General features: G+C 72.0%; 34 protein-coding genes. 18 read left to right on the top strand and 16 right to left on the bottom strand.

Annotation, left to right across the window (positions count from 1 at the left end; genetic code table 11):
• Window positions 1–63 precede the first annotated feature (63 nt).
• From ACWD4B_RS24155 to ACWD4B_RS24145, 3 genes are all read left to right on the top strand, one after another.
• The gene (locus ACWD4B_RS24155) at window positions 64–816 is read left to right on the top strand and encodes an SGNH/GDSL hydrolase family protein (protein ID WP_451422700.1); all 753 of its coding nucleotides are present in this window, start codon (window positions 64–66) and stop codon (window positions 814–816) included.
• A gap of 188 nt (window positions 817–1004) precedes the next feature.
• Window positions 1005–2828: a gamma-glutamyltransferase gene (gene ggt / locus ACWD4B_RS24150; protein WP_451422697.1), complete on the top strand. Its 1824-nt coding sequence runs from the start codon at window positions 1005–1007 to the stop codon at window positions 2826–2828.
• 127 nt (window positions 2829–2955) lie between these two features.
• Window positions 2956–3978: a hypothetical protein gene (locus ACWD4B_RS24145; protein WP_451422696.1), complete on the top strand. Its 1023-nt coding sequence runs from the start codon at window positions 2956–2958 to the stop codon at window positions 3976–3978.
• Between the two features lie 9 nt (window positions 3979–3987).
• On the opposite strand, the gene ACWD4B_RS24140 is transcribed toward ACWD4B_RS24145, so the two are convergent.
• The gene (locus tag ACWD4B_RS24140; protein WP_451422695.1) at window positions 3988–4539 is read right to left on the bottom strand and encodes an isochorismatase family protein; all 552 of its coding nucleotides are present in this window, start codon (window positions 4537–4539) and stop codon (window positions 3988–3990) included.
• A gap of 187 nt (window positions 4540–4726) precedes the next feature.
• Between ACWD4B_RS24140 and ACWD4B_RS24135 the strand changes: the two genes are divergently transcribed.
• The 4 genes from ACWD4B_RS24135 to ACWD4B_RS24120 are packed head-to-tail and all read left to right on the top strand — an operon-like array spanning window position 4727 to window position 9286.
• Window positions 4727–5569, top strand: a complete 843-nt coding sequence (locus ACWD4B_RS24135; protein ID WP_451422694.1) for a nitrilase-related carbon-nitrogen hydrolase — start codon at window positions 4727–4729, stop codon at window positions 5567–5569.
• Between the two features lie 29 nt (window positions 5570–5598).
• Window positions 5599–6873 carry an aspartate aminotransferase family protein gene (locus tag ACWD4B_RS24130; RefSeq protein WP_451422699.1) on the top strand — a complete coding sequence of 425 codons (1275 nt, stop codon included), beginning with the start codon at window positions 5599–5601 and terminating at the stop codon, window positions 6871–6873.
• Window positions 6870–8273, top strand: coding sequence for a dihydropyrimidinase (gene hydA, locus ACWD4B_RS24125; protein WP_451422693.1), 1404 nt, complete (start codon window positions 6870–6872; stop codon window positions 8271–8273). The genes ACWD4B_RS24130 and hydA overlap by 4 nt, the downstream gene beginning before the upstream one ends.
• A gap of 14 nt (window positions 8274–8287) precedes the next feature.
• Complete coding sequence (locus tag ACWD4B_RS24120; RefSeq protein ID WP_451422692.1) at window positions 8288–9286, top strand: TIGR03842 family LLM class F420-dependent oxidoreductase; 999 nt, start codon at window positions 8288–8290, stop codon at window positions 9284–9286.
• A gap of 89 nt (window positions 9287–9375) precedes the next feature.
• Here ACWD4B_RS24120 and ACWD4B_RS24115 read toward each other — a convergent pair whose 3' ends face one another.
• The gene (locus ACWD4B_RS24115) at window positions 9376–9678 is read right to left on the bottom strand and encodes a hypothetical protein (RefSeq protein WP_451422691.1); all 303 of its coding nucleotides are present in this window, start codon (window positions 9676–9678) and stop codon (window positions 9376–9378) included.
• A 357-nt stretch (window positions 9679–10035) separates the two neighbouring features.
• The gene (locus ACWD4B_RS24110; RefSeq protein ID WP_451422690.1) at window positions 10036–11091 is read right to left on the bottom strand and encodes a lipoate--protein ligase family protein; all 1056 of its coding nucleotides are present in this window, start codon (window positions 11089–11091) and stop codon (window positions 10036–10038) included.
• A 98-nt stretch (window positions 11092–11189) separates the two neighbouring features.
• On the opposite strand from ACWD4B_RS24110, the gene ACWD4B_RS24105 reads away from it, so the two are divergent.
• The 3 genes from ACWD4B_RS24105 (at window position 11190) to ACWD4B_RS24095 (ending at window position 15348) form a co-directional block, all read left to right on the top strand.
• Window positions 11190–12989 carry a gamma-glutamyltransferase family protein gene (locus ACWD4B_RS24105; RefSeq protein WP_451422689.1) on the top strand — a complete coding sequence of 600 codons (1800 nt, stop codon included), beginning with the start codon at window positions 11190–11192 and terminating at the stop codon, window positions 12987–12989.
• A gap of 77 nt (window positions 12990–13066) precedes the next feature.
• Window positions 13067–13894 carry an inositol monophosphatase family protein gene (locus ACWD4B_RS24100; RefSeq protein ID WP_451422688.1) on the top strand — a complete coding sequence of 276 codons (828 nt, stop codon included), beginning with the start codon at window positions 13067–13069 and terminating at the stop codon, window positions 13892–13894.
• Window positions 13895–13935: 41 nt separating this feature from the next.
• Window positions 13936–15348, top strand: a complete 1413-nt coding sequence (locus tag ACWD4B_RS24095; RefSeq protein ID WP_451422698.1) for a phytoene desaturase family protein — start codon at window positions 13936–13938, stop codon at window positions 15346–15348.
• Window positions 15349–15494: 146 nt separating this feature from the next.
• Here the strand turns inward: ACWD4B_RS24095 and ACWD4B_RS24090 are convergent, their stop codons facing one another.
• Window positions 15495–16040 carry a Clp protease N-terminal domain-containing protein gene (locus ACWD4B_RS24090; RefSeq protein ID WP_451422687.1) on the bottom strand — a complete coding sequence of 182 codons (546 nt, stop codon included), beginning with the start codon at window positions 16038–16040 and terminating at the stop codon, window positions 15495–15497.
• 2 nt (window positions 16041–16042) lie between these two features.
• The gene (locus tag ACWD4B_RS24085; protein WP_336413936.1) at window positions 16043–16267 is read right to left on the bottom strand and encodes a hypothetical protein; all 225 of its coding nucleotides are present in this window, start codon (window positions 16265–16267) and stop codon (window positions 16043–16045) included.
• Between the two features lie 2064 nt (window positions 16268–18331).
• On the opposite strand from ACWD4B_RS24085, the gene ACWD4B_RS24080 reads away from it, so the two are divergent.
• Window positions 18332–18601, top strand: a complete 270-nt coding sequence (locus tag ACWD4B_RS24080) for a hypothetical protein (RefSeq protein ID WP_451422686.1) — start codon at window positions 18332–18334, stop codon at window positions 18599–18601.
• 62 nt (window positions 18602–18663) lie between these two features.
• Here the strand turns inward: ACWD4B_RS24080 and ACWD4B_RS24075 are convergent, their stop codons facing one another.
• Entirely contained in the window at window positions 18664–19428 is a 765-nt protein-coding gene (locus tag ACWD4B_RS24075) for an SIR2 family NAD-dependent protein deacylase (RefSeq protein WP_451422685.1), read from the bottom strand.
• Between the two features lie 326 nt (window positions 19429–19754).
• Between ACWD4B_RS24075 and ACWD4B_RS24070 the strand changes: the two genes are divergently transcribed.
• The 3 genes from ACWD4B_RS24070 to ACWD4B_RS24060 all read left to right on the top strand — a co-directional run bounded on the left by ACWD4B_RS24070 (window position 19755) and on the right by ACWD4B_RS24060 (window position 22417).
• The gene (locus ACWD4B_RS24070; RefSeq protein ID WP_451422684.1) at window positions 19755–20387 is read left to right on the top strand and encodes a hypothetical protein; all 633 of its coding nucleotides are present in this window, start codon (window positions 19755–19757) and stop codon (window positions 20385–20387) included.
• A gap of 176 nt (window positions 20388–20563) precedes the next feature.
• Complete coding sequence (locus tag ACWD4B_RS24065; protein WP_451422683.1) at window positions 20564–21709, top strand: serine hydrolase domain-containing protein; 1146 nt, start codon at window positions 20564–20566, stop codon at window positions 21707–21709.
• Window positions 21710–21841: 132 nt separating this feature from the next.
• On the top strand, window positions 21842–22417 hold the full coding sequence (locus tag ACWD4B_RS24060) for a hypothetical protein (RefSeq protein WP_451422682.1): 576 nt from the start codon (window positions 21842–21844) through the stop codon (window positions 22415–22417).
• Between the two features lie 30 nt (window positions 22418–22447).
• Here the strand turns inward: ACWD4B_RS24060 and ACWD4B_RS24055 are convergent, their stop codons facing one another.
• The gene (locus ACWD4B_RS24055; protein WP_451422681.1) at window positions 22448–24127 is read right to left on the bottom strand and encodes a BCCT family transporter; all 1680 of its coding nucleotides are present in this window, start codon (window positions 24125–24127) and stop codon (window positions 22448–22450) included.
• A 169-nt stretch (window positions 24128–24296) separates the two neighbouring features.
• Here ACWD4B_RS24055 and ACWD4B_RS24050 point away from each other — a divergent pair, with 169 nt between their 5' ends.
• A complete protein-coding gene (locus tag ACWD4B_RS24050) occupies window positions 24297–25400 on the top strand; it encodes a glycerate kinase (RefSeq protein WP_451422680.1) in 1104 nt (367 codons plus the stop codon).
• A gap of 161 nt (window positions 25401–25561) precedes the next feature.
• Here ACWD4B_RS24050 and pssA read toward each other — a convergent pair whose 3' ends face one another.
• The 9 genes from pssA to ACWD4B_RS24005 form a co-directional block, all read right to left on the bottom strand.
• Window positions 25562–26422: a CDP-diacylglycerol--serine O-phosphatidyltransferase gene (pssA, locus tag ACWD4B_RS24045; protein WP_336413944.1), complete on the bottom strand. Its 861-nt coding sequence runs from the start codon at window positions 26420–26422 to the stop codon at window positions 25562–25564.
• Entirely contained in the window at window positions 26409–27065 is a 657-nt protein-coding gene (locus tag ACWD4B_RS24040; protein WP_336413945.1) for a phosphatidylserine decarboxylase, read from the bottom strand. Before ACWD4B_RS24040 ends, pssA begins: the two co-directional genes overlap by 14 nt.
• A gap of 169 nt (window positions 27066–27234) precedes the next feature.
• Entirely contained in the window at window positions 27235–28440 is a 1206-nt protein-coding gene (locus ACWD4B_RS24035) for an acyl-CoA dehydrogenase family protein (protein ID WP_451422679.1), read from the bottom strand.
• Between the two features lies 1 nt (window position 28441).
• Window positions 28442–28954 carry a MaoC family dehydratase gene (locus ACWD4B_RS24030; protein ID WP_451422678.1) on the bottom strand — a complete coding sequence of 171 codons (513 nt, stop codon included), beginning with the start codon at window positions 28952–28954 and terminating at the stop codon, window positions 28442–28444.
• 5 nt (window positions 28955–28959) lie between these two features.
• Window positions 28960–29940: an HpcH/HpaI aldolase/citrate lyase family protein gene (locus ACWD4B_RS24025; protein WP_451422677.1), complete on the bottom strand. Its 981-nt coding sequence runs from the start codon at window positions 29938–29940 to the stop codon at window positions 28960–28962.
• A complete protein-coding gene (locus tag ACWD4B_RS24020) occupies window positions 29937–31949 on the bottom strand; it encodes a protein meaA (RefSeq protein WP_451422676.1) in 2013 nt (670 codons plus the stop codon). The genes ACWD4B_RS24025 and ACWD4B_RS24020 overlap by 4 nt, the downstream gene beginning before the upstream one ends.
• A 10-nt stretch (window positions 31950–31959) precedes the next feature.
• Window positions 31960–33297: a crotonyl-CoA carboxylase/reductase gene (ccrA, locus tag ACWD4B_RS24015; protein ID WP_451422675.1), complete on the bottom strand. Its 1338-nt coding sequence runs from the start codon at window positions 33295–33297 to the stop codon at window positions 31960–31962.
• Window positions 33298–33698: 401 nt separating this feature from the next.
• The gene (locus tag ACWD4B_RS24010; RefSeq protein ID WP_451422674.1) at window positions 33699–34550 is read right to left on the bottom strand and encodes a TetR family transcriptional regulator; all 852 of its coding nucleotides are present in this window, start codon (window positions 34548–34550) and stop codon (window positions 33699–33701) included.
• 85 nt (window positions 34551–34635) lie between these two features.
• On the bottom strand, window positions 34636–36447 hold the full coding sequence (locus tag ACWD4B_RS24005; RefSeq protein WP_451422673.1) for a 3-hydroxyacyl-CoA dehydrogenase family protein: 1812 nt from the start codon (window positions 36445–36447) through the stop codon (window positions 34636–34638).
• Between the two features lie 355 nt (window positions 36448–36802).
• On the opposite strand from ACWD4B_RS24005, the gene ACWD4B_RS24000 reads away from it, so the two are divergent.
• The 3 genes from ACWD4B_RS24000 (at window position 36803) to ACWD4B_RS23990 (ending at window position 40848) form a co-directional block, all read left to right on the top strand.
• Window positions 36803–37411, top strand: coding sequence for a HEAT repeat domain-containing protein (locus ACWD4B_RS24000; RefSeq protein WP_390778093.1), 609 nt, complete (start codon window positions 36803–36805; stop codon window positions 37409–37411).
• A gap of 328 nt (window positions 37412–37739) precedes the next feature.
• Entirely contained in the window at window positions 37740–38198 is a 459-nt protein-coding gene (locus tag ACWD4B_RS23995) for an SRPBCC family protein (protein WP_336413954.1), read from the top strand.
• A 235-nt stretch (window positions 38199–38433) separates the two neighbouring features.
• The gene (locus ACWD4B_RS23990) at window positions 38434–40848 is read left to right on the top strand and encodes an MFS transporter (RefSeq protein ID WP_451422672.1); all 2415 of its coding nucleotides are present in this window, start codon (window positions 38434–38436) and stop codon (window positions 40846–40848) included.
• Window positions 40849–41018: the final 170 nt, after the last annotated feature.

Genomic DNA, 41018 nt, shown 5'->3' with positions numbered 1-41018 from the left:
CGTCAGTCAGTTGACCGCGGCTCAGCCGTGCTTGGCGCGCGAGGCGGAGCGGCCGCGCTCCTTCTGGTCCAGGACGACCTTGCGGATGCGTCCGGCCCCGGCATCCCGCAGCAGTCCGGCGGCGACTGCGCCCGCTCCAGCGTCAACTACCCGTCGCTGACGGCCAAGAAGCTGCACACGTCGTCCTTCAAGGACGCCAGCTGCAGCGGCGCCACCACGGACGACATGTGGCGCGCGCAGGGCGCCAACCCGCCGCAGCTGAACGCCCTGAGCAAGCGCACCACTCTCGTCACCGTCGGCATCGGCGGCAACGACATCGGCTTCGGCAACATCATCGGCACCTGCGCCCAGCTCTCGCCCACCGACCCGGCCGGCGCGCCCTGCCGCAAGCAGTTCACCGCGGGCGGCACCGACCAACTCGTCAACCGCATCAACGATGCCGCGCTCAAGGTGGCCAAGGTGCTCAAGGCCGTTCACCAGCGCGCCCCGCACGCGCGCGTGGCCCTCGTCGGCTACCCCGCGATCATGCCGGACAACGGCGTCGGCTGCTTCCCGGCCGTGCCGATCGCCGCGGGCGACGTTCCCTACCTGCGTGACACCGAGAAGCGGCTCAACGCGATGCTGCAGCAGCAGGCCCGCAAGGCGCACGTCCGCTACGTCGACACCTACCGGCCGACCGTCGGCCACGACGTCTGCAAGCCCGCCGCCGACCGCTGGATCGAGGGCGCCCACCCCGAGAACCCGGCCGCACCTTTCCATCCCAACGCCAAGGGCGAGCAGGCGATGGCGGGTTCGGTGCTCGGGGTGCTGCGCTAGCGCCCCGCAAGGGGCGCGGGGAACTGCGCGACCAGCCCCCACCGGCCCGCAGTCGATGCACCACGCTGGGGGTCCGGGGCGAAGCCCCGGGACGTCGGCTGCGGGTGCGTCGTGGTTGATCGCGCAGTTCCCCGCGCCCCTGACGGGGCGCTAGGCTCCAGGGCCCGTCCGTCCGATTGGAGGCAGTGATGCTCCTCCCCAGACCGACCACCCACCGGCGCCTGCCCGTTCTCGTCGCGGTTGCCGCCCTCGCCGCGGGAGCGGCAACGGCCCCGGCCCACGCGTCCGTTGCCGCCGCTCCGCCCCCGAAGTCCCCCGTCGCCGCCGGTTACGGCGGCGCGGTCGCCAGTGTCGACGCCGACGCCACGGCCGCGGGCATCGAGGTGCTGCGCAAGGGCGGCAACGCGGTCGACGCGGCCGTGGCCACCGCCGCCGCCCTCGGCGTCACCGAGCCCTACTCCGCCGGCATCGGCGGAGGCGGCTACTTCGTCTACTACAACGCCCGTACGCACAAGGTCGCCACGCTCGACGGCCGCGAACGTGCCCCGCTCGGCGCGACCAAGGATCTCTTCCTGGAGAAGGGCAAGCCGCTCGCCTTCGCCGACGCCGTCACCAGCGGCCTGAGCGTCGGCACGCCCGGCACCCCCGCCACCTGGGACACCGCCCTGCGCAACTGGGGCAGCCGGCCGCTGGCCCAAGTGCTGCGCCCCGCCGAGCGGCTGGCGCGCAACGGCTTCACCGTCGATGCCACCTTCCGTCAGCAGACCACCGACAACCAGGCGCGCTTCAAGGACTTCCCCGCCACCGCCAAGATCTTCCTGCCCGGCGGGAAGCCGCCCGCCGTCGGCAGCACCCTCAAGAACCCCGATCTGGCCCGCACTTACGCCCTGCTGGCCGAGCAGGGCGTGGACGCCGTCTACCACGGAGCCGTGGGGCGCGACCTCGTACGGACCGTCCGCAAGCCCCCCGTCGACCCGGCCTCGCACCGCCTGGCGCGCTCCGGCGGCCTGACCGCGAAGGACCTGGCGGCGTACGGGGTGAAGCAGCAGGCGCCGACCCGGGTGACGTACCGCGGGCTCGACGTCTACAGCATGGCCCCGTCCTCCTCCGGCGGCACGACGATCGGGGAGGCCCTCAACATCCTGGAGCACGGCAACCTCCGGAAGGCCGACCAGGCGACCTACCTGCACCGCTACCTCGAGGCCAGCCGGATCGCCTTCGCCGACCGCAACCGGTGGGTCGGCGACCCGGCGCAGGAGAACGTCCCCGAAAAGGGGCTGCTGTCCAAGAAGTTCGCGGACTCGCGCGCCTGCCTCGTCAAGGACGACAAGGTGCTGACCAGCCCGCTGGCCCCCGGCGACCCGCGCGACCCCGCGCCGTGCGGGACGCAGGCCGGCACGCCCGCCCCGACGCCGTACGAGGGGCAGCAGACCACGCACCTGACGGCGGCCGACAAGTGGGGCAACGTCGTCGCCTACACCCTCACCCTGGAGCAGACGGGCGGCAGCGGCATCACCGTGCCCGGGCGCGGTTTCCTGCTCAACAACGAGCTGACGGACTTCTCGTTCACCCCGGTCACCCCGGGCGTGCACGACCCCAACCTGCCCGGCCCCGGCAAGCGCCCGCGCTCCTCGATGGCGCCGACGATCGTCCTGGACCACGGCAGGCCCGCCTTCGCGCTCGGCTCGCCCGGCGGCGCGACGATCATCACGACCGTGCTGCAGACCTTCCTCAACCATGTGGAGCGCGGCATGCCGCTCGTCGACGCGATCGCCGCGCCGCGGGCCAGCCAGCGCAACGCGGCGAAGACCGAGCTCGAACCGGGCCTGTGGAACAGCCCGTTGCGCGCCCGGCTGGAGGCGCGGGGGCATGCGTTCACCCTGAACCCGGAGATCGGCGCGGCGACCGGGGTGCAGCGCCTGCCGGACGGGCGGTGGCTCGCGGCGGCGGAGAAGGTGCGGCGCGGCGGCGGCTCGGCGATGGTGGTGCGGCCGAGCGGTCCGTCGCACTGAGCGCCGGTCCATCCCCCGTACGGGTGCATCGGCCCGTCGATCCGGTTGATCCGCGCGGGCGCTGCGCAGCATAAGTCCCGTGGGGGAGTGTGCAGTTCATGCAGCCCGGCGAGTCCTGCTCGCCGGTATGGCCGTGTCGGTCCTGTTGGCCGCCGTGCTGGCGGCGTTGGGGCTGTGGTCCGCCGTCCCCGCGGCGGCGGCCACGGCCCCGGCCCCGGCTGTCGCGTCGGGCGTTCCGACGTGCCGACTCGGGGCCTATCTCAACGACTTGTACAACCTGGACCCCATCAAGCACTCCTTCGACGCCCGGTTCACCCTGTGGTCCGTGTGCCCGCAGAAGGACCTGGACCCGCTGCCCGCGGTGTCCTTCAGCAACGGCAACAACCCGCAGAAGGACGACCCCAGGCTGTCGGAGTCCCGCGGCCTGTTCCGCGATCTGGTGCGGGTGCAGGGGACGTTCCGGCAGGACTGGGACCTGCGCGCCTTCCCCTTCGACCGCCACCGGTTGCAGATCGTGCTCACGGCCAACTCCGACATCGGGCACTTCCGGTTCACCCCGGACAACACGAACTCGGCGCACAACGCGGCGATCGCGCCGGACGGCTGGAAGCTGACGGGCTTCCGCCTGGCTCCCGCCGAGCGGAACTTCCCGACCAATTTCGGCGACCCCGCGCTGCCCCGCGGTGCGGGCAGCACCCGCAGTGCCGTCATCATCGAGGCCGACCTGGTGCGCGAGGACCCCACCGTCTTCTGGAAGCTCACCGGCCCGCTGTACCTCACGCTGCTGCTCGTCACGGCGACGTTCCTGCTGCCCGCGCACCACAGGGAGCTGGGCCTGGCCGAGCGCCTGGACTCCCTGCAGAGCCGGCTGGCCCTGCTGGGCGGCGGGCTGTTCGTCGTGATGCTGAACATGCAGCAGGTCAGCACGGTGGTCACCAGCACGCGCGGGCTGACGCTCGTCGACTGGCTGCACCTGCTGACCCTGGCCTACGTCCTCCTCGCCGTGCTGGCCACGGTGCTGTGCTGGCGCTGGACGGTCGAGGGGGACGACCCGGCGAAGGTGGAACGGCTGAACCGCCGCGCGGCGGTGCTGGGTCTGGTGGGGTACTGCGTGGTCGCGGGCGTGCTGGTGGGGCTGTCGGTGGACTGACCGGAGGGGTCAGCCCAGCAGCGCGATGACCGCGTCCGTCGTGTCCGTCTCCGCCAGCCGGGGAAAGATCTTCTCCAGGCTGTTGCGGTGCGCCTGCGCATCCATGTCCGTGACCGCGTCCGTCGCGATCGTCACGTGGTACCCGTGCTCGTGCGCGGAGCGCGCCGTCGACTCGACGCCGATGCTCGTCGCGATGCCCGCCAGCACGATCTGAGTGATGCCACGCCGCCGCAGCTGCAGATCCAGGTCGGTGCCGTGGAACGCGCCCCACTGGCGCTTCGTCACCACGATGTCGTCGTCCGTGCACCCCAGTTCGGGCCGCAGCTCCGTGAACTCGGCGGGGAACTCGCCCGCGTGCCCGGCGACGTCCGCCCGTCCCGGCGGTGTGGCGACGACACGGACGAGGACCACCGGCAGGCCGTGCTTGCGGAACGCCTCGGCGAGGCGGGTGCCGCGTTCGACGATCTCGTCGGCGGGGTGGACGGTCGGCAGGGCGGTGATGCCCTTCTGGAGGTCGATGAGGACGAGTGCGGTCCTGGGGTCGAGCGTGGTAGCAGCCATGCCGGCAGCCTACGAGAAAGAAAGGGAAACTTGCAAGCCTTCCTTTTCTTTGTCCGTCTTCGACAGGCCGCGGGAGCGATGGTCTTGCCACGGCGAGTGACGGGTCCTACGGTCGCATCCATCCCCACGCGGAGCGGATCTTCGCGTGCCAGCCAGGCGCAAGCCGGTTCCGGCAGAGGAGCAGCTCATGGCCAACGTTGTCCGCGCCGCCCTGGTCCAGGCCACCTGGACCGGCGACACCGAGTCGATGATCGCCAAGCATGAGGAACACGCCCGCGCCGCCGCCGCACAGGGTGCCAAGGTGATCGGGTTCCAGGAGGTCTTCAACGCGCCCTACTTCTGCCAGGTGCAGGACAGCGAGCACTACCGCTGGGCCGAGCCCGTCCCCGACGGGCCCACCGTGCAGCGCATGTGCCGGCTCGCCCGCGAGACCGGCATGGTGATCGTGGTGCCGGTCTTCGAGGTCGAACAGTCCGGCTTCTACTACAACACCGCAGCCGTCATCGACGCCGACGGCAGCTACCTGGGCAAGTACCGCAAGCACCACATCCCCCAGGTCAAGGGCTTCTGGGAGAAGTTCTACTTCAAGCCGGGCAACGCCGGCTGGCCCGTCTTCGAGACGGCCGTCGGCCGCGTCGGCGTCTACATCTGCTACGACCGCCACTTCCCCGAGGGCTGGCGGCAGCTCGGGCTCAACGGCGCCCAGCTCGTCTACAACCCCTCCGCCACCTCGCGCGGCCTGTCCGGCTACCTCTGGCAGCTCGAACAGCCCGCGGCCGCCGTCGCCAACGAGTACTTCGTCGCCGCCATCAACCGCGTCGGGCAGGAGGAGTACGGGGACAACGACTTCTACGGCACCTCGTACTTCGTCGACCCGCGCGGGCAGTTCGTCGGCGACGTCGCCAGCGACACCAAGGAGGAACTCGTCGTCCGCGACCTGGACTTCGGCCTCATCGACCAGGTGCGCCAGCAGTGGGCCTTCTACCGGGACCGCCGCCCCGACGCCTACGAGGGGCTGGTCCGGCCGTGACCGGCCTGCATGCGCGGCACCGCGCCGTCATGCCCGAGTGGCTCGCCCTCTACTACCGCGAACCGCTCGAACTCACCCACGGCGAGGGCCGGTACGTGTGGGACGACCAAGGGCGGCGCTACCTGGACTTCTTCGGCGGCATCCTCACCACCATGACCGCCCACGCGCTGCCCGAGGTCACCAAGGCCGTCGCCGAGCAGGCGGGCCGCATCCTGCACACCTCCACTCTCTACCTCGACCGGCACATGGTCGAACTCGCCGAACGCATCGCCGCCCTCTCCGGCATCCCGGACGCGCGCGTCTTCTTCACCACCTCCGGCACCGAGGCCAACGACGCGGCCCTCCTGCTGGCCACCACCTTCCGGCGCTCCAACCAGGTGCTCGCCATGCGCAACAGCTACCACGGCCGCTCCTTCTCCGCCGTCGGCATCACCGGCAACTCCAGCTGGTCGCCCACCAGTCTCTCCCCGCTCCAGACGCTCTACGTGCACGGCGGGGTGCGCACCCGCGGCCCGTACGCGCGGCTGTCCGACGCGGAGTTCACCGCGGCGTGCGTGGCGGACCTGGAGGACATGCTCGGTCAGGTGCACGGCACCGTCGCCGCCCTGATCGCCGAACCCGTCCAGGGCGTCGGCGGGTTCACCTCCCCGCCCGACGGCCTCTACGCCGCCTTCCGCGACGTCCTTCAGCGGCACGGCATCCTGTGGATCACCGACGAGGTGCAGACCGGCTGGGGCCGCACCGGCGACCACTTCTGGGGCTGGCAGGCGCATGCCGCGAGCGGCCCGCCGGACCTGCTCACCTTCGCCAAGGGCATCGGCAACGGCATGTCGATCGGCGGCGTCGTCGCCCGCGCCGAGGTCATGAACTGCCTCGACGCCAACTCCATCTCCACCTTCGGCGGCAGCCCCGTCACCATGGCCGCCGGCCTCGCCAACCTGACCCACCTGCTGGAGCACGACCTCCAGGGCAACGCCCGCCGCGTCGGCGGCCTGCTGACCGAGCGGCTGCGCGCCGCCGCCGCGGGCCTGACCGTGGTCCGCGAGGTCCGCGGCCGCGGACTCATGATCGGCATCGAGCTCGCCGAACCCGACGGCACGCCCTCGCCGCGCGCCGCCTCCCTCGCCCTCGAACACGCCCGCGAGGCCGGGCTGTTGATCGGCAAGGGCGGCCGCGAGGGCCACACCCTGCGCATCGCGCCGCCGCTCAGCCTCACCGTCGCCGAGGCCGAACAGGGCGCGGAGATCCTCGACAACGTGCTGCGCCGGGTCCAGGAGGCCGTCGGCGGGAAGGAACGGCCATGACGCAACGGACCGTCATCCGCGGCGGGCTCGTCATCACCGCCGCCGAGGAGACGTACGCGGACGTCCTCGTCGAGGGCGGCACGATCGCGGCCCTGGCCGCGTCCGACAGCGACTGCGCCCGGGCGTGGACGGCCGACCGCACCATCGACGCGACGGGGAAGTACGTCATCCCCGGCGGCGTCGACGGCCACACCCACCTCGAACTGCCCTTCGGCGGCACCTCCTCCTCCGACACCTTCGAGACCGGCACCCGCGCCGCCGCCTGGGGCGGCACCACCACCATCGTCGACTTCGCCGTCCAGTCCCGCGGACAGGCCGTGCGCGAGGGGCTCGACGCCTGGCACGCCAAGGCCGAGGGACAGTGCGCCGTCGACTACGCCTTCCACATGATCCTCTCCGACGTGAACGAGGGCGCGCTGAAGGAGATGGACCTCCTCGTCGGCGAGGGCGTGACCTCCTTCAAGCTCTTCATGGCCTACCCGGGCGTCTTCTACAGCGACGACGGGCAGATCCTGCGCGCCATGCAACGGGCCTCCGGCAACGGCGGGCTGATCATGATGCACGCGGAGAACGGCATCGCCATCGACGTCCTCGTCGAACAGGCCCTCGCCGCCGGGCGGACGGACCCCCGTTACCACGGCGAGGTCCGCAAGGCCCTGCTGGAGGCCGAGGCCACCCACCGCGCGATCCAGCTCGCGCGCGTCGCCGGCAGCCCGCTGTACGTCGTGCACGTCTCGGCGCAGGAGGCCGTCGCGGAGCTGGCGCAGGCCCGCACGGCCGGGCTGCCGGTCTTCGGCGAGACCTGCCCGCAGTACCTGTTCCTGTCCACCGACAACCTCGCCGAACCGGGCTTCGAGGGCGCCAAGTACGTCTGCTCCACACCGCTGCGCCCCCGCGAGCACCAGGCGGCCCTCTGGCGCGGGCTGCGCACGGACGCCCTCCAGGTGGTCTCCACCGACCACTGCCCGTTCTGCTTCGCGGGCCAGAAGGAGCTCGGCCGCGGCGACTTCTCGAAGATCCCCAACGGCCTGCCCGGCATCGAGAACCGGATGGACCTCCTCCACCAGGCCGTCGTCGACGGGCACCTCACCCGCCGCCGGTGGATCGAGATCGCCTGCGCCGCCCCCGCCCGGATGTTCGGCCTGGCCCCGCGCAAGGGCACCATCGCCCCGGGCGCCGACGCCGACATCGTCGTCTACGACCCGCAGGCCCGTCAGACCCTCTCCGCCCGGACCCACCACATGAACGTCGACTACTCGGCGTACGAGGGCAAGGAGATCACCGGACAGGTCGAGACCGTCCTGTCCCGCGGCGACGTCGTCATCGACCGGCGGACGTTCACCGGACGCGCCGGACACGGCCGCTACATCCCCCGCACCACCTGTCAGTACCTCCCGTAAGGAGCACGTGCACCGTGGACTTCGGCCTCGTCCTGCAGACCGACCCGCCCGCCACCGCCGTCGTGGAGCTCATGCACCGCGCCGAGCGCGCCGGCTTCCGCTACGGCTGGACCTTCGACTCGGCCGTGCTGTGGCAGGAGCCGTTCGTCATCTACAGCCGCATCCTGGAACGGACCGAGCGGCTGATCGTCGGCCCCATGGTCACCAACCCCTCCACCCGCACCCCGGAGGTCACCGCCTCCACCTTCGCCACCCTCAACGACATGTACGGCAACCGCACGGTGTGCGGCATCGGGCGCGGCGACTCGGCGATGCGGGTCGCGGGCCGCAGGCCGAACACGCTGGCCGCGCTCAGCGAGTCGATGCGCATCATCCGCGACCTCGCCGAGGGCCGCGAGACGGACGTCCACGGCACGGTGCTGCGCATCCCGTGGGTGCGCGACGGCCGGCTGCCGGTGTGGATGGGCGCCTACGGGCCCAAGGCGCTGGCCATGGCCGGGCGGGAGGCGGACGGCTTCATCCTCCAGCTCGCCGACCCGTACCTGACGGAGTGGATGGTGAAGGCGGTGCGGACCGCGGCCGAGGAGGCCGGGCGCGACCCCGCGTCCCTCACGATCTGCGTGGCCGCGCCCGCGTACGTGGGCGACGACGTGGCCCACGCGCGGGAGCAGTGCCGGTGGTTCGGCGGGATGGTGGGCAACCACGTGGCCGATCTGGTCGAGCGGTACGGGGAGGCCTCGGGTGCCGTCCCCGAGGCCCTGACCGCGTACATCAAGCAGCGGCACGGCTACGACTACAGCCACCACGGCCGGGCGGGCAACCCGTCCACGGACTTCGTGCCGGACGACATCGTGGACCGCTTCTGCCTGCTGGGCCCGGTGGCCGCGCACCGTGAACGGCTGGAGCAGCTGCCGGCGTTGGGCGTCGACCAGTTCGCCGTGTACGCGATGCACGACGCGCGCGAGGCGACGATCGACGCGTACGGGGAACACCTGATCCCGGCCTTCGCGTGACGTTCGCCCGACACGGCGGAGGCCGCGGGGTCCGGGCGCGGCAGTGCGCGCCCGGTCCGCGGCCTCCCCGGCTCATGCCGTGAACGGCGTCAGCCGGCCGTGTTGGTCTGCCAGATCGCCTGTCCCTTGGAATAGATGACCACGTTGTGGTCGTCCTGGACGACGAGGACGGCTCCGGGGTGGCCGGAGGTGTTCGAGGCCCAGACGGCCCTGCGGTCGCGGTTGTAGAGGACGAAGTTGCCGTCCTCCTGCATGATGGCCTCGTAGCCCTGGTGCCAGGCGCCCTCGGCCTGCCAGGCAGGCTTGGGCTCGCCGCTCACCTTGTAGACGACGAGGTTGCCGTCCTCCTGCAGGCGCAGCAGGGTGTTGCCGCTTCCGGATGTGAACGCCATGTTCCGGGTCATCCTCGACCCTGCGGGGAAGTCCGCGTTGGCCATGTCCGCACCTCCTGGAACCGGACCGGGGTCCCTCCCCGGACGCCCACCACGCTAGTCACGGGCCCGCCGCGGCCGGAGAGCGAATGCCGCTGACCGGAAGAGGCGGGGGAAAACCGTCGGTTCACGGCCATGAGTGCGAGAGAGGGGATAGAGGGAGAAACCCCTTGTGCAGGTGGGGAGTTGACTCATTCCCGACCGTATCCCCGGCATGCGATGTGATGCGGGTCACATACTCCCGGCCATGTGTCGGCCCCGTGGGGCGCGCCGGGTGTCCGGCGATGCACGGTTGACGCGCGCCGGAGCGCGCGCCCGCTACGGGACGCGCGCGGTCCACTCCTCCGTCGCGAACTTCGCCGCGGCCAGCTCCTCGGCCCGCGCCATCTCCTCGGGCGTGACCGCGCCCTCCGTCAGCCCGTAACGGCTGCGGAAGGTGCCGATCATCCGCTCGATGACCTCGGCGCGGGGGAGCCCGGTCTGTCGGCGCAGCGGGTCCACGCGCTTCTTGGCGCTCTTGGTGCCCTTGTCGGAGAGCTTCTCCCGGCCGATGCGGAGGACGTCCGTCATCTTGTCGGCGTCGATGTCGTAGGCCATGGTCACGTGATGCAGCACGGCGCCGTCGCCGGAGACCATCCGCTTCTGCGCCGCGCCCGCGATCTTCCCGGCCTCGGTGGCGATGTCGTTCAGCGGCTGGTACCAGGCCTTGACGCCCATGCTCTCCAGGGCGCCGAGCACCCAGTCGTCCAGGTAGGCGTAGCTGTCGGCGAAGGACAGCCCCTGCACCAGCGCCTCCGGCACGCTGAGCGAGTACGTGATGGTGTTCCCCGGCTCGATGAACATCGCACCGCCCCCGGAGATCCGCCTCACCACCGTCATCCCGTGCCGGGCCGCGCCCTCCGGGTCGACCTCGTTGCGCAGCGACTGGAAGCTGCCGATGACCACGGCCGGGGCGCCCCACTCCCACACCCGCAGGGTCGGCGGCCGGCGGCCGGCGGCGACCTCGGTGGTGATCACCTCGTCCAGCGCCATGTGCAGGGCGGGGGACTGGGGGCCGGTGTGGATCAACTGCCAGTCGTAGTCGTGCCAGTCGGTCGCATTGGCCAGCGCCCGTCGCACCGCAATGCCCACGGCCTCGGAGGAGAACCCGAACATCACAGTGCCCTCGGGCAGCGCCGCATCGACCCGCGCCCCGAGCTGCGGGGCCGTCAGGTCGGCGGGGGCGCCCTCCAGGGCACGGTTGATGTCGATGAGCGCCTCGTCGGGCTCCAGGAAGAAGTCCCCGGCGACACGGACGTGGCGCAGCACGCCGTCCTCGGCTTCGAGGTCCACGACGACGAGCTTGCCGCCGGGCACCTTGTACTCACCGTGCACGGTATGTCTCCTTCTGCGTGAATGCTGCCGGAGTGCCACCGTAACCCCGCCCACGGGCACCCTTGCGCACGGGCCGCGAACATGCCTTGCTGGGGCCCATGTTCACCACGCGCCCCACCCTGCAGGGCACCTTCGGCATGGTGTCGTCCACCCACTGGCTCGCCTCGCAGTCGGCCATGGCCGTGCTGGAGAGCGGCGGCAACGCCTTCGACGCCGCCGTGGCGGCCGGGTTCGTGCTGCATGTCGTGGAGCCGCACCTGAACGGGCCCGCCGGGGAGGTGCCCGTCGTGTTCGCGCCGGCGGGCGGGGCCGTGCAGGTGCTGTGCGGGCAGGGGCCGGCGCCCGCGGGGGCGGACATCGCGCACTACACCTCGCTCGGCCTCTCTCTCGTCCCCGGCACCGGGCCCCTCGCGGCGGCCGTGCCGGGCGCGTTCGACGCCTGGATGCTGCTGCTGCGCGACCACGGCACCAAGCCGCTCGCCGAGGTCCTCGGCCACGCCATCGGGTACGCGGAGGCCGGCCACGCCCCCGTCGGGAGCGTCGGCCGGTCCGTGGCGGCCGTGGAGGGGCTGTTCCGGAGCGGGCCCGAGTGGGCGGCCTCCGCCGAGCTGTACCTGCCCGGCGGCAGACCTCCGGCCATGGGCCGGCTCTTCCGCAACCCTGCGCTCGCCGCCACCTGGCGCCGCCTCCTCGCCGAGGCCGACGCGGCGGGCGGCAGCCGCGAACAGCGGATCGACGCCGCACGCCGGACCTGGCGCGAGGGCTTCATCGCCGAAGCCCTCCTGCGCACCGCCGCCCGCCCCACCCTCGACACCAGCGGCGAGCGGCACACCGCCACCCTCACCGGCGACGACTTCGCCGGCTTCCGGGCCACGTACGAGGACCCGGTGACGTACGACTGGAACGGGTGGACCGTCTGCAAGCCCGGCCCCTGGTCCCAGGGGCCGGTCCTGCTCCAGCAGCTCGCCCTGCTGCCGGACGCGCTGCCCGAGTACGGCACCGCGGACTACGTCCACACCCTGATCGAGGGCAGCAAGCTCGCCATGGCCGACCGCGAGGCCTGGTACGGGGATGCGGGCGAGGTGCCGCTCGGCACCCTGCTCTCGGAGGGCTACAACTCCGCCCGCCGCGCCCTGATCGGCGCCACGGCCTCGTACGAGCTGCGCCCCGGCAGCCCCGACGGCCGCCCCCCGCGCCTGGCCGCTTTCCCGGGAGCCGAGGGAGAGGCGTACGGGCATGTCGACACCGTCGACACCGGCGAGGGCGAGCCGACGGTCGCCATGAACGGTGTGGTCCACGGCGACACCTGCCACGTCGACGTCGTCGACCGCTGGGGCAACATGATCTCCGCAACGCCCAGCGGCGGCTGGCTGCAGTCCAACCCCGTCGCACCGGAGCTCGGCTTCCCGCTCGGCAGCCGACTGCAGATGACCTGGCTGGAACCGGGGCTGCCCAGCTCCCTCACCCCCGGCCGGCGTCCGCGCACCACCCTGTCGCCCTCCCTCGCGCTGCGCGGCGGCGAGCCGGTGATGGCCTTCGGCACCCCGGGCGCCGACCAACAGGACCAGTGGCAGCTGCACTTCCTCCTCGCCGTCGCCCTGCGCCCGTCCTGGCGCGGCGGGCCCGATCTCCAAGGCGCCGTCGACGCGCCCAACTGGCACCAGTCGGGCTTCCCCGGCTCCTTCCACCCGCGCCGGGCGCAGCCCGGCAGCATCACCGTCGAGTCCCGCATCGGCGAGGAGATCATCGCGGAGCTGCGCCGCCGGGGGCACGACGTGACCGTGGGAGGGCCGTGGTCGGAGGGGCGGCTGTGCGCAGTGACCCGCGACCCGGAGACCGGGGTGCTGTCGGCGGCCGCCAACCCGCGCGGGATGCAGGGGTACGCGGTGGGGCGCTGAGCCGCTGTTCACCCCCGATACGTGCTCCGTACACCCGGGCCTCACCGGTTGTCGGTGGGGCATGGTTCGATGGATGCATGATCGATGAGTTTCTCGCGGGTGATCTGAACGACGTCGAGGAAGCGGTCCGCAAGGCCGCGGCCGCCGAGATCATGCCGCGATTCCGGCAGCTGGCCGCCGACGACATCGTCGAGAAGAACGGCCCGCACGACCTGGTGACCGTCGCCGACCGGCTCGCGGAGGAGCGCCTCACGGCGGATCTCACGGCGCTGCTGCCCGGCTCCGTGGTCGTCGGCGAGGAGGCCGTGCACGCCGACCCGTCCGTCCTGGACGCGCTCGGCGGCGACGCCCCGGTGTGGATCGTCGACCCGGTCGACGGCACCCGGCAGTTCGTCCACGGCGACTCCGGCTTCGCCACCCTCGTCTGCCTCGCCCACCACGGCGAGCTGCTCGCCTCCTGGACGTACGCCCCCGCCCTGGACCTGATGGCCGTCGCCCGCCGCGGCGGGGGAGCGGTGCTCAACGGCGAGCGGATACGCAGCGGTTCGCCCGAGCCCGGCAAGCACCTCGAAGTCGCCATATCCCACTACGACTTCACCACCCCCGAGGAGAAGCGCGTCCTCGGCACGCTGCTGACCGACGCCATCACCCCGCGCCCCTGCGGCTCGGCGGGCCTCGAATACCTGCACGTCGCCCAGGGAACGCTCGACGGCCTGGCCTTCTCCTGGGAGAACGCCTGGGACCACGCCGCGGGGCTGCTGCTGGTCGCCGAGGCGGGCGGCGCGAGCGCGACCGTCGCCGGCGAGCCCTTCCGCATCACCGGGGGCAACGCCCTGCCGTTCGCGGCCGCCCGGGACGCGGAGACGCTGCGGCATATGCTGGGGCTGCTGGCATCCGCCGGCTGACCAGACTGCAGGGGACGAGGGGAGTCCGACCGGTGGCCACCATGCTCGACGCGGTCGTTGTAGGGGCCGGGCCCAACGGGCTCACCGCCGCTGTCGAACTGGCCCGCCGCGGTCTGGCGGTCGAGGTGTACGAGGCCGCCGACAGCATCGGCGGCGGCGCGCGCACCGAGGAGCTGACCCTCCCGGGCTTCCGTCACGACCCCTGCTCCGCCGTGCACCCGCTCGGCGTCCGCTCGCCGGCCTTCAGCGCCATGCCGCTCTCCCGGTACGGGCTGGAATGGGTCCACCCCGACCTGCCGATGGCGCACCCCTTCCCCGACGGCACGGCCGCCGTGCTCTCCCGCCTGGTCGGCGAGACGGCCGGCTCGCTCGGGCCGCGTGATGCGGGCGCGTACCGACGGCTCGTCGCGCCGTTCCAGGGCAAGTGGCCCACGCTCGCCGCCGACTTCCTGCGCACCCAGTGGGACGGACTGCCGCGCGACCCCGTCACCTACGCCCGGTTCGGCGTGCTCGCCGCCCAGTCCGCCGCGCTGCTCACCCGCCGCTTCCACGGCGAGAAGGCCCGCGGCCTGTTCGCCGGGCTCGCCGCCCACGGCATCGCCCCGCTCACCGGCTTCGGCACCGGCGGCATGGCCCTGCTCTTCGCGATCGCCGCCCACGAGTGCGGCTGGCCCGTGCCGCGCGGCGGTTCGCAGTCCATCGCGGATGCCCTCGCCGGGTACCTGCGCGCCCTGGGCGGCACGATCCACACCGGCTTCGAGGTCAAGCGGCTGGACGACCTGCCGCCCGCCCGCGCCTACGTCTTCGACACCTCGCCCACGGCCGTGGCCCGCATCGCCGGGCTCGGCAACGCGTTCGCGAACTACCGGTACGGCCCCTCCGTCTTCAAGATCGACTACGCGCTGGACGGCCCCGTCCCCTGGACCGCGGAGCCGGCCCGCAAGGCCGGTACGGTCCACATCGGCCCCACCTACGGGGAGATCAAGGGCGCACTGGGCGCCGCGCTCGACGGCAGCGACCCCGAAGTCCCCTTCCTCATCACGGCCCAGCCGACCCTGGTGGACCCGACCCGCGCCCCCGAGGGCAAGCACACGTTCTGGGTGTACGGCCACGTGCCCAACGGCTGGGAGGGCGACGCGACCGAGGTGATCGAGCGCCAACTGGAGCGCTTCGCACCGGGGTTCCGCGACCTCGTCCTCGCCCGCGCCACGGCCGGGCCGCCGCAGCTCGCGGCCCGCAACGCCAACTATGTGGGCGGCGACATCGCGATCGGCTCGGTCGCGGCCCTGCGGCTGGTCGTCCGGCCCCGGCTGGCCCGCGTGCCGTACGCGACGGCACACCCCGCCGTCTTCCTGTGCTCCTCGGCGACCCCGCCCGGCCCCGGGGTGCACGGCATGTCCGGCCACCACGCGGCCAAGGCGGTGTGGCGCAGCCTGCGGCGTAGCGCCCCGTAGGGGCGCGGGGAACTGCGCGCTCAGCCACGACGCACCCGCAGTCGACGTCCCGGGGCTTCGCCCCGAACCCCTGGGGTGGTGCGTCGGCTGCAGGCCGTCGGTGGCTGGTCGCGCAGTTCCCCGCGCCCGTTACGGGGCGCCGCCGCTCAGGCGGCCTGCTCCAACTCCGCCAGCAGACCGGCCCGTACGGCCTCCATGTCTGTGCCGAGCCTGACCAGCAGCGCAGCGGCCCCCTTGTCCTCCGGGTCGAGGATCCCGAGCAACACGTGCTGGGTGCCGATGACCTTGTCCTTGCGGGCCTTTGCCTCCCGCAGCGAACGTTCCAGCGCCTTCTTCGCACGGGGCGTGAACGGGATGTGCCCCTTCGGCGCGCTCTTCGCGCGGTCCAGCGCTCCGGGGCCGAACACCTCCTCGGCCCTGTCCCGTACGGCATCGAGGTCGATGCCGATCGCGCCGAGCGCGGCCGCGTCCTCCTCGTCGAGCCCGCCCGCCCCGGCCGGCGTGAGCGCGGCCCGGCACGCCGCGGGCGTCAAGCCGAGCCGCTCCAGCGTGGCCGCACCGGGCGCTCCGGTGCGGGAGGCGACGCCGAGCAGCAGGTGCTCGCTGCCGATCCACGAGTGGTGCAGCATGCGCGCCTCCTCCTGCGCGAGGACGACGACGGTGCGGGCTTCTTTGGTGAACCGTTCGAACATGCCTACCTCCTGGCGTGTTTCTTGTGCACTGCCTGCCTGCTGACTCCCAGGGCGGCCCCGATCTCCTCCCAGGACCAGCCCTGTGTGCGCGCGTTGTCGACCTGCAAGGCCTCCAGCCGCTCGACGAGCCGCCGCAGCGCGGCGACGGCGCGCAGCCCCACGCGGGGGTCTGCGTTCATGGCTGCCTCGGTGGTGCCGAGCGCGTCCTTCGCATCCGTTCCGGCCATGGTGTCAATGTAGGTTGACGACCCGCGGCGTGTCAATGTTCGTTGACAGTGGGTGCGGGGTGCGATGTCGGCTTTGTGGATGTGTCGACTTTCAGGTGGCGTCATCACTCCCGTGGAGTCGTTTTGTATGCCTGCGCATCCCCTGTCGGGGTGATGCGCCGGTGGCATCCGGGCCAAGGCCCGGGCCCGTCTCGGCAGGGCGTTCCCGGCGGTGTGGTCCTGTGCCACTCGGGGGTCCCCGAGGGTGAAAGGAGAGACATGTCGCTATTTCGAGAACGAACGGCGACGTCGATGCCGGGACGTGGCGCGGTCATGACGGGGGTGGTGTTCGCGCTGTGCGCATCGGCGGGCGGGGCCGCGTTCGGCCTCGCCGGCGGCAACGAGCAGGACGGGGTGCCCGGGAAGGTGGTCTCCCGTACGGGCCAGCACGTGCGCAGCGAGCCCACGACGACCTCGCGGATCGTCGGTACGCGCGCGTCCGGCGAGCGGGTCCTCATCGCCTGCAAGGTCGTCGGCGAGGTGGTGTCCGGGGACCGCTACTGGTACCAACTCGCCGATCGCGCCGGGTGGATGAGTGCGCACTACGTGCAGAACTACGGGGAGGTGTCGCTGTGCGGGGGCGGGCCGGGCGGTTCGCAGGGGGGTAAGGGCGATGCCGGATCCGCCGGTTCGAAGGGGCCTGCCGGTTCGAAGGGTGACAAGGGCGACAAGGGTGGCCCGGGTCCTGCGGGACCGGCCGGGCCGATAGGGCCTGTTGGCCCCGCGGGGCCGAAGGGGGACAAGGGGGAGAGGGGGGAGAGAGGCGATGCAGGGGGGCCGGGAGGTTCGCCCGGGCCCAAGGGGGACAGGGGTGACAAGGGTGAACCGGGGCCTGCCGGGCCGACGGGGCCTGCGGGCCCGAAGGGAGACAAGGGGGATCAAGCTGCCCCCGGAGGTCCGGGGCCGCAGGGGCCTGCTGGGCCCAAGGGCGACCCGGGTGCGGTCGGCTCGAAGGGCGACAAGGGCGACCCCGGGGCCGTGGGTCCAGCGGGACCTGCCGGGCCGCAGGGGCTCGTTGGCCCGAAGGGGGACAGGGGCGAGGTGGGTCCTGCAGGACCAGCGGGACCTGTGGGAGCGGTAGGCCCTGCGGGACCGAAGGGGGATCCGGGCGTCGCGGGACCTGCGGGCCCGGCCGGTCCGGTCGGCCCCGCCGGCTCTCTCGGTCCCGTGGGCCCCAAGGGCGACCCGGGCGACCCGGGCGTCGCGGGACCTGTGGGTCCCGCCGGTCCTGTCGGTCCCGCAGGCCCGGTAGGCCCTCTCGGCCCCATGGGCCCGAAGGGTGACCCGGGCGTCGTAGGCCCTGTGGGTCCCGCCGGTCCTGTCGGTCCCCTGGGCCCGGTAGGACCGGTAGGCCCGGTAGGACCGAAGGGCGACACCGGCCTCACTGGCCCCATGGGTCCCACCGGCCCCCTCGGTCAGCAGGGTCCTGTCGGCCCGCAAGGGCCCGTCGGGCCACAAGGGGCCAAGGGGGACAAGGGCGAGCCGGGTGTCACGGGTCCTGCAGGTCCGGTGGGGGCTGTTGGGCCGGCGGGGCCCGGGGGACCGGCCGGTCCCACCGGGCCATCCGGGTCAGCGGGGCCCACAGGTCCCATCGGTCCCGCCGGGCCCAGGGGTGACAGGGGAGAGCAAGGGCCCACGGGTCCTGTGGGTGTTCAGGGGCCCATGGGCCCTGCCGGTCCCGCAGGCCCCGTGGGGGCTGCCGGGCCGCAAGGGCCCGCAGGGGCCAACGGACTCACCGGTCCCATGGGACCGAAGGGCGACAGGGGGGACGTCGGGCCGATGGGCCCGACCGGTCCGGTAGGCCCCCTCGGCCCGCAGGGGCTCGTCGGCCCCGCCGGTCCTGCCGGTCCGAGCGGCCCCACCGGCCCCCTGGGCCCGACCGGACTCACCGGCCCCGTAGGCCCTCCCGGCCCCCTCGGTCCGGTCGGCCCCGCCGGGCCTGCCGGACCGCAAGGGCCTGCAGGGCCTGCCGGTCCCGTCGGCCCTCCCGGTCCCGCGGGCGGATCCGGCGGCGGCGCACGGCCGTTGCTGGTCCAGCAGGAGTTCACCGTCCCGGGCACGGCCGCCCGCGGCCCGGCGCCCGCGGGGCAGCGCATCGTGCTGAAGAGCCCGCCCTGCCCTGCGGATTCACGGATCGTCAGCGGCGGATATTTCCAGGTCGGCAGCTGGGACGGCACCCTGCAGAAGATCGACTCCTATCCCAGCTTCGAGGAGAACCTCTACCTGGTGGGGGTGAACAACACGAGCCCGACTGCCGTCACGCTGAGGGTCTACGGGGTCTGTCTGCCCACGTGACCGCAGGGCGGGTCAGGTGGGAGAACCACCGGGCCCGCCCTGTGCCGCGTCCGACGGGCCCCTTACGGGGCGAAGGTTTGCCGTACACGCTCCAGTACCTCCGGCAGCGCGCTCCCGATCGGCTCCCGCACCAGTTCGTCGGCCCGTTCGTCGTAGGGGGTCGGCTCCGCGTTCACGATGACCAGCCGCGCCCCGTGGTCGGCCGCCAGGCCCACGAGGGAGGCCGCCGGGTGCACCGTCAGGCTCGTACCGACGGCGATGAAGACGTCGCACGCCTTGGTCACGGCCACCGCCTTGCCCAGCACCACCGGGTCCAGGCCCTCGCCGAACATCACCGTCGCCGACTTCAGGATGCCGCCGCACGCCGTGCAGGCGGGGTCCGGATCACCCGCCTCCACCCGGGCCAGCGCCTCCGCCATGTCCGAGCGGGCCTTGCAGTGTGTGCACTGCACCGCCCGTGCGGTGCCGTGCAGTTCGAGCACCTTGCGCTCCGGCATACCCGCCGCCTGGTGCAGTCCGTCGACGTTCTGCGTGATGACGCGCACCGGGGTGCCGGACCGTTCCAGCCGGACGACGGCCTCGTGCGCGGCGTTCGGGCGGGCGTGCCGCGCCGGGGACGAGAGCCGCATCTGCCAGGAGCGCCGCCGGAGGGCGGGGTCGGACATGTAATACGCGTACGTGACGAGCTTCTCGGCCTCGGGGTCGCGGCGCCACAGCCCGTCGGGGCCGCGGTAGTCGGGGATCCCGGAGTCGGTGGAGATCCCGGCCCCGCTGAGGATGGCCACCAGAGGGCGGGTGCCCGGACGTGTGCTCTCGCCGCTGCTCATGGCGCGAGGGTAGGCGGGCCGCGGGGCGCCCGGCGAGATCTTTTTGCGGTGCCCGGCGCTTCCGCCGGCGCCGCGGATCTATGGATGTGTCGACATATTCGGTTCGCGGCGCCGGTCACCTGCGTGGAGTCGTTCTGTATGTCCGTAGGTCCCTCGGGTGGGTGATGAGAGAGCGGCATCCGGACCAGGAATCGGACCCGTCTCGCAGCTGTATTACGACAAATATGTTCCTGTGCCACTTCAGAGTCTCTGTGAGTGGAAGGGGCGACATGTCGCTTTTTAAGACTCGGGCCGCGTTCTTTGTGACAGGGCGCGGAGCCGCTGCCATGGGGGTGACGCTCGCCCTGTGTGCCACGGCGGGCGGGGCCGCGTTCGCCATCGCGGGGGACGGGCACAGCAGCAGGGTGCCCGGCATGGTGGTCTCCCGTACGGGACAGTACGTGCGCAACGGGTCGACGACCACCTCGAAGGTCATCGACAGCCGTGGGCCGGGGGACGGGGTCCTCATCTCCTGCAAGCTCCAGGGCGAGACCGTGCAGGGTGACCGCTACTGGTACCGGCTCGCCGAGAACCACAACGGCTGGATGAGCGCGCACTACGTGAAGAGCTACGGGGTGGTGCCGCTCTGCCGCGCGGGCGGCGTCGCCGGAGGGGCCTACAAGGGGCCCGGAGGCAAGGGTCAGGGGCACGGGAAACCCGCCGGTCCCGCGAAACCCGCGGGAGCCGTGAAACCCTCCGGGCCCGTGAAGCCCGGCGGTCCTCCCCGGCCCCTCGCCCCGAAGGGGAACGGCGGCCCCGTCGCCCCCTCCCGGCCACCCAAGGGCAATCCCGCGGCGCCGGTGAAACCCGCCGCGCCCCCGCGGCCGAGCGCGCCCGTGTCGCCCGCCGTGCCGAAGAGCGACCAGGGCAGACCGCCGGGCACCGCCCCGATGGCGCCCTCCAGGCCCCCAAAACGGTGAGCGGCATCCCGTAGGACCCGTACCCCCCTGAGGAACTGCCGGTGGCCCGTCAGCAATGGCGGGCCACCGGCCTTTTGCTGCTGCGGGTCCGCGTCCCGGAATATCGTTCGAACTGGCGATCCGTCACCCGTATCGTTCCCGGTCGAACGTCCGACGCACGAGAAGGCAGTGGCCAGGTGAAGCGCAACGGTTGGGCCGACGAGGGGTTCGGGCCCGTCGCGGACGAGTTCTCCCGCAACTTCGACGAATTCGGGGAACTCGGCGCGGCCGTCTCCCTGTTCGTGGGCGGGCGCAAGGTCGTGGACCTGTGGGGCGGCATCGCGGACGAGCGGGACGGCAGGGCCTGGGAGGCCGGCACGGCCGCCCCGGTGTTCTCCACTGCAAAGGGCATCGTGACCGTCTGCGCCCTGCTGCTCGCCCAGGAGGGCCGCCTCGACCTCGACGCCCCGATGGCCTCGTACTGGCCGGAGTTCGCGCAGCGCGGCAAGGAGGCGATCACGCTGCGCATGGTCCTCGCGCACCGCGCCGGACTGCCCGTCATCGACCTGACACCGACCTTCGCCGAGATCATGCAGTGGGATCCGGTCGTCCGGGCCCTGGAGGTGCAGGAGCCCTACTGGGAGCCGGGCACCGCGTACGAGTACCACGGCCACACCCTCGGCTGGCTCGCCGGCGAGGCGATCCGGCGCGTCACCGGCCTCACACCGGGCGCCTACTTCCGCAAGGCGATAGCGGACGACCTGGGCCTGCGCACCTGGATCGGCGTGCCGCAGGAGGAGGTCCCCCGCCTGGCCCGGCTCACCGAGGCCGAGGGCCGGCCCGGGCTGCCGGGCCCCGACTCGATCTTCTACCGGATCCTCACGATGAACGGCGAGTTCGTCTTCCCCGGCATCGACGACCCGCGCGGCTGGAACTCTCCCGCGATGCTGACCGCCGAGGTCCCCGCGACGGGCGCGGTCTCGTCGGCGAGCGGCCTGGCGGCGCTGTACGCGGCGGTGGCGACCGGCGTGGACGGCCGGCCGCGCCTGCTGTCGCGCGAGACCGTCACCGATGCGTTGCGGGAGCAAACGGCCGGTGCGTCGTGGGGCGGTCTGCCGGACATGGGTGCCCGCTGGGGCACCGGCTTCAAGCTCGACGCGCCGGGCCTGCTCCCGCTGCTCGGCGCGCGCAGCTTCGGCCACGACGGTTCGGGCGGCCCGGTGGCCTTCGGCGACGACGAGTTCGGCGTCGGGTTCGCCTACGTGCCGAACCGCATGATCGGCTACGGGGACCCGCGCGCCGAGCGGCTGTTGGCGGCGGTCCGGGGGTGCGTGAAGGGCTGAGCGGCTTCTGCCGTGCACAGGGCGCTGCCCGGGTGTTCCGCACGCCCGGGCATCCGCCTGTGCGCCGCAACCTACGGGGAGACGGAAGCGGTACCTCCGCCCACACTCGTACCGCCAACCCGAAGGAGGCGCATGATGCACGGCATACGCATGCACATCACCCGTCGGCTCAAGGGACACGCCAGGCGGCTGTCCACGTGGGCCGGTTCCGTCGCCCTGCTCGCGGCGGCAGTCGTCGCCGGGCCGGCCGCCGTCCCGGCCCGGGCGGCCCAGGGGGACCTGGACTGCGCGGCGCAGTTCACGATGACCATGAGCCCGGCACTCAAGCCGGGTGGAAGCGTGAACGTCAACGTCGCGGCGTCGATGGACAGTTGCAAGTCGGCCAACGGCACCTACGCACGGCTGCAGTCGGCCACGGCCACGGCGAGCGGTACGGCCACCTCCAGCAGTACGGGCAAGGGCCCGTGCGGTGTGCTGTTCACCGCGCAGGGCACCGGCACGATCACCTGGTCCGACAACTCCACCAGCACGATCCAGTTCACGGTGAACACCGATCCCACCAACGGGACCGTCACCTTCCACTGCGTCATCACCGGCGGCACGTTGAAGAACGACGGGGACACGGTGGTGCCCGTCGTCTCGGGCGCCCAGTGCAGCCCGGGCGGGCTGCAGTCGATGAGCGCGCACATGGCGGTCGACTTCGCCTGAGCGCGGGCGCGACGTCCGGCGGAGGGGGGGCTAGCCCTTGCCCCCCTCCGCGTCGTCCCCCCGCTCCCGCGCGCTCTTCGCCACGCGCCGCAGCCGCGGGTGCCGCACCGGGCCCGTCTCCGTGACGGCCTCGCCGACCATCGTGCGCAGCGCGTCGCCCAGGCCGTGCAGCGCGTGGTGCCGGGCCGGGCCCGCGCCCGGGTCCTCGCGGAGTTCGCTCAGCAGGGACCAGCACAGGGCCAGCATCACCAGGACGAACGGCAACGCCACGAGGATCGTCGCCGACTGGAGCGAGCCCAGCCCGCCGGCCACCAGGAGCACCGCCGCCACCGCGGCCATCAGCACGCCCCACGTCACCACCAGCCACGTCCGCGGGTGGAGCGCGCCCCGGCTGGACAGCGAACCCATCACCAGGGATGCGGAGTCCGCACTCGTGATGAAGTACGTCATCACCAGAACCATCGCCAGCCACGACACCACCGTCGACAGCGGCAGCGTGTCCAGGAGCGCGAACAGCGAGGCCTCCGCGCCCTCTTTGACCGTTCCCGCCATGTCGGCCGCACCGGTCATGTCCAGCCGCAGGGCGCTGCCGCCCATCACGCAGAACCACACCACCGTCGCGCCGCTGGGCACCAGCAGCACGCCGATCAGGAACTCGCGGATCGTCCGGCCGCGGGAGATACGGGCGATGAAGGTGCCGACGAACGGGGCCCACGACAGCCACCAGGCCCAGTAGAAGACCGTCCACGCGCCGAGCCACTTCGAGTCCGTGAAGGCGCCGGTGCGCGTGGCCAGCGTCAGCAGGTCGTGGAGGTAGCCGCCTGCCGCGGCCGGAATCGTGTTGAGGACGAAGACCGTCGGGCCGACCACGAAGACGAACAGCATCAGGCAGGCGGCCAGCACGATGTTGAGCGTGCTGAGCCACTTCACGCCCTTGTGCAGGCCCGAGAAGGCGGAGAGCACGAAGGCCGCCGACAGGACGGCGATGATGACGAGCTCCAGCGACCGGGAGTCCTGGACGCCCGTGGTGATGTTGAGGCCCTTGGACACCTGGAGGGCCCCCAGGCCCAGGCTTGTCGCCGTGCCGAAGACCGTGGCGAAGACGGCCAGCAGATCGATCACCCGGCCCGGCCAGCCGTCCGCCCGCTCCTCGCCGAGCAGCGGGGCGAACGCCGCGCTCAGGCGGTTGCTCCGGCCCTTGCGGAACCCGGCGTAGGCCAGGGCCAGGCCGGACATCCCGTAGATGGCCCACGGGTGCAGGGTCCAGTGGAAGAACGAGTACTCCAGCGCCGTCCGGGCCGCCGCGGGGGAGCCCGCGGTCACCCCGCTGCCCGGCGGTGGGGAGACGAAGTGCTGCAGCGGCTCGCCGACCCCGTAGAACATCAGGCCGATGCCCATCCCCGCGCTGAACATCATCGCGATCCAGGCGAGGTTGCCGAACTCGGGCTGGTCGTCGTCCTTCCCGAGCCGGATCCGGCCGAACCGGCTGAAGGCGATGACCACGCACAGCGCGAGGAAGACGTCGGCGGCGATCACGAACAGCCAGGCGAAGTTGTTCAGCACCCAGCTCAGGGCCGTCCCCGACACCCGGTCGAAGGAGTGCTTGCCGAGAGCCGCCCAGGCGACCACCGCCAGGACGGCGAGACCGCCGATGGCGACCAGCGGCCGGTCCGGGGGGCCCGCCTGGGGATCGTGTACGTCGGTGCTCATGACGCCCCACTATGGCCGGGAAGCGGCCGATTGCCCGGCCTGGCACGCCGCGGCGCCCCCCGGGGGTGTCCGGCGGGTCTTCGTCACGCGGCACCATGACGCCCCTTACGGGGCGTCGGTTCCCGCCGATAGGGTCACTGCGGCGCGACGGACGGAGGGTGGCGGAGCGATGCGTGTGCTGATCGCCTCGGACAAGTTCAAGGGCTCGCTGACGGCCGTCGAGGTCGCCGAGCACGTCGGTGCCGGGCTGCGGAGGGCCGTGCCGGGAACCGAGATCGTCCCGCTGCCCGTCGCGGACGGGGGCGACGGGACGGTCGACGCGGCCGTCGCCGCCGGCTTCGAGCGGCGCGAGGTGCCGGTCACCGGCCCGGCGGGCCGGCCGGTCCGGGCGGCGTACGCCTTCCGGCGCGCGGACGGCACCGCCGTGGTGGAGATGGCCGAGGCGTCCGGACTGCGGTACGGGGCCGGGGCGCCGCTGACGGCCACGACGCACGGGACGGGCGAGCTGGTGCGGGCCGCGCTCGACGCGGGGGCGCGGACCGTCGTCCTCGGCGTGGGCGGCAGCGCCACCACCGACGGCGGCGCCGGGATGCTCACGGCCCTCGGTGCGCGGTTCCTGGACGCGGGGGGACGTCCCGTCGGGCCCGGGGGCGCGGGGCTTGCCGGTCTTGCCCGCGCCGATCTGTCGGGCCTCGATCCGCGGCTGCGCGGGACGGCGGTCGTGCTCGCGAGCGATGTCGACAATCCGCTGACCGGGCCGCGGGGCGCAGCTGTGGTGTACGGGCCGCAGAAGGGGGCCTCGCCCGAGGACGTGGCCGTGCTGGACGCGGCTCTCGCGCACTTTGCGACGGTGCTGGACCCGGCCCTCGCCGACGCGCCCGGCGCCGGGGCCGCGGGCGGTGTCGGGTACGGGGCGCTGGTGGGGCTGGGCGCGACGTTCCGTCCCGGGATCGAGGTCATGCTCGACGTGCTGGGCTTCGAGCGGGCCGTGGCCGGCTGCCGCCTGGTGATCACGGGGGAGGGGTCGCTGGACGGCCAGACCCTCCACGGCAAGGCGCCGGTGGGGGTTGCCAGGGCCGCCCGTGCGTGCGGGGTGGATGTGGTCGCCGTGTGCGGGCGGCTCGCCGTTGCGCCTGCGGCGCTGGCTGCGGCGGGGATCTCACGTGCGTACGCGCTGATGGATCTGGAGCCGGATCCTGAGCGGTGCATGGCCCACGCGGGCCCGTTGCTGGAGCGTGCGGCCGAGTCCCTCGCGCGGGACGTCCTGAGCTGACCTCAGAGCCTCTCCCGCCCACCCGCCCGATTGCCCTGAACCGTTCCGGTGCTGTCGACCGCTGCGGTCGTGTTCCGGGTAGCAGACCGGCCTCGCGCCCGGGGAAACGCGATGGGGCCCGAGCAGAGTCGCTCGGGCCCCATCAAAGCGCGCGGCACGCGTTACGGCAGCTGCGCTGCCCGCGCCTCGCGGCGGTTGTCGCGGAACGTGTTCACCCGGCGTGCCGTGGCGAACAGCGGAATGACCGCACCCAGGACGACCTGCAGCGCGCACCCCGTCTGCATCAGCAGCTCGCCGCCCGGGGCCTCGAAGGCCCAGGCCGCCAGCAGGCCCATGCTGAGGACGATCCAGCTGAGCATCGCCACCGCAAGCCGGCCCCGCGGCTTGGGGTACTCGACCCGGCTCACCATCAGCCACGCCACACCCACGATGGCGAGCAGCGTCGGCACGAAGGGGAGCTCCAGCAGCACGATGGAGACCACCGTCAGCGCCCCGAAGGGGCTCGGCATGCCCCGGAAGATGCCGTCCCGCATCGGCACGCACGAGAAGCGGGCGAGCCGCAGCACCACGGCCAGCAGCACCACGATCGCCGCCACGGCCGAGACGCGCTGCATCGCGTCGTCGGCGACCATGCCCCAGACGACCACGAAGTACGCGGGCGCCAGGCCGAAGCTGATCAGGTCGGAGAGGTTGTCCAGCTCCGCGCCCATCGCCGAGGCGCGCAGCTTGCGTGCCACGAGCCCGTCGAAGAGGTCGAAGACCGACGCGAGCAGCATCAGCATCACCGCGGTCGCCGCGCTGTGCCGGGACATGCCGCCGTCCTCGTTGCCCGTCAGGTGCGGGATGAGGACGCCGGTGGTGGTGAAGTACACCGCCATGAACCCGCAGATCGCGTTGCCCAGGGTGAGGGTGTCCGCTATCGACAGCCGGGTCGACAGCGGCATGTCGTCCGTGCCGTCGGGGTCCAGGGGGTCCGCCTCCGGGACCCAGGCGGCCTGTGTGTCGGGATCAATCACGGTCAAGGCGGGTCACTCCTGCCGTGGTGGCCTGACCGACCTCGACCGCGACCTCGACGCCCTCGGGGAGGTAGATGTCGACGCGTGAGCCGAAGCGGATCAGGCCGATGCGGTCGCCCTGCTCCACCTTGGTGTCCGCGGTGACGTAGGGCACGATGCGACGGGCTACGGCGCCGGCGATCTGCACCATCTCGATGTCGCCGAGCTCGGTGTCGAAGTGCCAGACGACGCGCTCGTTGTTCTCGCTCTCCTTGTTGAACGCCGGAACGAAACCGCCGGGGATGTGCTCGACGGACGTCACCGTGCCGGCCAGCGGCGCGCGGTTGACGTGGACGTTCAGCGGGCTCATGAAGATGGCGACGCGGGTGCGTCCGTCCTTCCACGGCATGATGCTCTGCACCACGCCGTCGGCGGGCGAGATGACCCGGCCCCGGGTGATCTCGCGTTCCGGGTCGCGGAAGAACCACAGCATGCCCGCCGCGAGCGCGGTGGCGGGCACGGCCAGCGCCGCCCAGCGCCCGGAGCGGCGGGCCCGGGTGAGGCTGACCGCGGCCGTGGCGACGGTCGGGAGGAGCCACGGCGATGCTCCGCGCGCGAGGCGTACGCCGGCGAGGCTGTCTCGATGTGCAGAGGAAGAGCTGTGGGGCATGGGTGACCTTCGTAGCGGAGGGTGCCGCGTAATGATCGGGGGACGGCGGCTTTCCGGGGATGTTATCGGTTGCGGGCGGCAACTGGCCAAGCGCCAGGGCCAGTCACTGGCCGGACAACGATGACGGGGTGTGATCTTCTTCTCTGCTATATCGCCTCTTACCGGACATTCAACCCTGGATCCGGTACTCCTCGAGTAGCCGGCGCCCAATGATCATTTTCTGGATCTCGGCGGTACCTTCACCGATGAGCAGCATCGGCGCCTCGCGGTAGAGGCGCTCGATCTCGTACTCCTTGGAGAAGCCGTAGCCGCCGTGGATGCGGAAGGAGTCCTCGACGACCTCCTTGCAGTACTCGGAGGCCAGATATTTGGCCATTCCGGCCTCCAGGTCGTTGCGCTGACCCGAGTCCTTCTTCCGCGCCGCATTCACCATCATGGCATGGGCCGCCTCGACCTTTGTAGCCATTTCGGCCAGTTTGAACTGGATGGCCTGGTGTTGCGCGATGGGCTTTCCGAAGGTTTGACGCTGCTGTGCGTAGGAGACGCCCAGTTCGAAGGCACGCTGTGCGACGCCGCAGCCACGCGCCGCGACGTTGACGCGGCCCACCTCGACGCCGTCCATCATGTGGTAGAAGCCACGTCCGGTGACCCCGCCGAGCACGCGATCGGCCGGAACCCGCAGGCCGTCCATGATCAGTTCGGTGGTGTCGACGCCCTTGTAACCCATTTTATCGATCTTGCCGGGGATGGTCAGGCCCGGCTTGACCTGTCCGAATCCCGGCTCCTTCTCGATGAGGAAGGTCGTCATCGACTTGTGCGGAGCCGTCCCCTCGGGATGGCCCTCGTCGGTCCGGCACAGCACCGCGACGAGAGTCGACGAGCCGCCGTTCGTCAGCCACATCTTCTGGCCGTTCAGGACGAACTCGTCGCCGTCGCGCACCCCCTTGGATGTGATCGCCGACACATCGGAGCCCAGGCCCGGCTCCGACATGGAGAAGGCGCCCCGCACCTCGCCCGTGGCCATGCGCGGCAGGAAGTGGTCCTTCTGCTCCTGCGTGCCGTGCTGCTTGAGCATGTAGGCGACGATGAAGTGCGTGTTGACGATGCCCGACACGCTCATCCAGCCGCGGGAGAGCTCCTCCACGCACAGCGCATATGTGAGAAGGGACTCACCGAGGCCGCCGTACTCCTCCGGGATCATCAGCCCGAACAGGCCGAGTTCCTTGAGGCCCTCCACGATCCGCGTCGGGTACTCGTCGCGGTGCTCCAGGCCGGTGGCGACCGGGAGGATCTCCTTGTCGACGAAATCGCGGACGGTGGCGAGGATTTCCCGCTGGACGTCCGTCAGGCCGTCGGTCTGCGCCAGGCGCCCCATGTCACTTCTCCCGGACGATCGGCTCGGGGCGGCCGGGCTGTTCCCCGCCGCGCTTGTCGGTGTACTCGGCGGTGGGGACCATCACCTTGCGCCGGAAGACGCAGACGACGGTGCCGTCCTGCTTGTAGCCGCGGGTCTCCACGTGCACGATGCCGCGGTCGCTCTTGGACTTCGACGGCGTCTTGTCCAGCACGGTCGTCTCGCCGTAGATCGTGTCGCCGTGGAAGGTCGGCGCGATGTGCTTGAGCGACTCCACCTCGAGGTTGGCGATCGCCTTGCCCGAGACGTCCGGCACGGACATGCCCAGCAGAAGTGAGTAGATGTAATTGCCTACCACCACATTCTTGCCGAAATCGGTGGTCTTCTCGGCATAGTTGCTGTCCATGTGCAACGGGTGATGATTCATCGTGAGCAGACAGAACAGGTGGTCGTCGTATTCGGTGACGGTCTTTCCCGGCCAGTGCTTGTAGACGTCCCCGACGGTGAACTCTTCGTAGGTACGGCCGAACTGCATCGCCCTCACGCCTCCGGGATCTCGAACTTGGACGTGCGGGTCATGCCGGCCGCCCGGCCCTTGCCGGCGACGACCAGGGCCATCTTGCGGCTCGCCTCGTCGATCATCTCGTCGCCGAGCATCGCCGAGCCCTTCTTGCCGCCCGCCTCGGAGGTGCAGTAGTCGTAGGCGTCCAGGATCAGCTCGGCGTGGTCGTAGTCCTCCTGCGAGGGCGAGAAGACCTCGTTGGCCGCCTCCACCTGGCCCGGGTGCAGCACCCACTTGCCGTCGAAGCCCAGCGCGGCGGCGCGGCGGGCGACCTCCTTGTAGCCCTCGACGTTGCGGATCTGCAGGTACGGGCCGTCGATCGCCTGCAGGTCGTGCGCACGGGCCGCCATCAGGATCCGCATGAGGATGTAGTGGTAGGCGTCCGCCGGGTAGCCGGGCGGCTGTTCGCCGACCACGAGCGACTTCATGTTGATCGAGGCCATGAAATCCGCCGGGCCGAAGACGATCGTCTCCAGGCGCGGTGAGGCGGCGGCGATGTCGTCGACGTTCACCAGGCCCTTGGCGTTCTCGATCTGCGCCTCGATGCCGATGCGGCCCTGCTCGAAGCCCATGGTCCGCTCGATCTGCGTCAGCAGCAGGTCCAGGGCGACGACCTGCTGGGCGTCCTGCACCTTGGGCAGCATGATGCAGTCGAGGTTGGGGCCCGCGCCCTCGACGACCGTGATGACGTCGCGGTACGTCCACTGCGTGGTCCAGTCGTTGACCCGCACCACGCGCGTCTTGCCCGACCAGTCGCCGGTGTTGAGCGCGTCGACGATGGTGTGCCGCGCGCCCTCCTTGGCCAGCGGTGCGCAGGCGTCCTCCAGGTCGAGGAAGACCATGTCCGCGGGGAGGCCCTGGGCCTTCTCCAGGAAGCGCGGGTTGCTGCCCGGGACGGCGAGGCAGGAGCGGCGCGGGCGCAGCCGGTTGACGGGGGCAGGCGTGGAAGACGCGGTCATGCGGAAACCTCCAGAGGGTCGAGCCGGTTTGCTGTACGGATCTCGTCGACGATACGGCCGATGATCTCCGTGATCCCGAAGTCCTTCGGGGTGAAGACCGCTGCGACGCCGGCCGCCCGCAGGGCGGTGGCATCGGCGGACGGGATGATGCCACCGACGATCACGGGCATGTCCTCCGCCCCCGCGCGCCGCAGCCGGGCCAGGACGTCCGGGACGAGCTCGGCGTGCGAGCCGGAGAGGATCGACAGGCCCACGCAGTGGACGTCCTCCGCGACGGCCGCCGAGACGATCTGTTCCGGGGTGAGCCGGATGCCCTGGTAGACCACCTCGAACCCGGCGTCGCGGGCCCGTACGGCGATCTGCTCGGCCCCGTTGGAGTGGCCGTCCAGGCCGGGCTTGCCGACCAGCAGGCGCAGCTTGCCGCAGCCCAGGTCGGCGGCCGTGCGCGAGACCTTCTCGCGGACGGCGGCCAGCGGGGTGCCGGCCTCGGCGGCCACGGCCACGGGGGCGCCGCCGACGCCCGTGGGCGCCCGGTACTCGCCGAAGACGTCCCGCAGGGCCCAGGACCACTCGCCGGTCGTCACGCCCGCGCGGACGCACTCCAGGGTGGCCGCCATCAGATTGCCGTCCCCGGCCGCGGTCTTCTTCAGGGCCGACAGGGACTCCTGGGCGCGCACCTCGTCGCGGTCGTCGCGCCAGGAGTGCAGGGCGGCCACGACGCGGGCCTCGTTCGCCGGGTCGACGGTCATGATGGCGGTGTCGAGATCGGCGGTGAGCGGGTTGGGCTCGGTCGTCTCGAAGCAGTTGACGCCGATGATCTTCTCCTCGCCCGCCTCGATCCGGGCGCGCCGCTCGGCGTGCGAGGAGACCAGCTGGGACTTCAGGTAGCCGGACTCCACGGCCGCCAGCGCCCCGCCCATCTCCTGGATGCGCGCGATCTCGGCCGTGCACTGCTCGACGAGGGCGTCGACCTTGGCCTCGATCACGTGCGAGCCGGCGAAGATGTCGTCGTACTCCAGCAGGTCGCTCTCGTGCGCCAGCACCTGCTGGATGCGCAGCGACCACTGCTGGTCCCAGGGGCGCGGCAGCCCCAAGGCCTCGTTCCAGGCGGGCAGTTGGACGGCGCGGGCGCGGGCGTCCTTGGAGAGGGTGACGGCCAGCATCTCCAGGACGATGCGCTGGACGTTGTTCTCCGGCTGTGCCTCGGTCAGGCCGAGGGAGTTGACCTGCACGCCGTAGCGGAAGCGGCGCTGCTTGGGGTTCCCGATGCCGTAGCGCTCACGGGTGACCGTGTCCCAGATACGGGCGAACGCCCGCATCTTGCACATCTCCTCGATGAACCGGACGCCTGCGTTGACGAAGAACGAGATGCGGGCGACGACCTCGCCCCTGCGCTCCTCGGGAACCTGGCCGGAGGCGAACACGGCGTCCAGCACGGCGATCGCCGTGGACATCGCGTACGCGATCTCCTGCACCGGCGTGGCCCCCGCCTCCTGCAGGTGGTAGCTGCAGATGTTGATCGGGTTCCACTTCGGGATGCGGTTCACCGTGTAGGTGATCAGGTCCGTCGTCAGGCGCAGGGACGGTCCCGGCGGGAAGACGTGCGTCCCGCGCGAGAGGTACTCCTTGACGATGTCGTTCTGCGTCGTCCCCTGCAACTGCGTGATGTCGGCGCCCTGTTCCTCCGCGACCACCTGGTACATCGCCAGCAGCCACATGGCGGTGGCGTTGATGGTCATGGAGGTGTTCATCTGCTCCAGGGGGATGTCCCGGAACAGCCGCCGCATGTCCCCGAGATGGGCGACCGGGACCCCGACCCGGCCCACCTCGCCGCGGGCGAGCACGTGGTCGGGGTCGTAGCCGGTCTGCGTCGGGAGGTCGAACGCGACCGAGAGGCCGGTCTGGCCCTTGGCGAGATTGCGCCGGTAGAGCTCGTTGGACGCCTCGGCGGTGGAGTGGCCGGCGTACGTCCGCATCAGCCACGGACGATCCTTCTGACGCTCAGTCATATCGCTGGTCTCACACGTTCCGGAAGCGGTTGATGGCGTCGAGGTGCTGCGCCCGCATCTCCGCGTCGCGCACACCCATGCCCTCCTCGGGCGCCAGGCACAGCACGCCGACCTTGCCCTGGTGCAGGTTGCGGTGCACGTCGTAGGCGGCCTGCCCGGTCTCGGCCATGGTGTAGGTCTTCGACAGCGTCGGGTGGATCTTCCCCTTGGCGATCAGGCGGTTGGCCTCCCACGCCTCGCGGTAGTTGGCGAAGTGGGAGCCGATGATGCGCTTCAGCGACATCCACAGGTAGCGGTTGTCGTACTGGTGGTTGTAGCCCGAGGTCGAGGCGCAGGTGACGATCGTGCCGCCCTTGCGCGTGACGTACACGGACGCGCCGAAGGTCTCGCGGCCCGGGTGCTCGAAGACGATGTCCACGTCCTCGCCGCCGGTGAGTTCGCGGATGCGCTTGCCGAACCGCTTCCACTCCCGCGGGTCCTGGTGGTGCTCGTCCTTCCAGAACCGGTAGCCCTCCGCGCTGCGGTCGATGATCGCCTCGGCGCCCATCCGGCGGCAGATCTCCGCCTTCTGCTCGCTGGAGACCACACAGATGGGGTTGGCGCCGCCGGCGAGCGCGAACTGCGTTGCGTACGAGCCGAGTCCGCCGCTCGCGCCCCAGATCAGCACGTTGTCGCCCTGCTTCATCCCGGCGCCGTTGCGGGAGACCAGCTGCCGGTACGCGGTGGAGTTGACCAGGCCGGGGGCGGCGGCCTCCTCCCAGCTGAGGTGGGCCGGCTTGGGCATCAGCTGGTTGGACTTCACCAGGGCGATCTCGGCGAGCCCGCCGAAGTTGGTCTCGAAGCCCCAGATGCGCTGCTCGGGGTCGAGCATGGTGTCGTTGTGCCCGTCGGCGGACTCCAGTTCGACGGAGAGACAGTGGGCGACCACCTCGTCGCCGGGCTTCCAGGCGTTGACGCCGGGGCCGGTGCGCAGCACCACGCCCGCCAGGTCGGAGCCGATGACGTGGTACGGCAGGTCGTGCCGTTTGCCGAGCGGGGAGAGCTTTCCGTAGCGCTCCAGGAAGGCGAAGGTGGAGACGGGCTCGAAGATCGAGGTCCACACGGAGTTGTAGTTCACCGAGCTGGCCATGACGGCCACGAGCGCCTCGCCGGGCCCGAGTTCGGGCACCGGCACCTCCTCGACGTGGAGCGACTTGCGCGGATCCTTCTCCCGGGAGGGGAGTCCGGCGAACATCTCCGCTTCGTCCTTGTGCACGGTGACCGCGCGGTACGACTCGGGGACGGGCAGCGAGGCGAAGTCCTCGCTGGACGTGTCTGACGCGAGGATCGCGTCGAGTATCTGGTTCACGGTGGGCCTCCGGCGAAGCACGTCTACGAACGGCTCGAGGGAACGTCGGGGGTGGTGCAGAGGCGGTGCCGTCGGTTCGGCGGGGTGGTGCTCGGCGAGCGCTGGTGGCGCAACTGATGCCTGTGACGCAGGCGTCCGGGCGCACAAGGTGCTTGTGGGGACAGCCGGCACACGACGTTGGTGTCTGCGTGCCGGCCGCCCGGACACCGCCAAGGTATGGCACCGGGTGCCACTCGACAAGACACTCGGTGCCAAGAATTTCTCTCAGATGTCATCTGGAGGGCGCGAATGAGCAACAAGGGCCGCCCCATTGGGGCGGCCCTTGTGTCGATATGGGTGGTATCGCGCCCCGTAAGGGGCGCGGGGAACTGCGCGACCAGCCACAGCCGGCCTGCAGTCGCTCAAACCTCCTTGAGCGCCCTCTCGATCGTGCGCATGACCTCACCGAGCGGCGCATCGGTACGCGCCACAGTCACCAGCACCTGCCCCTCGGCCCGCACCGACGCGGCAGGCGTCGAGTCCCGCCCCGCCCCGATCCCGGTACCGAACGTCTCCCGCACGATCGCGAACGCGTGGTCGAGCTGCGCCTCCAGATCGCCCTCCCCGCCGCCGCGCAGCCAGCGCCGCAGCACGTGGTTGTGCGCGGTGACCACCGCCGAGGCGGCGACCTCGGCGAGCAGCGGGTCGTCGCCCGTGTGGTGGGCGCTCTCGTCGAAGTGGCCCAGCAGATAGCGGGTGAACAGCCGCTCGTAGCGGGCCACCGAGGCGATCTCGCGCTCGCGCAGCGCCGGTACCTCGCGCGTCAGCCGGTAGCGCTCGACGGAGACGGCCGGGGAGGCCGCGTACATCCGCATGACCTCCTTGATCCCCCGGCAGACGGTGTCCAGCGGGTTCTCGTGCGGGGGAGCGGCCTCCAGCACGTCGGCGGCCCGCACGAGGGTGTCGTCGTGGTCGGGGAAGATGGCCTCTTCCTTGGAGCGGAAGTGGCGGAAGAAGGTGCGGCGGGCGACCCCGGCCGCGGCCGCGATCTCGTCGACCGTCGTCGCCTCGTAGCCCTTGGTCGCGAACAACTCCATGGCGGCCGTTGCGAGTCGGCGGCGCATGGTGAGCCGCTGGGCTGCGGCACGGCGGGAGCCGGCGCCCAGGGAGCTCGCGCTGCGCGGCGCCCGGGCACTCGCGGGCGCGGCGGGTTCGGATACGGCGGCGCTCCGGGAGGCGCGGGTGCCGTGGGCGGACTTGGCGGGCTGGGACATGTGGGGAACGTAACACGCGTCCGAGTGGGCGTGCCGGGGCGGACCGCCCGTGGGCTCCAGCAGCCCGCCCCAGCCGGCGTCCGGGTCAGGCCTTCGCATACTCGCGGAAGCCGCGGCCGGTCTTGCGCCCCAGGCGCCCCGCCGCCACCAGGTGTTCCAGCAGCGACGCGGGCGCGAGCCCGGGGTCGCGGAACTCGCGGTGCAGGACCTTCTCGATGGCCAGCGAGACGTCCAGCCCCACCACGTCGAGGAGTTCGAACGGCCCCATCGGGTATCCGCCGCCGAGCTTCATCGCCGCGTCGATCTGGTCCAGCGACGCGTAGTTCTCCTGCACCATCTTCACCGCGTTGTTGAGGTACGGGAACAGCAGCGCGTTGACGATGAACCCGGCGCGGTCCCCGCAGTCCACCGCGTGCTTGCCGACCCCGGCGCACACGTCGCGCACGGTGGCGTGCACCTCGTCGGACGTGAGCACCGTCCGCACCACCTCGACCAGCTTCATCGCGGGCGCGGGGTTGAAGAAGTGCATGCCGATCACGTCCTGCGGGCGCGAGGTCGCGCGGGCGCAGGCCACCACGGGCAGCGAGGACGTGGTCGTGGCCAGCACCGCCCCCGGCTTGCAGATCTTGTCGAGCGCCGCGAACAGCTGCTGCTTGACCTGCAGGTCCTCCGCCACCGCCTCGACCGCCAGGTCGACGTCCGCGAGCGCGTCGAGCGAGCCCGCCGTGGCGACCGCCGCCAGCGCCGCCGTCCGCTGCTCCGCGGTGATCCGGCCCTTCTCCACCGAGCGGGCCAGGGACTTGGCGATGCGCGCCTTGGCCGCCTCCGCCTTCTCCGGGGTGCGTGCCACGAGCACCACCTCGTAGCCCTTCTTGGCGAACACCTCGGCGATCCCGCTCGCCATCGTCCCCGACCCCGCGACGCCGACGCTCCGCACGCCGCGTCCGCCCGCCGCGCCCTGCGTCCCGCCGGGGCTCTCCGCATCCGCGACGACCACGGCGGAGCCGGGGGCCTCGTAGGTGTAGAAGCCGCGGCCCGCCTTGCGGCCGGTCAGCCCCGCCTCCGACAACTGGCCCAGGATCGGGGCGGGCGCGTGCAGCCGGTCGTGCGAGGCGGCGTACATGGCCTCCAGGACCGTGCGGGCGGTGTCGATGCCGATCAGGTCCAGCAGGGCGAGCGGTCCCATGGGCAGTCCGCAGCCCAGCCGCATCGCCGCGTCGATGTCCTCGCGGCCGGCATAGCGCGCCTCGTACATCGCGGCCGCCTGGTTGAGGTAGCCGAACAGCAGCCCGTCGGCGACGAATCCGGGGCGGTCGCCGATCGCGACCGGCTCCTTGCCCAGCTCGCGGGCGAGCGCGGTGACGGCGGCGACGGCGCCGGGCGCGGTGAGCACCGAGGAGACGACCTCGACCAGCTTCATGGCCGGCGCGGGGTTGAAGAAGTGCAGGCCCAGGACGCGTTCGGGGCGGGCGGAGTCGGCGGCCAGCCGGGTCACCGACAGCGCGTTGGTGCCGGTGGCCAGGATGGTGTCCGGGCGCACCACGGCGTCGAGGGCGGTGAACACCTCGTGTTTGAGGGCGTAGTTCTCGGGCACGACCTCGATCACCAGATCCGCGCCGGCGGCGTCCCGCAGCTCGCAGGAGGTGCGGAAGCGGGCCAGGGCGGCCCGGCGCTCGTCCTCGGTGATCCGCCCGCGCTCCACCGCACGGGCGGTCGCGGCCTGGAGCGCGGCGGCGGCCCGGGCGGCGGCCGCCTCGCTGACGTCGATGCCCACGACGGTCCGGCCGGCGCAGGTGAGCACCTCGGCGATGCCGGTGCCCATGGTGCCGAGGCCGACCACGGCGACGGTCGGGAACGGGGGGAGGGGGGACGGATCGGGACGGGACGGTCGGTCCATCACGGACTCCAAGGGAAGCCCCCGTCTGCGGACACGGGGGAGACGGCGGCCGGCGGGCCCCGCACGGGGCGCGGCGACTGAGGAAAACCGCGGACGGGTAACGGGTAAAGGGGGTCCGCGGAACGGGAGTTGCTGGCGGCGGGCCCTGTCCCGGGGCCTGCCGTACTGCCGAACCGACGTCAATGCAGGGGCGGCTGCGTCACCAGGCCGCCCGAGCGGTGGGGGCACCTCCCAGCGGTAGCTGGGGGAGTAGCCCGCTCTTGCCGGGAGATTAACTCACGGGTAACCAAGAGCACCAGGGGCTGTGCGCGCGACTTACGATGTGGTCCAGGCCACTCGGGGAGGAGAGCGGGAAATGGAAGAGGAATTCCGCGCGCTGCTGAAGCGGGTACGGGCCGAACTGGTCTCCCCTGCCGAGTTCTCGGCGTACGAACAGCTCCTCGCGCTCGTCCGCACCGACGGCCGCGCGGCGCGCGACGAGCTGGCGCACGTCCTCGTCGCCCCCGAACGGCCGCTGTGGGCACGGGAGATCGCCGCCTTCGCCCTCGGCTCCCAGGGCGACCGCCGGGCCTTCGAGACGCTGGTCCTCCTCCTCAACTACCGCGAGCCGGTGCGCTGCGCGACGGCCGCGCGCGTCCTGGCCCGGCTGCGCGACCCGCGCACCGCGAAGGCCGCGGCGGCCCTCGCCACCAATCCGCTGCGCACGGCGTACGCCCTGCACCCGGTGCGGCTGCTGACCGAGCTGCGGGCCCCCGAGTCGGTGCCCGCGCTCCTCTCCACGCTGGAGCGGCTGCTCGCGGCGCGCGACCACTGCTGGCCGGTCGCTCGCGCGTGCGTGGAGGGGCTGGGGGTGCTGGGCGACCGGCGCGCGGAGGCCACCTTGGTGGCCGCGCGCGAGCATGAGCGGTTGCGGCCCGCCGCGGTGGTCGCGCTGGCGCGCCTGGGGGGCCGGGCGCCGCGGTAGGGCTAGCGCCCGTAAGGGGCGCGGGGCTGTTTCGATGTGCGGCTCCGCCGCGTGGGCGCGACCAGCCACGACGCGCCCGCACCGGGCGCCCCGTAAGGGGCGCGGGGAACTGCGCGACCAGCCCCCACCGGCCTGCAGCCGACGCGCCATCCCAGGGGTCCGGGGCGAAGCCCCGAGCACATCGGCTGCGGGAGCGTCGTGGTTGCTCGCGCAGTTCCCCGCGCCCCTTACGGGGCGCCCCGGTGCCCCGCACCCGGATTTGGGCGGCTACCCGCAAGGGTGGTTGGCTGAGCCCACACCAAGTACGGAACGTCCGGAGGACAATGCCATGGGCCAGGTCGAGGCGACCACGGAGCGGATCATCGCGGCGAGCGCGGAGGACGTGTTCGACGCGCTGGCGGACTACAGCGGCGTCCGCCCCAAGCTGCTCCCCGAGCACTTCAGCGAGTACGAGGTGCGCGAGGGCGGCGACGGCGAGGGCACCCTGGTGCACTGGAAGCTCCAGGCCACCAGCAAGCGGGTCCGTGACTGCCTGCTGGAGGTCTCCGAGCCGTCCACCGGCCGTCTGGTGGAGAAGGACCGCAACTCCTCGATGGTGACGACCTGGACGGTCACCCCGGCCGGCGAGGGCCGCGCCAAGGCCGTGGTCCACACCGTCTGGAACGGGGCCGGCGGCATCGGCGGCTTCTTCGAGCGGACCTTCGCGCCGAAGGGCCTCTGCCGCATCTACGACGCCGTGCTCGCCCGCCTCGCGGCCGAGACCGAGGGCGGGCAGAGCGCCGGCTGAGCGCCTGCCGCACCCCCCGGCACCCGGGCCCGGACCGGAACTGGCCGTTCCGGGCTCACCGGTTCGAGTGGTTTTCCCGGCCGGGCTTCCCCCTTCCGACCGCCCCCGACCCCGCTCCGACCGGCGGAAAGTCCGTCTGTACGGCAATCTGGGGCGAATCGTCGCGCTTGCCCGCCCTTGCAGCTGAATGCGAGAAAAAGGCGGCAACGCAGGCGCGACGAAGGGGAGAAGTTACGTGGGCGGGTCCATCGTCGAGACCACCGTGGTGAAGGGCGAGCGCACACTCCCCCCGCCCCCGGCCGCAACCGTACCCGTCGACGGGGAGCCCCCGCCGGGTCCCGCGAGAGTCCGTGTGGTCTTCGCCGGGCTGATGCTCACGCTTCTCCTCGCCGCCCTCGACCAGACCATCGTCGCCACCGCCCTGCCCAAGATCGTCGGCGAACTGCACGGTCTCGGCAGGATGTCCTGGGCCGTCACGGCCTACCTCCTCACCTCCACGGTCGTCCTGCCGCTCTACGGCAAGTTCGGCGACATCTCCGGGCGCAAGACCGTCTTCGTCTTCGCCATCGTCGTCTTCGTCGCGGGCTCCGGCCTGGCCGGCTGGTCCCGCACGATGGAACAGCTCATCGCCTTCCGGGCGTTGCAGGGCGTCGGTGCCGGCGGGCTGCTGATCGGTGTGCAGGCCATCATCGCCGACATCGTCCCGGCCCGCGAGCGCGGCCGCTACATGGGCATGATCAGCGCCGCGTACGGACTGGCCTCCGTCGCGGGCCCGTTGCTCGGCGGCTTCTTCACCGACCACGCCTCCTGGCGCTGGTGCTTCTACGTCAACGTCCCCTTCGGGCTCGTCACGCTCGCCGTGGTCGGCGCCGCCCTCAAGCTGCCCCGGCCGCCGCGCCGGGCCCGCTTCGACGTCCTCGGCGCCCTGCTGCTGACGACGGCCTCCGTCTGCCTGGTGCTGCTGACCACGTGGGGCGGCACCGAGTACGCCTGGACCTCCCGCATGATCCTCGGACTCGGCGCGGGGGCGCTGGGCACGACGCTGCTGTTCGCCGTGGTCGAGCAGTTCGCGGCGGAGCCGATCATGCCGCCGCACCTGTTCCGCGACCCGGTGTTCACCGTCACCGCGCTCGTCGGGGCCGTCGTCGGCGTCGCGATGTTCGGCGCCGCCAGCTATCTGCCCAGCTTCCTGCAGATGGTCGACGGCGTCGGCGCGACCGCATCGGGCCTGCTGATGCTGCCCATGATGGGCGGCATCGTCGTCGCCTCGCTCCTCGCCGGCCACCTCATCAGCCGCACCGGTCACTACAAGCTGCTGCCCATCCTCGGCCTCGCCCTCTCCTCCGAGGGCATGTACCTGCTGTCCCACCTCGACACGAGCACCGGTCGGATCGTCTACAGCCTCTGGATGGCCATCCTCGGCGTCGGCATCGGCCTGTCCCTGCCCGTCCTCGTCCTCGCGGTGCAGAACTCCGTGCACCCGCAGGACCTCGGCACGGCCACCAGCGCCAACAACTACTTCCGGCAGATCGGGGGTTCGCTCGGCGCAGCCGTCTTCGGCACGCTCTTCGCCCACCGCCTCTCCGCCCGGCTCGTCACCGAACTCCCGCACCGTGCAGACCTCCCGGCCCCGGACTCCATCACCCCGCAGCTGGTGCACGCCCTGCCCGCACCCCTGCGCGACGGCTACGTCCGGGCCTACGCCGAGGCCATGCCGCGGATCTTCCTCTACCTCGTACCGGTGCTCATCGTGGGCTTCGTGCTCGCCTTCCTGCTGAAAGAGAAACCACTGGTGTCCCACCCCAACGCCCCCGAGGCCGCCATCCCGTCCGCGCGCACCGCATCCTTCATCGACCCGGTCACCCCGGCCCCGGCGCCGCCCCCGCTCGTCGCGGGCATCCCGGTGACGGGCGCCGTCCAGCACCTCGACGGCAGTACCGTGCCACGCGCCGCGATCACCCTCATCGACGTCCACGGACGCCAGATCGGCCGCGGCGCGAGCGGCGACGACGGGCGGTACGCCCTGAGCACCCCCGGCACCGGCTCGTACGTCCTCATCGCCGCGGCCGGCGGACACCAGCCGCAGGCCGTGACCGTGACGGTCGGCGAACGCCCCGTCGAACTGGACGTGGTCCTCGGCGGCGCCGGCCGCCTGGCCGGGACGGTGCGCACCGCCGACGGCTCGCCGGTGCGGGAGGCGCTCGTCACGCTGACGAACGTGCACGGCGAGGTCGTCGCCTCGACGCGGACCGGGCCCGAAGGGGGCTATGTCATCGGGGAGTTGATCGCCGGCGAGTACACGCTGGCGTCGAGCGCTCCGGCGTTCCGCCCGGCCGCGCTCCCGGTGACCGTCCAGTCCGCGCGCGAGACCCGCCAGGACATCGAGCTGGCGGGCGGCGCGGTCCTGCGCGGCACCGTCCGCGCGGGCGGCGGCCGCCTGGTGGAGGACGCGCGGGTGACGCTGCTGGACGCGGCGGGCAACGTGGTCGACTCGACGGTGACGGGCCCGGACGGCACGTTCCGCTTCGTGGACCTGTCGGCGGGCGAGTACACGGTCATCGCGGCCGGGTACCCGCCGGTGGCCACGGTGCTCCAGGTTGCCGGGGGCGGGCGGACGGAGCGGGATTTGATGCTGGGTCACGCGGACTGAGCCCCGTAAGGGGCGCGGGGCTGTTTCGATTTGCGGCTCCGCCGCGTGGGCGCGACCAGGCGCCCCGTAAGGGGCGCGGGGAACTGCGCGACAAGCCCCCACCGGCTCGCAGTCAACGCACCACCCCAGGGGTCCGGGGCGAAGCCCCGAGAACCTCGACTGCGGGCGCG

This window comes from Streptomyces sp. NPDC002536, assembly GCF_053594995.1.
Note: the sequence above shows the minus strand (reverse complement) of the source record. Positions and strands in the feature narration are given on the sequence as shown.

What these genes read in the sequence shown, in the direction of transcription:
- ggt (WP_451422697.1), top strand. Translation starts at nt 1,005, where the DNA reads ATGCTCCTCCCCAGACCGACCACCCACCGGCGCCTGCCCGTTCTCGTC.
- ACWD4B_RS24145 (WP_451422696.1), top strand. Translation starts at nt 2,956, where the DNA reads ATGGCCGTGTCGGTCCTGTTGGCCGCCGTGCTGGCGGCGTTGGGGCTG.
- ACWD4B_RS24140 (WP_451422695.1), bottom strand. Translation starts at nt 4,539, where the DNA reads ATGGCTGCTACCACGCTCGACCCCAGGACCGCACTCGTCCTCATCGAC.
- ACWD4B_RS24135 (WP_451422694.1), top strand. Translation starts at nt 4,727, where the DNA reads ATGGCCAACGTTGTCCGCGCCGCCCTGGTCCAGGCCACCTGGACCGGC.
- ACWD4B_RS24130 (WP_451422699.1), top strand. Translation starts at nt 5,599, where the DNA reads ATGCCCGAGTGGCTCGCCCTCTACTACCGCGAACCGCTCGAACTCACC.
- hydA (WP_451422693.1), top strand. Translation starts at nt 6,870, where the DNA reads ATGACGCAACGGACCGTCATCCGCGGCGGGCTCGTCATCACCGCCGCC.
- ACWD4B_RS24115 (WP_451422691.1), bottom strand. Translation starts at nt 9,678, where the DNA reads ATGGCGTTCACATCCGGAAGCGGCAACACCCTGCTGCGCCTGCAGGAG.
- ACWD4B_RS24105 (WP_451422689.1), top strand. Translation starts at nt 11,190, where the DNA reads ATGTTCACCACGCGCCCCACCCTGCAGGGCACCTTCGGCATGGTGTCG.
- ACWD4B_RS24100 (WP_451422688.1), top strand. Translation starts at nt 13,067, where the DNA reads ATGATCGATGAGTTTCTCGCGGGTGATCTGAACGACGTCGAGGAAGCG.
- ACWD4B_RS24095 (WP_451422698.1), top strand. Translation starts at nt 13,936, where the DNA reads ATGCTCGACGCGGTCGTTGTAGGGGCCGGGCCCAACGGGCTCACCGCC.
- ACWD4B_RS24090 (WP_451422687.1), bottom strand. Translation starts at nt 16,040, where the DNA reads ATGTTCGAACGGTTCACCAAAGAAGCCCGCACCGTCGTCGTCCTCGCG.
- ACWD4B_RS24085 (WP_336413936.1), bottom strand. Translation starts at nt 16,267, where the DNA reads ATGGCCGGAACGGATGCGAAGGACGCGCTCGGCACCACCGAGGCAGCC.
- ACWD4B_RS24075 (WP_451422685.1), bottom strand. Translation starts at nt 19,428, where the DNA reads ATGAGCAGCGGCGAGAGCACACGTCCGGGCACCCGCCCTCTGGTGGCC.
- ACWD4B_RS24070 (WP_451422684.1), top strand. Translation starts at nt 19,755, where the DNA reads ATGGGGGTGACGCTCGCCCTGTGTGCCACGGCGGGCGGGGCCGCGTTC.
- ACWD4B_RS24060 (WP_451422682.1), top strand. Translation starts at nt 21,842, where the DNA reads ATGATGCACGGCATACGCATGCACATCACCCGTCGGCTCAAGGGACAC.
- ACWD4B_RS24055 (WP_451422681.1), bottom strand. Translation starts at nt 24,127, where the DNA reads ATGAGCACCGACGTACACGATCCCCAGGCGGGCCCCCCGGACCGGCCG.
- ACWD4B_RS24050 (WP_451422680.1), top strand. Translation starts at nt 24,297, where the DNA reads ATGCGTGTGCTGATCGCCTCGGACAAGTTCAAGGGCTCGCTGACGGCC.
- ACWD4B_RS24040 (WP_336413945.1), bottom strand. Translation starts at nt 27,065, where the DNA reads ATGCCCCACAGCTCTTCCTCTGCACATCGAGACAGCCTCGCCGGCGTA.
- ACWD4B_RS24035 (WP_451422679.1), bottom strand. Translation starts at nt 28,440, where the DNA reads ATGGGGCGCCTGGCGCAGACCGACGGCCTGACGGACGTCCAGCGGGAA.
- ACWD4B_RS24030 (WP_451422678.1), bottom strand. Translation starts at nt 28,954, where the DNA reads ATGCAGTTCGGCCGTACCTACGAAGAGTTCACCGTCGGGGACGTCTAC.
- ACWD4B_RS24025 (WP_451422677.1), bottom strand. Translation starts at nt 29,940, where the DNA reads ATGACCGCGTCTTCCACGCCTGCCCCCGTCAACCGGCTGCGCCCGCGC.
- ACWD4B_RS24020 (WP_451422676.1), bottom strand. Translation starts at nt 31,949, where the DNA reads ATGACTGAGCGTCAGAAGGATCGTCCGTGGCTGATGCGGACGTACGCC.
- ACWD4B_RS24010 (WP_451422674.1), bottom strand. Translation starts at nt 34,550, where the DNA reads ATGTCCCAGCCCGCCAAGTCCGCCCACGGCACCCGCGCCTCCCGGAGC.
- ACWD4B_RS24005 (WP_451422673.1), bottom strand. Translation starts at nt 36,447, where the DNA reads ATGGACCGACCGTCCCGTCCCGATCCGTCCCCCCTCCCCCCGTTCCCG.
- ACWD4B_RS24000 (WP_390778093.1), top strand. Translation starts at nt 36,803, where the DNA reads ATGGAAGAGGAATTCCGCGCGCTGCTGAAGCGGGTACGGGCCGAACTG.
- ACWD4B_RS23995 (WP_336413954.1), top strand. Translation starts at nt 37,740, where the DNA reads ATGGGCCAGGTCGAGGCGACCACGGAGCGGATCATCGCGGCGAGCGCG.